48 protein-coding genes are annotated in these 57671 nt (G+C 37.5%); 4 read left to right on the forward strand and 44 right to left on the reverse strand.

The features are described from left to right. Positions 1 to 433: 433 nt before the first annotated feature. From J5J05_RS05330 to J5J05_RS05360, 7 genes are all read right to left on the reverse strand, one after another. Positions 434 to 1306, reverse strand: coding sequence for an SGNH/GDSL hydrolase family protein (locus J5J05_RS05330; RefSeq protein ID WP_208559636.1), 873 nt, complete (start codon positions 1304 to 1306; stop codon positions 434 to 436). 125 nt (positions 1307 to 1431) lie between these two features. Next, positions 1432 to 1968 carry a nucleoside tri-diphosphate phosphatase gene (gene ntdP, locus J5J05_RS05335; RefSeq protein WP_208559637.1) on the reverse strand — a complete coding sequence of 179 codons (537 nt, stop codon included), beginning with the start codon at positions 1966 to 1968 and terminating at the stop codon, positions 1432 to 1434. A 154-nt stretch (positions 1969 to 2122) separates the two neighbouring features. Further along, positions 2123 to 3316 (reverse strand): A/G-specific adenine glycosylase, encoded by a 1194-nt coding sequence (mutY, locus tag J5J05_RS05340; RefSeq protein WP_208559638.1) that lies wholly within the window; start codon positions 3314 to 3316, stop codon positions 2123 to 2125. Beyond that, complete coding sequence (recX, locus tag J5J05_RS05345) at positions 3306 to 4247, reverse strand: recombination regulator RecX (protein ID WP_208559639.1); 942 nt, start codon at positions 4245 to 4247, stop codon at positions 3306 to 3308. Before recX ends, mutY begins: the two co-directional genes overlap by 11 nt. A 140-nt stretch (positions 4248 to 4387) precedes the next feature. Next, positions 4388 to 4621: a hypothetical protein gene (locus J5J05_RS05350; RefSeq protein WP_208559640.1), complete on the reverse strand. Its 234-nt coding sequence runs from the start codon at positions 4619 to 4621 to the stop codon at positions 4388 to 4390. Positions 4622 to 4638: 17 nt separating this feature from the next. Next, positions 4639 to 5511 carry an SDR family oxidoreductase gene (locus J5J05_RS05355; RefSeq protein WP_208559641.1) on the reverse strand — a complete coding sequence of 291 codons (873 nt, stop codon included), beginning with the start codon at positions 5509 to 5511 and terminating at the stop codon, positions 4639 to 4641. Between the two features lie 38 nt (positions 5512 to 5549). Further along, positions 5550 to 6467 (reverse strand): general stress protein, encoded by a 918-nt coding sequence (locus J5J05_RS05360; protein WP_208559642.1) that lies wholly within the window; start codon positions 6465 to 6467, stop codon positions 5550 to 5552. Between the two features lie 481 nt (positions 6468 to 6948). Between J5J05_RS05360 and J5J05_RS05365 the strand changes: the two genes are divergently transcribed. After that, positions 6949 to 7716 carry a helix-turn-helix domain-containing protein gene (locus J5J05_RS05365; RefSeq protein ID WP_208559643.1) on the forward strand — a complete coding sequence of 256 codons (768 nt, stop codon included), beginning with the start codon at positions 6949 to 6951 and terminating at the stop codon, positions 7714 to 7716. Positions 7717 to 8164: 448 nt separating this feature from the next. Here the strand turns inward: J5J05_RS05365 and J5J05_RS05370 are convergent, their stop codons facing one another. Genes J5J05_RS05370 through hisS form a run of 3 tightly spaced genes read right to left on the reverse strand, consistent with a single transcriptional unit; the run spans position 8165 to position 12175 of the window. After that, positions 8165 to 9076 carry a deoxyribonuclease IV gene (locus J5J05_RS05370; RefSeq protein ID WP_208559644.1) on the reverse strand — a complete coding sequence of 304 codons (912 nt, stop codon included), beginning with the start codon at positions 9074 to 9076 and terminating at the stop codon, positions 8165 to 8167. A 4-nt stretch (positions 9077 to 9080) separates the two neighbouring features. Beyond that, a complete protein-coding gene (gene aspS / locus J5J05_RS05375) occupies positions 9081 to 10859 on the reverse strand; it encodes an aspartate--tRNA ligase (RefSeq protein WP_208559645.1) in 1779 nt (592 codons plus the stop codon). A 14-nt stretch (positions 10860 to 10873) separates the two neighbouring features. After that, on the reverse strand, positions 10874 to 12175 hold the full coding sequence (gene hisS, locus J5J05_RS05380; RefSeq protein ID WP_208559646.1) for a histidine--tRNA ligase: 1302 nt from the start codon (positions 12173 to 12175) through the stop codon (positions 10874 to 10876). A 452-nt stretch (positions 12176 to 12627) separates the two neighbouring features. Between hisS and J5J05_RS05385 the strand changes: the two genes are divergently transcribed. Then, positions 12628 to 13962, forward strand: coding sequence for an N-acetylmuramoyl-L-alanine amidase family protein (locus tag J5J05_RS05385; RefSeq protein ID WP_208559647.1), 1335 nt, complete (start codon positions 12628 to 12630; stop codon positions 13960 to 13962). A gap of 164 nt (positions 13963 to 14126) precedes the next feature. After that, a complete protein-coding gene (locus tag J5J05_RS05390; RefSeq protein WP_208559648.1) occupies positions 14127 to 15335 on the forward strand; it encodes a cation:proton antiporter in 1209 nt (402 codons plus the stop codon). 74 nt (positions 15336 to 15409) lie between these two features. On the opposite strand, the gene dtd is transcribed toward J5J05_RS05390, so the two are convergent. The 29 genes from dtd to rpsB all read right to left on the reverse strand — a co-directional run bounded on the left by dtd (position 15410) and on the right by rpsB (position 50047). Then, positions 15410 to 15856 carry a D-aminoacyl-tRNA deacylase gene (gene dtd, locus J5J05_RS05395; protein ID WP_208559649.1) on the reverse strand — a complete coding sequence of 149 codons (447 nt, stop codon included), beginning with the start codon at positions 15854 to 15856 and terminating at the stop codon, positions 15410 to 15412. Between the two features lie 32 nt (positions 15857 to 15888). After that, positions 15889 to 18099, reverse strand: coding sequence for a RelA/SpoT family protein (locus tag J5J05_RS05400; protein ID WP_208559650.1), 2211 nt, complete (start codon positions 18097 to 18099; stop codon positions 15889 to 15891). 169 nt (positions 18100 to 18268) lie between these two features. After that, entirely contained in the window at positions 18269 to 18937 is a 669-nt protein-coding gene (deoC, locus tag J5J05_RS05405) for a deoxyribose-phosphate aldolase (RefSeq protein ID WP_208559651.1), read from the reverse strand. Between the two features lie 54 nt (positions 18938 to 18991). Next, complete coding sequence (gene prmA / locus J5J05_RS05410) at positions 18992 to 19942, reverse strand: 50S ribosomal protein L11 methyltransferase (protein WP_208559652.1); 951 nt, start codon at positions 19940 to 19942, stop codon at positions 18992 to 18994. Next, positions 19920 to 20471, reverse strand: coding sequence for a DUF3013 family protein (locus J5J05_RS05415; protein ID WP_208559653.1), 552 nt, complete (start codon positions 20469 to 20471; stop codon positions 19920 to 19922). Before J5J05_RS05415 ends, prmA begins: the two co-directional genes overlap by 23 nt. 28 nt (positions 20472 to 20499) lie before the next feature. Further along, positions 20500 to 21126, reverse strand: a complete 627-nt coding sequence (locus tag J5J05_RS05420) for a DNA-3-methyladenine glycosylase (RefSeq protein WP_208559654.1) — start codon at positions 21124 to 21126, stop codon at positions 20500 to 20502. A gap of 67 nt (positions 21127 to 21193) precedes the next feature. Then, positions 21194 to 22471, reverse strand: a complete 1278-nt coding sequence (locus J5J05_RS05425; RefSeq protein ID WP_208559655.1) for an HlyC/CorC family transporter — start codon at positions 22469 to 22471, stop codon at positions 21194 to 21196. 404 nt (positions 22472 to 22875) lie between these two features. Then, positions 22876 to 24699 carry a translation elongation factor 4 gene (gene lepA / locus J5J05_RS05430; protein WP_208559656.1) on the reverse strand — a complete coding sequence of 608 codons (1824 nt, stop codon included), beginning with the start codon at positions 24697 to 24699 and terminating at the stop codon, positions 22876 to 22878. 125 nt (positions 24700 to 24824) lie between these two features. Then, complete coding sequence (gene dnaJ, locus J5J05_RS05435; protein ID WP_208559657.1) at positions 24825 to 25991, reverse strand: molecular chaperone DnaJ; 1167 nt, start codon at positions 25989 to 25991, stop codon at positions 24825 to 24827. Positions 25992 to 26166: 175 nt separating this feature from the next. Continuing rightward, on the reverse strand, positions 26167 to 28011 hold the full coding sequence (dnaK, locus tag J5J05_RS05440) for a molecular chaperone DnaK (protein ID WP_208559658.1): 1845 nt from the start codon (positions 28009 to 28011) through the stop codon (positions 26167 to 26169). Between the two features lie 55 nt (positions 28012 to 28066). Then, entirely contained in the window at positions 28067 to 28627 is a 561-nt protein-coding gene (gene grpE / locus J5J05_RS05445; protein WP_208559659.1) for a nucleotide exchange factor GrpE, read from the reverse strand. 23 nt (positions 28628 to 28650) lie between these two features. Continuing rightward, positions 28651 to 29679, reverse strand: coding sequence for a heat-inducible transcriptional repressor HrcA (hrcA, locus tag J5J05_RS05450; RefSeq protein WP_208559660.1), 1029 nt, complete (start codon positions 29677 to 29679; stop codon positions 28651 to 28653). A gap of 125 nt (positions 29680 to 29804) precedes the next feature. Further along, complete coding sequence (ribF, locus tag J5J05_RS05455; protein ID WP_208559661.1) at positions 29805 to 30761, reverse strand: riboflavin biosynthesis protein RibF; 957 nt, start codon at positions 30759 to 30761, stop codon at positions 29805 to 29807. Positions 30762 to 30769: 8 nt separating this feature from the next. Continuing rightward, positions 30770 to 31687 carry a tRNA pseudouridine(55) synthase TruB gene (gene truB, locus J5J05_RS05460; protein ID WP_208559662.1) on the reverse strand — a complete coding sequence of 306 codons (918 nt, stop codon included), beginning with the start codon at positions 31685 to 31687 and terminating at the stop codon, positions 30770 to 30772. A gap of 157 nt (positions 31688 to 31844) precedes the next feature. Then, complete coding sequence (rbfA, locus tag J5J05_RS05465; protein ID WP_208559663.1) at positions 31845 to 32195, reverse strand: 30S ribosome-binding factor RbfA; 351 nt, start codon at positions 32193 to 32195, stop codon at positions 31845 to 31847. Positions 32196 to 32265: 70 nt separating this feature from the next. After that, positions 32266 to 34632: a translation initiation factor IF-2 gene (infB, locus tag J5J05_RS05470; protein WP_208559664.1), complete on the reverse strand. Its 2367-nt coding sequence runs from the start codon at positions 34630 to 34632 to the stop codon at positions 32266 to 32268. Positions 34633 to 34653: 21 nt separating this feature from the next. Further along, complete coding sequence (locus J5J05_RS05475; RefSeq protein WP_208559665.1) at positions 34654 to 34953, reverse strand: L7Ae/L30e/S12e/Gadd45 family ribosomal protein; 300 nt, start codon at positions 34951 to 34953, stop codon at positions 34654 to 34656. Continuing rightward, positions 34946 to 35239 carry an RNase P modulator RnpM gene (gene rnpM, locus J5J05_RS05480; protein ID WP_208559666.1) on the reverse strand — a complete coding sequence of 98 codons (294 nt, stop codon included), beginning with the start codon at positions 35237 to 35239 and terminating at the stop codon, positions 34946 to 34948. Before rnpM ends, J5J05_RS05475 begins: the two co-directional genes overlap by 8 nt. A 91-nt stretch (positions 35240 to 35330) precedes the next feature. Beyond that, the gene (gene nusA / locus J5J05_RS05485) at positions 35331 to 36779 is read right to left on the reverse strand and encodes a transcription termination factor NusA (RefSeq protein WP_208559667.1); all 1449 of its coding nucleotides are present in this window, start codon (positions 36777 to 36779) and stop codon (positions 35331 to 35333) included. Positions 36780 to 36837: 58 nt separating this feature from the next. Beyond that, positions 36838 to 37308 (reverse strand): ribosome maturation factor RimP, encoded by a 471-nt coding sequence (rimP, locus tag J5J05_RS05490; RefSeq protein ID WP_208559668.1) that lies wholly within the window; start codon positions 37306 to 37308, stop codon positions 36838 to 36840. Between the two features lie 181 nt (positions 37309 to 37489). Beyond that, on the reverse strand, positions 37490 to 41821 hold the full coding sequence (locus J5J05_RS05495; RefSeq protein WP_208559669.1) for a PolC-type DNA polymerase III: 4332 nt from the start codon (positions 41819 to 41821) through the stop codon (positions 37490 to 37492). A 167-nt stretch (positions 41822 to 41988) separates the two neighbouring features. Continuing rightward, positions 41989 to 43698 carry a proline--tRNA ligase gene (locus tag J5J05_RS05500; RefSeq protein ID WP_208559670.1) on the reverse strand — a complete coding sequence of 570 codons (1710 nt, stop codon included), beginning with the start codon at positions 43696 to 43698 and terminating at the stop codon, positions 41989 to 41991. 22 nt (positions 43699 to 43720) lie between these two features. Further along, positions 43721 to 44980 carry an RIP metalloprotease RseP gene (rseP, locus tag J5J05_RS05505; RefSeq protein WP_208559693.1) on the reverse strand — a complete coding sequence of 420 codons (1260 nt, stop codon included), beginning with the start codon at positions 44978 to 44980 and terminating at the stop codon, positions 43721 to 43723. A gap of 29 nt (positions 44981 to 45009) precedes the next feature. Then, on the reverse strand, positions 45010 to 45792 hold the full coding sequence (locus tag J5J05_RS05510; RefSeq protein ID WP_208559671.1) for a phosphatidate cytidylyltransferase: 783 nt from the start codon (positions 45790 to 45792) through the stop codon (positions 45010 to 45012). 23 nt (positions 45793 to 45815) lie between these two features. Then, complete coding sequence (locus J5J05_RS05515) at positions 45816 to 46556, reverse strand: isoprenyl transferase (protein ID WP_341868507.1); 741 nt, start codon at positions 46554 to 46556, stop codon at positions 45816 to 45818. 367 nt (positions 46557 to 46923) lie between these two features. Continuing rightward, positions 46924 to 47481 (reverse strand): ribosome recycling factor, encoded by a 558-nt coding sequence (frr, locus tag J5J05_RS05520; RefSeq protein WP_208559672.1) that lies wholly within the window; start codon positions 47479 to 47481, stop codon positions 46924 to 46926. Then, positions 47474 to 48205 carry a UMP kinase gene (gene pyrH, locus J5J05_RS05525; protein ID WP_208559673.1) on the reverse strand — a complete coding sequence of 244 codons (732 nt, stop codon included), beginning with the start codon at positions 48203 to 48205 and terminating at the stop codon, positions 47474 to 47476. Before pyrH ends, frr begins: the two co-directional genes overlap by 8 nt. A gap of 146 nt (positions 48206 to 48351) precedes the next feature. Continuing rightward, positions 48352 to 49236, reverse strand: coding sequence for a translation elongation factor Ts (gene tsf, locus J5J05_RS05530; RefSeq protein ID WP_208559674.1), 885 nt, complete (start codon positions 49234 to 49236; stop codon positions 48352 to 48354). 52 nt (positions 49237 to 49288) lie between these two features. After that, entirely contained in the window at positions 49289 to 50047 is a 759-nt protein-coding gene (rpsB, locus tag J5J05_RS05535) for a 30S ribosomal protein S2 (protein WP_208559675.1), read from the reverse strand. 241 nt (positions 50048 to 50288) lie between these two features. On the opposite strand from rpsB, the gene J5J05_RS05540 reads away from it, so the two are divergent. Then, the gene (locus tag J5J05_RS05540) at positions 50289 to 50900 is read left to right on the forward strand and encodes a lysophospholipid acyltransferase family protein (protein ID WP_208559676.1); all 612 of its coding nucleotides are present in this window, start codon (positions 50289 to 50291) and stop codon (positions 50898 to 50900) included. Positions 50901 to 50918: 18 nt separating this feature from the next. Here J5J05_RS05540 and J5J05_RS05545 read toward each other — a convergent pair whose 3' ends face one another. The 5 genes from J5J05_RS05545 to J5J05_RS05565 form a co-directional block, all read right to left on the reverse strand. Then, entirely contained in the window at positions 50919 to 52712 is a 1794-nt protein-coding gene (locus J5J05_RS05545; protein WP_208559677.1) for an ABC transporter ATP-binding protein, read from the reverse strand. Further along, positions 52712 to 54463, reverse strand: coding sequence for an ABC transporter ATP-binding protein (locus J5J05_RS05550; RefSeq protein WP_208559678.1), 1752 nt, complete (start codon positions 54461 to 54463; stop codon positions 52712 to 52714). Before J5J05_RS05550 ends, J5J05_RS05545 begins: the two co-directional genes overlap by 1 nt. Before the next feature lie 168 nt (positions 54464 to 54631). Beyond that, positions 54632 to 54871 carry a YneF family protein gene (locus J5J05_RS05555; protein WP_208559679.1) on the reverse strand — a complete coding sequence of 80 codons (240 nt, stop codon included), beginning with the start codon at positions 54869 to 54871 and terminating at the stop codon, positions 54632 to 54634. 278 nt (positions 54872 to 55149) lie between these two features. Continuing rightward, a complete protein-coding gene (gene tkt, locus J5J05_RS05560) occupies positions 55150 to 57147 on the reverse strand; it encodes a transketolase (RefSeq protein WP_208559680.1) in 1998 nt (665 codons plus the stop codon). Between the two features lie 120 nt (positions 57148 to 57267). Further along, positions 57268 to 57510: a DUF896 family protein gene (locus J5J05_RS05565; RefSeq protein WP_208559681.1), complete on the reverse strand. Its 243-nt coding sequence runs from the start codon at positions 57508 to 57510 to the stop codon at positions 57268 to 57270. Between the last annotated feature and the right edge of the window lie 161 nt (positions 57511 to 57671).

Consider the following 57671-nt stretch of genomic DNA (forward strand, 5'->3'; position numbering starts at 1 on the left):
GATCAGTTCTCCGAGAAAATATATCCAGTTTGAATCAAACGAATAAAACTAAAAACAAAGTATCGTACATTTTACACAGAACTCTGGACTTGACTCGTTGCTGTAGCACCCCCTCCTAAAAAATTAAAGACGATTTCGTAAAGACAAGAATATTGTCCTAGTCTCCAAAACTAACATTAGCAAAAGACGAGCATCAGGAAACAATCACTATTTTCTACTTAAAGTGACAAAACCGAATTATTCATTTCGTGCGTTAAATTATCAGATTATCGTTTTAGAAATAAATACATCTAAAAAAAGACAGAAATAACAGTCGTACACCTCATGGATGGGACTATTATTTCTGTCTTTTTTAGTGTTTTCAATTTAGTCGGTTGATCAGGACAAAAAAAGGGATACGATACTGTATTTAACAGCATTGTATCTCCCATTTTTAATCTTCTTCTGGTGTTCCATCTTTCATCGCTCTATCGATGGCACGCTCTAAAAGAGCATTTCCTTCTTCGTTTAACACTGTTTGATCTTCGTTAAATAATGATGCAAGTTCTACTTCATCTTCTTCAGCTATCGTGGTGAATTGATTGTGAATATCAATAACTTGTAGACCGAACTCATCAGCCACTGTATTCATTTCATTCATATAATTTCTGTAATCAAGCGATCTGGAATTGTTATTCGTCATTTCAAAAAGATTAGGTTCAGTTTCCATCAAAAAGATGTCCGCATCAGGCAATCCTTCCGTCAATGTATTTAGCATACTTGTTAAAAACTGATTGGTTTCTGATAAAGCGACATCTCGATCATGATCTTCAAATGCAGGCATTCGATAAATGACGACGTCTGCTTCAGAAGCAATAACATTGTCTACATATCGTTGAATATACAAGTTGTATGTACCGGTCTCAGGATACGTATATTCTTCTATTTCTACTGTGCCACTAACATTATTTTGGATCAGTGTATTCATTTGATTATACCATTCTAAAGATGTATCAATTGGACCATAATAAGCTAGGTTCACTGGATCGTTTACAAGCGTTTCATAATCAATCCTTTGTAAAGGTGTTAACGAATCAATATCCGCTTCATAGGCTGCAATTTTTTCTTCTGCACTTAATGAATCTTCATCATCTTGTTCCTCTGCAACTTCAGTATCTTCTGTTTCTAGTGATTCGTTTGAACTCTCGGCACTCAGGCTATTTTGTAGCATTTCTTCTTCTTGCGTTGCTGCGTGTTGTCTACCGAAAAAGATAATGAGTATCGAGGCTACACCTAAAATAATCGTTAAGAAAATATTCTTTTTCACATGTTAACATCCTTTCAACAAGATTCCTAAAAAGCATATCACACTTACATCTATTAATACAATAAAAAACAGTAAAAGTCTTTTATGAAAGACTTTTACTGTTTTTTATATAAAGATCATCACAATTATTTTTTGCCTGTCAGCTGTTTGTAGCGATCGTACCATAAGTCAACATATCCATCGGAGAATGGTCCCTTTTCTTCCTTGATCCATTCAACAAGTACTTTGATATGCTCCTTCAGTATAAGATCTACTTCATCTGGATAATCCCATTTTTTACCATGCTCTTCATATTCATCTACATCTAAAAGTCTTTTTTCTCCATCAGGAAATACTTTGACGTCTAAATCATAATCAATATACTTCGCACCTTCTTCATCGATAAGAAACGGAGAAGCCATATTACAGTAATAAGAAGTGCCTTTTTGGCGAATCATCGTAACGATATTGAACCAGTAGTGTTTGTGGAAATAAACAAGTGCAGGTTCTCTTGTTCGCCATCTTCTACCATCAGATTCGATTACCAATGTATGATCATTACAACCAATCAATGAATGTTCAGTTGTCTTTAAGACCATCGTGTCTCGCCAAGTTCTGTGCAGACTTCCATCATGCTTATAGCTCTTAATTGTGATGAAATCTCCTTCTTTTGGAAATTGCATCAAGTGTACCAACTTTCTTTATCTGAGCAAAAAATATTTTTCTGCTTACGATTTATCTCACCACGTATTATATCACAATCCCTTACTTATCCGTAGGGAAATGTGATATCAATCTATTGAGATGAAAAATAAAGAAAATAAAGGGTTCCGATTATTAGAATAAAGTGATTTCTTTATGGGCTTTTAGAAGCTTCTGTTGAAGTACTGGAAAGACGTATTGATCAAACGCATCTTCTGCTACCCATTCGCAGTTTGTTGGTATATCTGACGTTGCTTGGTCTAATTCAGCTTCGTACAGGTAAATATTCCAATGAAGATGTGTGAAGACATGCTTGACTGTTCCGCTCGAGGTACGATCAATTTTGACACCTAAGCTATACTTGTCTTTCACTACGCGATTGATCATTTCAGCTTCTGCTTCATCGACTTCATGTAAATCTTTTTGGACAAATGATTTCCATCCAGATTGATCAAGCACAACTTGTTCCTCGATCATCGGAAATGTCCACATATTCGCTAGTAATTTATCTTCTGAACGTTTTTCTAGCAAGTAACGACCTGATTGGTCCTTGATTAACAGTGCAAAATAATTAACGATTTTACTTTTCTTTTTCTTACTTTTAAATGGATACTTCAAATACGTTTCATTGAGATAAGAAGCATTAAAATCTTTGACCGGACTTTTGGAAGGATCATAGTTTTTAGGCGTACAGATCGTTGCACCTAAATCCATCAACGCTTGATTGAAATCTCCCGGTCTCTCTTGATCGATAATATGATACATCACTTCTTCAAATACTTTTCTACTTGCTGGTTTGGCGATATCTACATCGATTTCAAATAAACGGCTTAATACACGCATCAAATTCCCATCAACCGCTGGTTCTGCTTGATTGAAAGCAATACTAGAAACGGCCCCAGCTGTATAAGGACCTATTCCTTTTAATTTCTTGATCTCTTCAAATTCAGTGGGAAATTTACCATCATAGGTGGTCATGACTTGAATCGCAGCTGCTTTCATATTTCTTACACGAGAATAATACCCGAGTCCTTCCCATGCTTTTAGCAAGGTATCTTCATCTGCTTTTGCTAAATCTGCGATTGTTGGAAATATTTCGAGAAATCTATTGTAGTAAGGGATAACTGTATCTACCCTTGTTTGCTGTAACATAATCTCCGATATCCAGATTTTATAGGGATCAGAAGTCCTTCTCCAAGGAAGATCTCTTTTTTCTTCATCATACCAGTCCAACAAGACCGTTCTAAATTGTTCGATCTTTTCCTGTGGCCACATTTCTATTTGGTATTTTTCTTTTAATTCTGCGACACTTAATGACTTATTCTTCATCTTCTTCTTCCTTTTGTTCAATAAATCTTTGGATCAAATCAGAGGGATATCCTTTTTGAAACAAGCTTGTTTTTGTTTTTCTAATCAATTCGTATCCGCTAGCTTTATGTGCATACCGTTTCCAAGCTCTTTCTCCTTGGATGACCAAAGAATCATATTCTTCATCTTCAGATTTTTCAGTATCTAACTCTGTTATGACTGCTTGAATGATATCCATATCATAGCCTTTTTGAAGTAAGAATTGCTTGGTCTTTTGTATGGCTTCACGCTGAGATTTCTGATTTGCTTTCTTCCAAGCTTTTTCAGCTAAGTTAAAAGCATTATCAAACTGATCCTCATAAGAATATTCTTCCATCGCTTCTTCTGTTTGTAACTTGTCGATTCCTTTTCTGTTCAATTCATTCATAATCACTTTAGGTCCTTTTCTGTTTAAATTAGCAGAGGTTCTTACATAGCTTTTAGCATATTCTAGGTCGTCAATGAACCGCTGATCTTTAAGCTTTTCGACTACTTCATCAATATATGCTTCAAATTCTTTCTCTATCAGATCATCTCGAACTTCTTTTTCCGAGCGCATGCCGTAGCTTAAGTAATTCAAGGCACGTTGGAATGCTTTCCTAGAAACATCTTCTTCTTCTAAGGTTTCTTGGAATTCTTTAGTGACGACCATCCCTTTGTGGAGCATGTGTCTGATGATCAGCTCTTCATCAACGGGAAAAGCATATTTTTCATCAATAAATATATTGTACCTACCCTGTCGTTTTTGAGCTTGAATACTTGTGATTACATTTTTCTTTTCTTTTTTTGGTTCTTTCTTGATCAATTTCTGTATTTTCTGATTGTTCATATTCGAAGAGGCTTGCTGATCCTGATTAGGTACTAATCTGATGAGCTGTTCATTTATTTTCTTTTCTTTATCGTCTCGATTCATGTAAGATCATCCTCCAAATATAGTAACCTAATTATAACACACGTTAGTAGCAAGCTACAGCCTTCCAGCGGATTTTAAGAACGATTGTTCTCAAAAAAAAGAACCCAACCTTCGTGGTTGAGTTCCCTTAAACGATAGATTTAAAGACCTTTTTCTACGTCATTACTGACGGAATCACCTTTAGCTTTTTCGTAAACTCTACGCTCATCTTTATCCAGACCAGTTTTTTTAGGGTCTCCCGTTATAAAACCAAGTGGTGAAGCAGTATCTGGACTTGTTACTTCATCTCTAGCTGGATCTCTACGATCTGGCGTAGCATCCGGTTGACCCGTTCTTTTTAAATCGTTATTTGAAGTTTTATCTTTATCACTCATATTAAATCCTCCATTCATTAACCATTGACGATGACGCCACCGTTAACATGAATCGTTTGTCCCGTCACATAACTAGAATCATCACTTGCTAAAAAAACGTATGCAGGTGCTAACTCGAAAGCTTCTCCTGGGCGACCTAATGCACCGTCTTTACCCCAGCCAGCAATTTCTTCTTTAGGGAATGTTGCAGGAATCAATGGTGTCCAAATAGGACCTGGAGCTACCGTATTTACTCTGATATTTTTAGCCGTAAATTCTTGATTTTGTGATAACGAACGAGTGAATGAGACGATCGCACCATTCGTACCAGAGTAGTCGATTAGATTTGGATTCCCTTTATATGCCGTTACAGAAGAAGTATTCACGATTTTTCCACCATCATTCATATGTGGAAAGACAGCTTTTACGAAATAAATCATACTGAAAATATTCGTACGATATGTTCGATCGACTTGTTCTGCAGAAATATCCATAATCGATTCTTGATACATCTGTTCTCCAGCATGATTGACAAGAATATCAATAGAACCCCATTCAGCAGCAACTTTTTCCGCTACTTCATTTGCATAGGATTCGTCTCCAACATCACCTTTGAATACAAGTACATCCGCACCTAATTCTTTTAATCTGTTTTCAGTGTTCTTAGCGTCATCATCCGATGAATAGTAAGTGAAGGCAACTTTTGCACCTTCTTTAGCAAAAAGAATAGCTGTTGCTGCACCAATTCCAGAATCGCCACCAGTGATGATTGCTACTTTATCTTTCAATTTATCGGCAGCTTTGTAAGCTTCGTTCTCAACGATAGGCTCACGACGCATATTCTCTGACTCATCATCTATAAGGTAGTCTTTCTTAGGTTCCTGTGTTGGTATCGCGTTTTCTTCAGTCATTTAGTCAGTCTCCTTTAATGAGTAATAAAAATATTCGCTTATTTTTTATCTTCTGATGGTTCTTCTTTCATACCTGCTTCGTTTGTATCTGTAGTATATTTTGCATCACTTTCGGGTGCTTCACTTTTTTCAGAAGGATCTTTTTCCGTTTTCGCTTCAGCATTTAGTGGGCTTTTAGCTTCAGGTTTTACTACACCCTTAGCGACATTTTTAGGGTAACCATGATTTTCATCTTCTGATTCAACTGTTTTTTCTTCTCCAGTAAGATCTGGTGTTGTTTCAAGAGATTCTCCGTTATCTTCAGTCGGCGAGACACTCGCTTCTGTATTACCTTGATTTGCTTTATCTGTTTCATTGGTATCGACTTGGTCTTCTTCTCTAGCATCTTGTACTTGAGAAGGGTCCATTGAACCATTCATATTTTTAGAATCTGTTTCTTGTGTGTCGACATCTGTTGGTTTTACATCATGTTGTTCACCTTGAATTGCTGCTTCTTCACTGTTTACTTCATCTAATGGATTTTTGTGAGTGTCTTTCATTTTATCATCATTCTCCTTGTAAGTTACGTTTTTATTTACTTCAGAAAGAGTAGATTTCTTTGGTGCATCACTGTCGGCCAGCAATACGATTTCTCCATCTTCTAAAGCTTCAATATGATGTTCTGCGATTTCGTGAGGTACGCCATGCTCTTCTAAGCTGTTATGCGCCTCATCAGAGTCATAAGTTCCAAATGACAATGTCTCTTTAATTTTTTCCCAAAATGAACCATTATCTTCTGTATTTACAAAATCTACTTCTACAGATTCAAGTGTGTTGCTTTTGAACATTTCACTGTTATCTTTTACTGTTACGATCAGTAACTCATCGGCAGTATACCCTTCTTCATTGATGAGTCTCACTACTTCTGTTTTCACTTCTTGCTGTGTTTGAAATGTTCCTTCGAATCTTCTTTCCATCTTGTAAACCATCTCCTTTTGAATCTTATTACTTAAAAAAGTGATAAGTTTGTCTTACATAGAATGTTACCACCGGAGTATATCCTTGTAAAAAGATAAGACTCGTTGGACTGAAATTAAAAAAATGATTAGTTATACTTATAGTTTTTGTAAAAAATGTCAAACATATGACAAGATAAGCGTTTTTATCAATCTTCTTTATTGGTATATAGATTAAGAAATATACAAGTAATACAAAAAACTATTAAGTTAAACGGTTGATTTTAACCGTTTACAAACTATATTCAGATCAAATCACTAATTTAGTTTTAATTGAATGTGTTTTTTTATTCGTGTTTTAGAATAAAAAGATATTTTAATTATTGATTAATTTCGTCCGCTTTTTCAAAAAAAGAACTTTATTTATTACGAATTTGTGGTATATTTAATCAAGATAGATGGGAGAAATAAAATCGCTTTTTATGATGAAGGGTCGTGTATTATGGATAAGGTAGAAGTAAAAGAATTATTCAAAAAAGAACGCGTTGATAAACTGAAAAAGTTGAATAGCGACGCTTTTAGCTACCGTTACTTGATTGAGGACCAAGTGACTGACGCTATAACAGAAGGTAATCGTTCTATGCTTGAAGATACGTTGAATATCATCAATCTTGATGAAATGTTAGACTATCTTGCACAAGAAGGAATCGAACACCAACTTAGAAATTTCAAGAATCAACTGATCATTGTCAACACATATTGTAGAATCGCTGCTAAAAACGGCGGTGTGTTACCACTTTATTTACACTTGATCTCAGAACGCTTCTCTATTTTGATTGAAGATGCTGAGTCTATTCAGTACCTTAGAGAAAATGTTTACTATGAAATTTATAGAGAATATTGTCAAGCCGTTATCGATTTCTCAACGTTGACTTACTCAAGTGCAATGACTGAAGTTGTAAGTTATATTACTGAAAACCTTACTAGTGAATTGACTTTGACTAATATCGCTTCTATTTTCGGTATGCATCCAGTACACCTTGCTCGTAAATTCAAGCAAGAAACTGGTACAACCTTTATTGGCTACGTAAACCAACAAAGAATTTACTTGGCTAAGTACTATTTCCACCTCGGAAACTACCAACTAAGCGAAGTTGCAAACTTGTCTGGCTTCAACAGCCACTCTTATTTCACTAAAGTTTTCAAAAAAATTACAGGTCAAACACCGACAAAATACATCAAACAATTACCTGTTAACGAAAAAGTTTAAACTCAATCATTAAAGTGTCTGGGATAGATTCCCTTAAAGCTTTTAACGATAGAGAACCCCTGAGAGAATTGTACTTTTACAATTTGCTCAGGGGTTTTTCGTGTCTAATGATCTTATTTTCTATTTTTAGATCCTTTTGCTTGTATTAAGGATCAAACTAAGACTTAAATAGTGGATAGATTTAGAAAATGGATTTATATATATACAAGAGTCGGACATGAACGAGCAATACGTAGAAAAATCGGGCGCTTTTTTGGAATCTTCAAACGAAAACCTCTGATGCGTTCGAAAACTACTTCAACGATCCATTATTTTAAAGACATCCGTCAAATATGATAGAAACTGACAAAATAGAAGACTAAGACTTCTCCTAATCTCTATTCTCCGTGATAAAAAAGCTCCGATACCCTGCCTATTCTGACGTGGGTATCGGAGCTTTTTATAATCATTATTTCCAGTCTTTACCTTCTAAAATATCTTGAAGTAAGTTTGGATTAAACGACTGATTTCTTAGCATATTGATTTCATGCCCATAGGGCGCTTTTTTATTCTTTTTATCTTCACCAACATATGGGGTCTCTAAAATCTTGGGTATGGTTTTTAATTTAGGGTGGTGCACAACTTTGTTTAAAGCATCAAAGCCAATTTCTCCAAAGCCAATATTAGCGTGACGGTCTTTAGCAGCGCCTTGGATGTTTTTAGAGTCATTTACATGGATCACTTTCAAACGATCCAGACCGATAATGTCATCAAATGATTCGAGAACACCATCAAAATCTTCACGGATATTGTAGCCCGCGTCATGTGTATGGCAAGTATCCAATGTTACTGAAAGCTTCTCATTAAGATCAACCTTTTCAATGATTCGAGCAAGCTCTTCAAAGTTTCTACCAATCTCAGTCCCTTTTCCAGCCATTGTTTCTAAAGCAATTTGAATCGTTTGATCTTTATGAAGAATCTCATTTACCCCCTTGGCGATTTGATCAATCGCTGCATCTACGCCAGCTCCTACGTGTGATCCTGGGTGCATGGTCATCTGAGTAGCCCCAATCGCTTCTGCACGTCTAATTTCTTCTTGCATAAATTCTACTGCAAAACCAAAATTCTCAAGCTTGATCGTATTCCCTAGGTTGATAATATAAGGTGCATGGACAACAAGATTTTTCACATCTATAGAGTGATTCTTCATAAATGCTTGTCCAGCTTCGATATTCATTTCTGATATCGGTTTTCTTCTCGTATTTTGGGGTGCACCTGTATAGATCATAAACGTTGTGGCTTCATAGGATGCTGCTTCTTCAGCAGACCCTAATAGCATTGGTTTCCCCTTCATACCGACATGCGAACCGATGATTACCATGAACTTACGCTCCTTCTTCTGTATTCAAGACTTTCAATGCTAACTCTTCTAATTGACTGTCAGAAACGACAGAAGGTGCGTTTGTTAGTGGGTCGATTGATTTACCATTTTTAGGGAAAGCGATGACTTCTCTTATGTTCTTTTCTTTAGCCAATATCATGACTAAGCGATCTAAACCAAAAGCAATTCCGCCATGTGGTGGGAAACCATATTCAAGAGCATCCAATAAGAAGCCAAATTGACTTGCTGCTTCTTCTTTAGAAAATCCAAGTGCACTAAGCATTTTTTCTTGTAATTCTCTTTGGTGAATACGAATTGAACCGCCACCTATTTCATAACCATTTAATACGATATCGTAGGCATTGGCATAGACGCTTTTAGGATCTGTTTCTAATTTCTCGATATCTTTTTCAAGCGGCATAGTGAATGGATGATGTGCTGCGCTGTATCTACCAGCTTCTTCATCGTATTCAAGCAATGGCCATTCATCGACCCATACAAAAGCTAGTTCATCTTCATCGATAAGATCTAATTCTTTGCCTAAGTGGATACGAATAGCGCCAAGTGCATCAAACACGACTTTTGGTTTGTCGGCTACAAAGAGTAGTAAGTCTCCTTCTTCAGCTTGCATTCTTTCTTGTAGTTCTTTTGTGATTGGTTTGTCGTTAAAGAATTTAGCGATCGGTCCGCTGAATCCTTCAGCCGTAACCTTCATCCACGCTAACCCTTTTGCACCATATATTGCGGCGATTTCACCCAGTGCATCGATATTCTTACGTGAGAATTGATCTGCTGCACCTTTAACTGTCAAGCCTTTTACGATACCACCATTTTCAAGTGTACTTGAGAATACTTTGAAATCAGAATCTGCTACGACGTCGCCTAATTCTACTAATTCCATTTCAAACCTTGTATCTGGTTTGTCACTTCCGTAACGGTTCATTGCATCATCATAAGAAATTCTGGCAAATGGTCGTTGGATTTCTGTACCTTTTGTTTTTCTAACGACTTCTACTAATAATTGTTCCATCAATTCTTGGATTTCATTTTCATCAACGAAACTTGTCTCAATATCCACTTGTGTGAATTCAGGCTGACGGTCGCCTCTTAAATCTTCATCTCTAAAGCAACGAACGATCTGATAGTAACGATCTAGCCCAGCACCCATCAACAATTGTTTAAATAATTGCGGTGACTGAGGAAGTGCAAAGAATTTGCCTTCATGGACTCTCGAAGGTACAAGATAATCACGCGCGCCTTCTGGTGTAGATTTCGTTAGATACGGTGTTTCGATATCTAAGAAACCATTCTCATCAAGAAAATCGCTGAACACTTTTTTTACTTGGTGACGAATGATCATATTTTCTTTCATTTTATTTCTTCTCAGATCAAGATATCTGTATTTCAATCTCAAATCATCTGAAACGCCATTTGTATCTTGTAAATCAAATGGTGGTGTCTTCGCTTTGTTAAGGATAGACAATGCCGTCGCTTCAATCTCGACTTCTCCAGTAGGCAGATTCTTATTCACTGTACCTTCTTGTCTTTTGACGACCGTGCCTGTTACTTCAATTACAAATTCTGAACGCAATGATTCAGCAATTGTAAAAGCTTCTTTTGATTTGTCTGAATTAAAGACGATTTGTAAGATTCCTTCGCGGTCTCTTAAATCCACAAAGATCATGCCACCTAAATCTCTTCTTTTCTGAACCCATCCTGATAGAGTGATTTGTTTACCGACTTGCTCATCTCTGACTTCTCCACAATACATTGTTCTTTTCATTGTTTTCACCATTCCTACTTTTTTAATCTCGCTTCAATCTCTGTCAAAAGATCATTCGTTTGCGCAGTATATAATTCATTTAAATCCATAGTGATCTGTTCACCAGTCGCAAGTGCCTTCACATTAACTGTACCATTCACTATTTCATTTTCACCTAACGTAAATACGTAACTTGCATTCAGCTTATCAGCCGTTTTAAATTGTTTAGCCGGTTTTCTGTCTAAAAACTCACGCTCGACATTTAATCCATTTTTTCTTAAAGCATACGCTAATTTAGTTGCTTCTTTATCTGTACTTTTTCCTATCGTTACGATAAAGGCATCTAAAGCATCTACTTCGGGGTAATCAAAAGCCATGTTATCCAGTAACATCACGAGTCTTTCTAAACCAATGCCAAAGCCGAATCCGGCAGTTTCTGGACCACCTACTTCTTTTACTAGACCATCATAACGTCCTCCGGCACAAACTGTTGTGTTGGAACCGAAATTTGGATCTTCTGTCATCACTTCGAAAATCGTATCATTATAGTAGTCAAGTCCTCTAACCATATTTGAATCAACGACATATTCTATATCAAGCGCTTCTAATGATTCCTTTACACTCGTAAAGTGCTTCATGGATTCTTCACTCAAGTAATCAAGAATTGAAGGCGCATCTTTAACGATTTCTTTGTCTTTTTTATCTTTACTGTCTAGTACACGTAAAGGATTTTTGTATAGTCGCTCTTTTGAGTCTTTACTAAGTGATGCCATTTGTGGTTCAAGGTAATCGATCAATGCTTGACGATAAGCAGTTCGAGAGGCTGTATTCCCTAATGAATTGATGACTAGTTTAAGATTTTTAATTCCAAATGATTTAAACATGTCCATTGCTAGAACCATTGTCTCTACATCTGTAGAAGGATTAGGGTTTCCAAATACTTCTACACCTAGTTGGTGGAATTGTCTCATGCGCCCTTTTTGAGGTCTTTCATAACGGAACATTGGGGCGATATAATAAAATTTCATTGGCTTAGGATATTCTGGACCGTAGAGTTTATTTTCGACAAAAGCTCTTACAACCCCGGCAGTACCTTCTGGTCGAAGTGCAACATGACGTTCACCTTTATCATAAAAGTCGTACATCTCTTTAGAAACGATATCGCTGGTTTCGCCAACACCTCTAGCAAACAATTCGAATTGTTCAAAAATCGGTGTACGAATTTCTTTGAATTGATAGCGTGATAAAAGTTTTCTCGCATTTTGTTCGATATATTGCCATTTATTTGTATCTTCAGGCAAAAAATCTGGTGTTCCTTTAAGTTTTTGATAGGTCATTTTAATCCTCCAATAGTAAAAAAGTCTATAAAAAAAGTCCTACTTCTACACTATAGTGTAAAAGTAGGACGTGTTATCATAAAAGTTCACGTGGTACCACCTAGTTTCAGAAAGCTATTAAGCTCTCTCTCACCAGTTAACGCCTTTTAAACGTGACAGCTTTTCACTGCCATACCTCCAGAGTGTCTTTCAAATAAAAGTTAGCGGTCTCTTTCAGCCTAGGAGAACCTTTCTGTATTCAATAACTTTTAATTTACTTTCTCTTTCATCAGTCATTTTATTATTGATTATGTTTGTATATTAACTACAAGCTTACAAGAAAGCAAAAGTAAAGTCAATATGGTTTTTTTATTTTTGATCGTTTGGATTGATATTGCATATTCTAGGCGTTAATTGCTATAATAACAGGAACGAACGTGTAATATTTTGCATTCTATGAAAGGATGACAGCAATGGATCAACAAGCAATCGATCTACATAAATTTCTACCTAAAAAGAAGCTTTTCATCACCATCATTGTATTGATTATCGGTATCGCTGTAGCATCAACGATCGCTTTGGCTAATGCCAACAGCGTCATTGTAAAAGCTAGTTCGTTAAATGTTCGAATCGGTCCTGGTCTTTCTTATGACGTGATGACACAAGTTAATGAAAATCAACGCTTAAACGTGTTAGATGAAGAAAACCAATGGTATAAGGTCAGATTAAGTAATGATCAAGTTGGATGGGTAGCCGGATGGTTAGTTGAAAATGATGAAATCACCTCTGAAAACCAAAAATACGGAAGAGTCACTGGAAAAGAAGTCAATATTAGACAATATGCGACGACGGATTCAGCCATTATGGGCACTGTTTTTGAGAACGCCGAACTTTCGATTCTATTCGAAGAAAATGATTGGTACCAAGTCCTCTATTTAGGCAAAGTAGCTTGGATACACAAAGATTATGTTGAAGTAAGCGAATCGCCATCTACTGTACCTACAGAAGAAGTATCTTCAACACAAGAAGTGGTCATTGGTGAATTACAGTCAAATATTCGCGCTATTGCTTCAACTGAAGGAGAAATTCTTACAGCCGCTGAACCTAACGCTCGATTGATCTATTTAGGCACTGAAGATGATTGGTATAAAGTTCAACTAGAAGATGGTCGAACAGGTTACGTAGCCAACTGGGTCTCAAGTTTATCGAACGTCGATACAGTCAACGTTCAAGAAGTTGAGAAGCAAGTCAGCCGAGCAGCAACGAACTTGTCGGAGGCAATTATTATGATTGACCCTGGCCATGGTGGTAAAGACCCTGGTGCCATGTCCAGTACCGGTATTCAAGAAAAGGATATCGCTTTAAGTACAGCAAAAATATTAAAGCGTCGCTTACAAGATGCTGGAGCTAGAGTCATGTTAACGAGAGATGATGATTCGTTTATTTCATTAAACGATCGTGTCTACCTTTCACATAAAGCCTCTGCTGATGCTTACATCAGTATTCACTTTGATGCTATGGAAGAAGCTAATTCTATGAGTGGTACGACCACTTACTACTATTCTGAAAGTGAAAAAGCTTTGGCCGATACGGTGAATGATTATCTTGCTCAAAACGGTCCTTTGACAAATAATGGTGTTCGCTTAGGTAATTATTATGTACTCCGAAATAATGCTCAGCCTTCCATTCTGCTTGAATTGGGCTATTTAAATAATGATGTAGATATATCAATGGTGAGCTCTCAGTCTTATCAATCGACCGTGGTTGAATCGATTTATCAGGGTTTAAGAGATTATTTTTCTAATTAGATAATATGAAGAGACATCTAGATGTGAAATCAAGTCCATCTGGATGTCTTTTTATTGTTCTTGTATTGATTTTTTATTGAATGACAGCTCTCTATTCATTTTATTTTTCATCTATTCATTGTGTTGCTATACTAGGAATATACTCTAAGAAGGTAGGTTATCTCATGGATTTAATCCAACAGCTCGTTATCTTATTATTTATCAGTACGATTATTTACACGATCGATGTAAAGCAATATTATTTTCCTGTACCAGTCGTACTTGTTTTGATTGGAATGGGCCTTTCTTTTCTACCATTATTTACTGGGTTTTCGACTTCAAAGGACATACTGTATGAAGTTTTCATTCCTGGTCTATTATTTGTTTCTGCCTATCAATATTCGGCGAAGGCATTCAAGAAAAATGCTGGGTTGATTATCACCTTAAGTACATTGGGAATGGTCGCCACTGTTTTCTTACTAGGTATCGCTATTTACTATACAACAGCACTATTTCAACCGTTTAGTTGGAGTATCTCTTTACTGTTAGCTGCGATTCTTGCGCCAACTGATCCTATATCGGTTGTATCTATCTTAAAAAACAGTACAGGTTCTAGAGATATTCCTGATGTCCTTGAGGGTGAATCCATGTTAAATGATGGGACAAGCGTCGTCATGTTTACTGTGTTTTTATCAATGGTCGAGTCGGGCAGTAAATTTTCCGCCCTTAACTTTATCCAGAATTTTGCCTTTGTTGCTTTCGGCGGGGTTCTTGTTGGTCTTGTGTTTGGTTGGATTCTAAGTCAAGCTGTCCACATCACTGCTCATCGTGAATATCAAGTCATGCTAAGTGTATTGATTGCATATGGTAGCTTTATGCTAGCAGAGTATTTTGGATTTTCCGGTGTGCTTGCAACTGTTGTATCGGGTATGATTCTTTCTAACACCTTTTCTAAAAAAGACAAAGAAGCACCGTTTAGGGATGCTTTAGGTGGTTTCTGGAATGTGATCAATCCTATATTATCCTCTATCTTGTTTCTTTTCATAGGGATACAGGCGATGGCCTACATTGATTTCACATACTGGCAATTAGCTTTTATCGTTTTTGTTTTATCCATTATCGCTCGGTTCTTAGTACTAGTGCTCACCTTATTTTCCGTACCAAAATGGCGCGCGAAGTTCGAACATATACGATCAGGTATTGTGATGTTATCATGGGCAGGCATCAAAGGCTCTATGTCCGTTGTCTTGATTCTTTGGACGATCGATAGTTCTGTTGGAGATAATGCCACACTGGTTTCACTAGCTTTTGCTTCGATACTGATTTCATTCACGATTCAAAGTATTGGCATCTATCCTTTGACGCAAATTATGCATCATAGTAAAAAAAGTTGATCTTATTTTCTAAAATAGCCAAAAAAATGCAAGGTAGACAGCTAAGTTTCTACCCTGCATTTTTTTGTACTTTACTATTTCACTTTTGAATCAATCGTGATCGTTACTGGTCCATCGTTGATAAGTGACACTTTCATATCTGCACCAAATTGGCCCGTCTCAACAACAATTTCTTGCGCACGTAATTTTTGATTAAAAGATTCATATAACGGTATTGCCTTATCCGGTTTTGCCGAAGCAGTAAAGCTTGGTCGATTACCTTTTTTTGTATCTGCCAATAGCGTAAATTGAGAAATAGAAAGAATAGAACCTTCTACTTGTTTCAAAGATAAATTCATCTTACCCTCTAAATCTTCAAAAATCCGCATGTTGCTTGCCTTTTTGACAAGATAATCGACATCTTCTTCGGTATCCTCTTCACTAATACCTACCAAGATCATTAAGCCCTTTTCGATAGCCCCAATGATTTCTTGATCAACTTTAACTTGCGCTTCAGATACGCGCTGTATAACCAAACGCACGAACGTCACTCCAATCATCAATCTGTTATTTACTAAGAAGTGATTCTCTTAACAGAGTACACATCTGGAATCGATTTGACCTTGTCTACAATTTTTTCTAACTCAAGCAAATTTTGAATGCCGATCGTCAAACGGATAATAGCCATTTTGTTGTTATCGATTCTGCCATTTACATTGCTCAACTGTCCAGTTTGCGAATTGATCACTTGTAGTACTTCATTCAAAAGTCCTGAACGATCATATCCTTGAATTTGTAGTTCAGCATTGTAATTCTTTTCAGTACCAGCAGATTCCCATTCTACGTCGATTAAACGCTGATTGGCATCATCAGAGGCATGAACATTCGGACAATCGATCCTGTGGATAGAAACACCTCTACCTCTTGTAATATAGCCGACGATGGTGTCTCCTGGGACTGGGTTACAACATTTACTCAAACGAACCAGTAAATTGTCTGCACCTTGGATGACTACGCCACCCTCGTGTTTGATCTTCATTTTTTCAGGTTCTTTTTTCTTTTTCAATTCGATTGGGTGGTGCTCATCCAACTGAACGGCTTTTTCATCACGTTCTTTTCTAAGTTTCTCGGTTAGCCTATTTGCCACCGTCACAACCTTGACTTCTCCAAAGCCGATTGAAGCGTAAAAATCATCATTGTGTTGATAATTAAAACGTTCAGCCACTTTTTGAACGTTATCTTTTTTCAAAACCTCTTTAGGACTGAAACCTAATTCAGTGATTTGCTTCTCAAGCATGTCTCTACCACGCTCAACATTTTGTTCTTTTTCTTGCGTTTTGAAAAATCGTTTGATTTTGTTTCGTGCTTTAGATGTATTGACATAATTCAACCAGTCGCGACTTGGACCAAATGAGTTAGAAGAAGTCAACATATCTACGATGTCACCATTTTTTAATTTATAATTCAGTGGTACGATTTTTCCATTTACTTTCGCTCCCATTGCTTTGTTACCTACTTCGGTATGCACATGAAAGGCAAAATCAAGCGTACTAGATCCTGATGGTAATTCCATCACATCCCCTTTAGGGCTGAACACATACACTTTGTCTTTAAAGATATCTTGCTTGATAGAATCCATAAAATCATTTGCATCATTGGATTCACTTTGCAATTCAATAATATCTCTAAACCAAGAAATATGCTGAGACATGTCATCATTATCAATTTTTTCGGTGATACCTTCCTTATATGCCCAGTGAGCTGCTACACCATATTCAGCGATTTCGTGCATTTTGACCGTTCTAATTTGTACTTCTAACGGTGTCGCATTCGGTCCGAGTACAGTTGTGTGTAGCGATTGGTACATATTAGCTTTTGGCATAGCGATATAATCTTTGAAACGACCTGGCATTGGTTTCCATCTTGTATGAATGGCCCCTAAAACGCCATAACAGTCTTTGATCGAATCAACGATTACTCTAATTGCTAGCAAATCGTAAATTTCATTAAATTGCTTTTTTTGATGCTTCATTTTTTTATAAATAGAATAGATATGTTTAGGGCGACCTGTAATTGTTGCTTTGATGCCTAATTCTTCAACCGATTCGACGATCGCACTTTTGGAATCCTCTATATAGCGCTCTCTATCTTCTCGTCTCGAGTTCATCAAATGAACGATTCGGTAATATTGCTGGGGATTCATATATCTCAAAGAAGTATCTTCAAGTTCCCATTTGATCCGACTGATCCCTAAGCGGTCGGCTAATGGTGCATAGATTTCCAACGTTTCTTTTGCAATGTCACGCTGTTTTTCAGGGCGGTGGTGCTTCAATGTTCTCATATTATGAACGCGGTCAGCTAGTTTAACCAGAATCACTCTAACATCCTGGGCCATCGCTAACAGCATCTTACGATGATTTTCAGCCTGATGTTCTTGTTTGGATTTGAATTTTATTTTACCTAATTTCGTTACACCATCTACTAGATCAGCAACCTCAGGTGTGAAAATATTGGCGATATCCGCATAGCTATAATCGGTATCTTCAATTACATCATGTAGAAATCCGGTAGCGACTGTAACAGGATCCATTTTGAGGTCTGCTAGAATACCTGCTACTTGAACAGGATGCATGATGTAAGCTTCTCCTGACTTGCGACTCTGACCTCGGTGTGCTTCTTCTGCCAAATCATAAGCCTGTTTAACAAACGTTACATGTTTACTGTTCATGTAAGTTAAACAAAGCGCTATAACTTCTTGAGGAGTATAGTCTTTTTTCTGTGACATAGATCCTACCTTCTTTTCTCATGATTTCATTGGATAGTGTATTGTTCATTATATAATAGAATTTGGTTAAAACTGATAATAAAACCAGCACTTATACAGTGCTGGTTCTAAGTGTATTATACCGTTTTTTTACCGTTTTTTCAACTAGGCTTAGTGCTCTAACTTCTAATTAGTAAGTTTCCGAACCTTCTACACCTTCAAGCAAGGCAATGCCGTTAGACGTACCAATTCTAGTTGCGCCAGCTTCAATCATTGCTTTAGCATCTTCGTATGAACGAACACCACCAGAAGCTTTCACTCCCATGTCAGGTCCAACAGCAGTACGCATCAATTTAATATCTTCTGGCGTAGCACCACCTGTTGAAAATCCAGTTGACGTTTTAACAAAATCTGCTCCCGCACGTTTGGCAATTTCACATGCTCTAATTTTCTCATTTCGATTCAATAAAGCTGTTTCAATAATCACTTTAACAAGTGCTTTACCTTCAGCAGCCTTCACTACAGCTCTAATATCGTCATGAACAAGTGCAAAGTCTTCACTTTTCATTGCACCGATATTGATGACCATATCTACTTCATCTGCTCCATCAGCAATGGCTTTTTTTGTTTCAGCTACTTTAACTTCTGTCTTATTGGCACCTAAAGGGAAACCAATAACTGTACACGTTTGGACATTTGTTCCATTAAGCAAATCTGATACATATGAAACCCATGTAGGATTAATACAAACTGCCTTGAATGCATATTTCTTTGCATCCAAACAAGCCTGTTGAATCATTGAATCTGTTGCTTCCGGTTTAAGAACTGTATGATCGATATAGTTTTTCAAATTTTCCATTAATCATTTCCTACTTTCTAAAATTAGTTTTATCTATTTAAAAATCAACATTTCTTAGTCTTCTTCTGGCTTGATTGCAATAATCGCTACCCAATCGCCCATTTGATTCACTTGATGAATCTCAAATCCGTTCTCTTTCAAGCTTTCCAGTACTTCATCTTTCTTTTCAGAAATAATGCCTGAGGATAAAAATTGACCGCCGGGCTTCAGATTTTTAAATGCATCTGGAATGAGCATCAAAATGATTTCTGCTAAGATATTGGCTACAATAATATCTGCTTGGACATCGATTCCTTTAAGTAAATCATTCGGTCTTATTTGGATGTCTGCATCTAATTCATTCAAATTGACGTTATCTAAGGCAGATTTCACTGCGACATCATCTAAATCATATGCTTGAACAGTTTTCACGCCTAAAAGTGCACTAGCAATCGTAAGGACGCCTGAACCAGTACCCACATCAAGAATCTGTTCTCCACCTCTAATCATTGTCTCTAAAGCTTGCAGACATAATTGGGTTGTTGGATGCGTACCTGTTCCAAAAGCTAAACCTGGATCCAAGAAGATGATTTTCTCATCATCATGTTTTTTCGTATACTCTTCCCACTGCGGTACAATCGTCATGTATCTCGTAATCGAAACTGGGTGGTAGTACTTTTTCCAAGCATTAGCCCATTCTTCTTCGATCACGTCTTCCGTCTCAACCAAGAAATCTACTACATCTAGCTCATACTGTTTTAACGCTTCGATTCTATCGATCAAAGCTTGTTTCGTCTCTTCAGAAGCATCTTTTCCGTAGAAGTAACCTTTGATCAATACACCATCTGCCGGGAAATCTTTTTCATCCAAAGCCCAGAGTGTATCGAAACCGTATTCCGGAAGCGATAGAAAGTCATTTCTATCAGAAACGGATACACCCGCTGATCCTAATTCTACTAAGATATTAGATACCGCTTCCGTTGCCTCTCTATTGATATGAACCTTATATTCTTTCCACTCCGCCATTTACTTCATCCTTTTTAATTTGATCTAAAAATGATTTTTCTTCATCTAACATCATTTGTAATTTTTCTTCATTATACCGTTGGATTGATTTCATTGTTTGGATCGACCCTTCAAAATCATGCGTATTCCAAATCAACTTGAATTCACCAGTTACATCATCGGTTGCAAAACTTTCCAAATCTGTGATACCTGTTTCCACAACGATATTTAGATACTTGATAAAAGCATCTACAAAGCCTTTTTCAATTCCTCTATGACTATCCATAATAACCGCTTCTAAATAATTTTGTGGTTTAACATGTGAGTAGGCTGGATCATAAAAGCAAACAACATCTTCAAACTGGATCATACCTGGCATATTAGATTTTCCAGTAATATCTTGAACCTGCAATGAGTCATCTACTTCGACATTGAATGTGACGTAGACTTCAATCAATCTTTTCTTTGTATTTTTAACCACTTTCCATTGGAAAACGGGATAAATCAATTTTAATTCATCATCTATATATGTTGCAAGATCCGATTTCAAATCAAGCCCTCCTAAATTGTGCGTCAGTTCATTCTAACACAGTCTTCCATCCATTATCTACGGAAACCTTTCCAACCTTTCTTGAAACAAAAGGATTTCCAACCACCGTATATCTAAGCGGTGCATCCGTCCATTTTCCTTTATTCGGAATACCAATTCTTGGAGATGTCCCAATTTGATTGGGGATTTTTCTGCTAGTACTTTCGATAAATAAGGGTTCAGAAAAGATGCTGTACCCGTCATCCGTTAATTCGATTCCCATTGCTTTTGTCAGCTTTCCCGGACCATTGGTTAATTCTCTGCCATGCTTCAAACGATTCTCTTGCATGACTGTTATACCTTCATACGGCTCAATGGCTCTTATCAAAACAGCCTGTGGTACACCTTCAGGTTGTGTCACCACATTCAGCATTCGATGAGTATGCATACTATAAATATAAATTGTTCCAGCTGATTCATACATAGATGATACCCTAGGTGTTTTTCTCCCATTAAAAGTATGAGCGGCTTCATCTTCGACACCTAAATAAGCTTCTGTTTCTACGATCCAACCGGATACTCTTCCTTTATCAGTCTCTTTTACGACTAAACAGCCTAATAGCTGCCTAGCTATTTCTTCTGTACTTACATGATTGTAAAAGTCTTTATAATACATTATTATCTCTCCTTACCGAAAAATATGCATAGAAAAAGCATGCTGTTAGACAACATGCTTTGGAATTTTATTCTGAATCTGAATTCGTATTTCTATTATTAACTTGAATTTCAAGGACTCTACGATTCTTAACTTCAAGCACAGTAACATCCATGTTTTGATAAATAAACTGATCACCTTCAAAAGGAACTCTATTTAATTCTTCAATCACAAATCCACTTACTGTGTTTGAGATAAATTCGTCTGAGTGTTCCAAGTGGAATAAATCAAATAATTTATCTAATTTGGCTGTACCTTTGATTTTATAACTTTCGCCTTCGACGATTTCAAAAATCTCTTGTTCAATAACGTCAGATTCGTCCCAAATTTCTCCTACGAGTTCTTCAAGAACATCTTCCATTGTTGCAATCCCTACAGTACCACCATGTTCATCCGTTACAATTGCCATATGCGTCTTTTTAAGCTGCATTGTTCTAAGCAAACGTGAAAGGTTCATAACAGGCGGAACAAATATGACTTCTTTGATGATCGTCAATATCGACGTTTCCTTACCTGTCCGTTCTTTGGCTTTTAAATAGCGATTAAAGTCTTTTTCATGCAATATCCCTACGACATGATCGATCGTATCTTCATACATAATCAACCTTGAAAAATTGTGATTGCTAAACAATTCTTCAATTTTACTATCATCCTCATTCACGTCGCATCCAACAACGTCAACTCGGGGCATTAATATCGTAGAAACTTCAAGATCATCGAATTCAATAGCTGATCTTACCAGCTGATGTTCATGATCTTCGATACTCCCGCCAAGTTCGGCTTGATCTACCATAGATAACAACTCATCTTCACTGATCGTTTCCTGACCGTCAAAATCAAATAACCGGTCTAAAAGCAATCTCCACTTTTCGAAAAACCAGATAGCTGGTCTAAATAAAGTCATCAATACTAACAATACTGGAGAAGCAAATTTGGCGATCGTTTCTGATTTCTCTTTGGCAATGGTTTTTGGTGTGATTTCTCCAAATATCAATACGATAACCGTGATGACGATGGTTGCAATTGTTGCACCATACGTTGGAAACCACCTTACAAAAAGCAATGTTGCAATTGCTGAAGTCGCAATATTCACAATGTTATTACCAATCAGAATCGTTGATAGAACTGAGTCAAAACGCTCAGCCATGTGAAGTGTTCTTTTCGCCTGTTTATTTCCGTTCTCAGCCTCATTTTTTAATCTTATTCTGTTTGCTGACGTAAATGCCGTCTCAGAAGATGAAAAGAAAGCTGATAATACTATTAAAACTAACAAAAGCACTATACTGGTTAAATCTCGACTGTCCATTAAGCTGGACTTCCCCCTTTATTGTTCTTTAAAGAGTATTGTATCATATAATCATTCAAATAATATGAAATACAATACTTTTATGAATTATTTAACTTTTCTAATATAATATCCCTAAAAATAACGAGCATTCGTCCTTTTTAGATTGCATATTTACACTTTGTCAAACGTCTGAATCTATTATATACTAAACTTGTTTAATTTGAAAATGCTTGAATGAAAAAGAACCGAAAGACAATGCGCTCACGCGTTTTATTTTCAAAAGAAGTTCGAATTGAAATCTTTAGATTCCGTCAAGAAAACTAGATTAATCGCTAGTTTCAAATACATTATTTAAGATTCAGCAAAGTAAAAAGGTGCTAACATTATCGTTAATGTTGGCACCTTTTTGTTGTTTCTATTGTTTATTCGTCATCTAAGTTCAATACTGCCATGAACGCTTCTTGAGGAATCTCAACGTTACCGACATTCTTCATACGTTTTTTACCAGCTTTTTGTTTCTTGAGCAGTTTTTGGCGTCTTGTTACATCTCCACCGTAAAGCTTAGCCGTAACATCTTTACGATAAGCTTTTACAGTCGAACGCGCAACAATGTTTTGACCAATAGCCGCTTGGATCGGAATCTCAAATTGTTGACGAGGGATCGTTTCTTTCAACTGTTCTACGACTGAACGTCCTCTAGCATAAGAGAAGTCTTTATGCACGATAAAGCTCAATGCATCGACAGTTTCTCCGTGAATCATAATATCCATCTTCACTAGGTTACTTTCTCTATAACCTGCTTCAGAATAATCAAGTGAGGCATATCCTTTTGTACTTGATTTCAATCGGTCAAAGAAATCATAAACGATTTCAGAAAGTGGGATATAATAAGATACATTTACCCGAATATCATCAAGGTATTCCATCGTTAGAAATTCTCCACGTTTACGTTGAGCAATTTCCATAACAGCGCCAACATAGTCATTTGGAACCGTAATGACAGCTTTAACGTAAGGTTCTTCCACAGACTCGATTTCTTGAGGTGTTGGCATATCCGCTGGATTGGATACGGTTATTTTTGAGCCATCTGTTTTATTGATATGGTAAATAACCGATGGTGCCGTTGTGATCAAATCAAGATTGAATTCACGCTCAAGTCTTTCTTGAATAACGTCCATGTGTAGCATCCCTAAAAATCCACAACGGAATCCAAAGCCTAATGCTTGAGAAGTCTCTGCTTCATATTGTAGAGCTGCATCGTTTAACTGTAATCTTTCTAATGCTTCTCTTAAATCTTCATATCTAGCTGAGTCAGTCGGATACATCCCACAGAATACCATAGGATTCATATGACGGTACCCAGGCAATGCTTTTGTAGTTGGGTTACTCGCTAAGGTCACAGTGTCCCCTACGCGCGTATCACGGACGGTTTTGATATTAGCTGTAACATAACCTACATCCCCGACCATCAAATAATCTCTAGAAAGTGGCTTAGGAGAGAAAATACCAAGATCTGTTACTTCAAACGTTTTACCATTACTCAAAATTTGAATGGTATCACCTTTACTGAGCACACCGTCCATTACACGGATATTCAATACAACACCACGATATGGATCATAGGCTGAATCAAAAATCAGCGCTTGAAGCGGGTTATCAATATCGCCTTCAGGAGCAGGTACCTTTTGAACGATTTGTTCTAAGATATCTTCAATACCGATACCAGATTTTGCGCTTGCTAGTACAGCTTCGCTTGCATCTAGACCAATAATATCTTCAATCTCAGTTCTTACACGTTCTGGATCAGCTGCCGGTAAATCGATTTTATTGATGACCGGTAGAATCTCCAATTCGTTTTCGAGTGCTAAATAAACATTTGCCAATGTTTGTGCTTCTACGCCTTGAGCAGAATCGACAACTAAAATTGCCCCTTCACAAGCTGCTAGACTTCTCGACACCTCATAGGTAAAGTCGACGTGTCCTGGTGTATCAATTAAGTGCAAGATGTATGTTTCGCCATCTTTAGCGGTATATTGTAATTCAACTGTATTTAGTTTAATAGTGATTCCACGTTCTCTTTCAAGATCCATAGAATCCAATAACTGATCTTGCATTTCGCGATCAGCTACAGTATGTGTCTGTTGTAAAATACGGTCAGCCAAAGTTGACTTCCCATGGTCAATATGGGCAATGATTGAAAAATTTCTAATTTGTTGTTGTCTCTTTCGAGCTTGATTTTTATCCATTATATAAAATCCTCATTCCTTCGTCTTCACAAACGTTCTCTTCATTATACCAACGATGAGAATAGAGTACAATCAAATTCAAAACTATATACAAAGAGACGGCCTCTCAGCCGCCTCCTTATCGATTATTTGTGTTTGTCTTTAAACACGTCTTTCACTTTCGAAAAAAATGTACCTTCATCTTGTTCTATAATTTCATCATAGTTGCTGACTTCAGCAAATTTTCTTAATTGTTCTGCTTGTTGTTGGTTGATTTCTTTTGGAATCTGTACGCTAACGGTAATGTGTTGATCTCCATTACCAGTCCCACGTAATTTCGGTGCGCCTTTTCCTCTTAATCGGAAAGTTGTACCGGGTTGTGTTCCAGAAGGGATTTTGAATTTCACTTTTCCGTGCACAGTTGGCACTTGCAATTCATCCCCAAGCGTCGCTTGAACCATGTTGATTGGTAATTCATAATAAATTTCTGAACCGCGACGATCAAACTCTTTCGAACCGGCTACTCTGAATACAACGTAAAGATCTCCGTAAGGCCCGCCATTTTTACCAGCGTCTCCTTGGCTTTGTAGACGCATTTGGTTACCGTCTTCTACTCCAGCAGGTACAGTCACTTTGACAGAGTGTTGTTCTTTTGTATGACCAGAGCCATGACAAACATCACATTTCTCTTTGATTTCTTGACCTGTACCCTGACATGTTGGGCATGTTTGTTGTGTCATTACGCGACCAAAGGGCGTGTTGCGTTCCACGTTAATGGCACCTGCGCCACCACACTGAGAACAAGTTGAAGGACTCGTGCCTGGTTTCGCACCATCTCCACCACAGTTCTTACATTCTTCTTCTCGCTTGTAACGAACCGTTGTTTCTTTACCAAAAATGGCCTCTTCAAATTTCAAATCTAATACATACTGTAAATCGTCACCTTGCATTGGTGCGTTAGGATTGCGTGAACGACGTCCGCCGCCACCGAAGAATTGGTCGAAGATGTCTTCGAATCCTCCACCACCAAATCCGCCAGCGCCACCGAAACCGCCGCCGCCAAATCCACCACCAGCACCAAAGTTAGGATCCGTTGATGCGTGACCATATTGGTCATAAGCTGCACGTTTTTGATCGTCACTCAAGACTTCATAGGCTTCTGTGATTTTTTTGAACGTTTCATCAGCATTTGCTTCTTTACTGATATCTGGATGATGCTTTTTTGAAAGTTTTCTATAGGCTTTCTTTATTTCGTCTTTAGAGGCATCTTTTGAAACCCCTAAAAGATCATAAAAATCTTCTTTTCCTGCCATGTTGATCCTCCATACTCTAAAGAGTTACTAGATGTCGTTCTTCTATATGACTATACTACAATCCGAATAAAAAGCCAAAAGCACTAAGCTTTGGCTTTTTATCGTATCAGACTATTCTCATTTTAACAGATGACTGATCGTCTTATAGCTAGACTAGCCATTTTGAAAAGTCTTCTTATTTTTCTTCGTCGTCGACTTCTTCAAATTCAGCATCTACAACACCGTCGTCTGAAGGTTCTCCTTGAGCACCAGCAGCTTCACCTTCACCTTCAGCGTCTGCTTGTTGCGCAGCAGCTTGTTCGTAAAGTTTCACTGACATTTCTTGAACGATTTCATTCAAAGCATCTCTTTTCGCTTTGATTTCTTCAAGGTCATCGTTTTCTAGGGCAGTTTTTAATTCGTCACGTGCATCTTCTGCTTTCTTGATGTCCGCTTCGTCAACTTTACCGTCTAGATCTTTCAACGTTTTGTCGATTTGGAAGACTAACTGATCTGCTTCATTACGTACTTCAACTTCTTCTTTACGTTGTTTGTCAGCTTCAGCATTTTCTTCTGCTTCTTTTACCATACGTTCAATCTCATCATCAGAAAGACCTGAAGAAGATTTGATCGTAATGTTTTGTTCTTTACCTGTACCTAAATCTTTCGCAGATACATTTACGATACCATTTTTATCAATATCGAATTTAACTTCGATTTGAGGCACACCACGTGGTGCAGCAGGGATATCAGTTAATTGGAAACGACCCAATGTTTTGTTATCTTTAGCCATTGGACGTTCACCTTGTAATACGTGTACATCTACAGCTGGTTGGTTGTCAGCAGCTGTTGAGAATGTTTGTGATTTACTTGTTGGGATCGTTGTATTACGATCGATCAATTTAGTAAATACGCCGCCCATTGTTTCAATACCAAGTGATAATGGTGTAACATCTAGCAATACGATATCTTTAACATCACCAGAGATAACTCCACCTTGGATTGCAGCTCCCATCGCAACGACTTCATCAGGGTTTACAGAACGGTTTGGTTCTTTATCTGTTTCTTTCTTAACAGCATCGACAACAGCTGGAATACGAGTAGATCCACCAACTAAGATTACTTGATCGATGTCAGATTTAGAAACACCAGCATCTTTAAGTGCTTGACGAACAGGTTGTTTCGTTCTTTCAACTAAATCATCAGTGATCTCATCAAATTTCGCACGTGTCAATGTCATTTCCATGTGTAATGGACCTGCATCCCCTGCACTGATGAATGGTAAGCTGATTTGAGTTGAAGAAACACCAGAAAGGTCTTTTTTCGCTTTTTCAGCAGCATCTTTCAGACGTTGTAAAGCCATTTTGTCTTTAGCAAGATCTACGCCGTTTTCTTTTTTGAATTCTGCAACAAGATAGTCGATGATTTTTTCGTCAAAGTCATCCCCACCTAGCAAGTTATCTCCAGCAGTAGATAATACTTCGAATACGCCGTCTCCTAGTTCAAGAACAGACACATCAAATGTTCCGCCACCTAAGTCAAATACTAAGATTTTTTCGTCTGTATCTACTTTATCTAACCCATAAGCTAGTGAAGCAGCTGTTGGCTCATTAACGATACGATCAACTTCTAATCCAGCGATTTTCCCAGCATCTTTTGTTGCTTGACGCTGTGAATCGTTGAAGTAAGCAGGTACTGTGATTACAGCATTTGTTACTTCTTCGCCTAGATAATCTTCAGCGTATGCTTTTAAATGTTGCAAAATGAACGCAGAAACTTGTTGAGGAGAATATTCTTTTCCTTCTGCTTCAACTTTGAAGTTTTCACCCATATGACGTTTGATAGAAATCACTGTGTTCGGGTTTGTGATTGCTTGTCTTTTAGCAACTTCCCCTACTTGAATTTCTCCATCTTTAAAAGAGACAACTGAAGGTGTTGTACGATTTCCCTCTTTATTTGGAATAATCTTAGATTCTCCACCTTCAAGTACTGCTACAGCAGAGTTTGTTGTTCCTAAATCAATACCAATAATTTTACCCATTGTATACTCACCTTTACTTTTTAATATTTTTTGTTTTTAACATTGAACGCTATGATTAAAGTGTTACAGAAACTTTTGCTGCACGAAGTACACGATCATTTAGTTTATAACCTTTTTCAAATACTTGTGCAACGATATTACTAGCTTGACCGTCTTCAGCTGGCACCTGTGTGTAAGCTTCATGAATATTCGGATCAAAAGGTTGTCCTTCTGCTTCGATTACTTCGATGCCTTCAGATTTAAGTGCATGATTGATACTTTCTACAACCATTTCAATCCCTTTTTTAAGGTTCTTACCTGCTTCATCTTCAACATGAATCGTTAAAGCTCGCTCCATGTTGTCTAAAGCTGGCAATAGCTGTTTAGCCAAATCTTGAGAACGATAGCGTGTGGCTTGTTCTCTTTCTCTTTGATTACGCTTTTGAATATTTGCTAATTCTGCTTGAAGTCTGATATAGCGATCTTGCGCTTCTTCAAGGGCTTGTTTTGTCTCTTCTAATTCTACTTGAAGAGGATCCTTATCAGAAACTTCGTTTTCATTTACCTCTGTGTCCACAACTTGATCAGTTATTTCTTCATCTGGCTGAATGTTTTTTTCTTCGTTGTTCGTTTCCATCTTAGTCCCTCACTTTTACATCTTTATTCTAAATAAAATCTTAATAGGTTTGCAGATAGCTGTTTTCTAAATGCTTCAAGAACACCAAAAGTCTGATCATACGGCATACTTGTCGGTCCTAGCACGGCAATAATACCATCGCCATGACCATCCACCTTATAAGTAGCTGTCACTAAACTGAATTCGTCAAACAACTCATGATTGAGTTCACTGCCGATCTTCACTTCAAAGTCTTGTGTGACTTTGCTTAACATGCTGTTTAGATCAACATCATTATCTAGCAATTCGTATAAAGATTTCAACTTTTTGCGATCCATATTTTCTGTGAAATCAAGTAGATTCATCTTTCCTGATACGTGCAAGCGCTCTTCTTGTGATTGTCCGAAAACATTTTGAATCGTTAAGAGCATATCACTAGCAGAAGCAGCATATTGGTTGATCAGAAGCGGAATATCGTTTTGAAGTTTTTGATAGACCTCATATAAAGATCGTCCTACTAGATGTTCATTAAAAATATTGGTAACTTTTTCAATATCCGATTCATTTACATGTTTCGGTATTTGAAAAACGGTATTTTCGATAGCACCTGTATCTGTCTGTATAATCGCCATCACTTGCTGATTGTTCAACAACACAAGTCTGAAGCCAGTCAGTTTACTTGTTCTTCCCTGAGGGCCAAGTACAAATGCTGTATAGCTTGTTAACTGCGACAATAATTGAGCGGACTGATGAAATAAATCATCCATTTGACGAACGTGACTGTCAAATGCGTTATTGATCATAATGATTTGATCCCTTTCGACTTTTTTAGGTCGAATAAGATGATCGACATAAAATCGATAACCTTTTAAAGAAGGTATCCTACCTGAAGAAGAATGCGTCTTTTCAATAAAGCCCACTTTTTCCAGATAACTCATTTCATTTCTGATCGTTGCAGAGCTAGCATCAATATTTGTTTCATTGACTAATCTTTTAGATCCTACAGGCAGACTAGTCGTCGTATAAATCCTGATAATTGTTTCTAAAATCGTCAACTGTCTCTTGGTCAACATGTGCATCATCTCCCTAAGCACGTTAGAGACATTCATTTTTATCATTTTTTCGTTAAATTAGCACTCGACTTAACCGAGTGCTAACACAACTATAATTTAACAAATGATCCTAAACTTGTCAACTATTAAATTTGATTTATTTTGACCTTTGATAAAATCGCTCTTGAATCTTCCTCATCTTTGACCAATTGTGCGATCAAAGCCTCTTTAGAATCATAATTTTCTTCATCTCTTAAATACTTAACCCACTTGATTCGCACGTTTTCACCGTAGATCTCTTGGCTAAAATCGAATAGATTAACTTCAACGGATATATCTTTTCTATAGCCAAAGGTCGGATTATAGCCAATAGATGCCATGCCGTCAAACCATTCTTCGTTTACACACATTTTAACCGCATAGACACCAATACGTGGCATATACACATCAGGATCTGAAAGTACGTTTGCTGTAGGATAACCGAGTGTTCTTCCTCTAGCTTCACCGTGAATAACAAATCCGGTTGTTTCGTAGATGTAACCTAACAACTCATTCGCTTCGTCGATCTGACCCTGTTCAATGTTTTGACGAATTCTTGTTGAACTGATTTTCTCATTTGAAGCAAGTTGTTCTTGTATTTTATGAATCTCAAATCTTCCTTTAGCATATTGATCGAGAGTATTCATATTGGCTTGATTTGATTTACCATAAGTATAATCAAATCCAGCAACTACTGCTTTCGCATGCCAATCGACAATATATTGATCTACAAAAGATTGAGGATCGAGCGTACCGAAACTCGACGTAAAATCTACTTCATATAAAATATCGATTCCCGTTTGCTCTAACAATGCTTCTTTTCTTTTCAGTGGTGTCAAATAGTAATGGTAATCAGGATCAAATTTTCTATAAACAAATGCTGGATGTCTGTTAAATGTCATCAAAGCTGCTTTTAATCCTTTTTCCTTAGCTAATTTCACACCTGCTTCTATAACGGTCTTATGTCCTCTGTGAACGCCATCGAAAAATCCTAGTATCAACACGATATCTTCTGGATAGATTTCAGATGGGTCATAAGGATGATGTATTTTAATAATTTCCATATTGGCACCTACATTTCTGTTCTTAATACTTTGACCGGTTTGAGTAAACCTGTCTTTATTGGATGAAGATCATAAATTGCTACGGCTTTATGATCGTAAAGAAAGACCACTGGATACTCAGCAAATGCAGGTAGTCTCTCTTGTTCAAAGACAGATCCGTTCTTCACTTTTAACCATTCTTCTTCTGTTAATTGATAACTTGTAAAGGATGTTAAAGCAGTCTCTAATGGTCTTAATAGCTCACCAATTTGATCATGGTCAACTGCCGTTTGAACTTCACTAAGCGTCACAGCTTGAGCGGATTCATAGCCACCACTCTGCGTCCGAACAAGATCAGACATATGCGCCGGATAGCCAAGCAGTTCGCCTGTATTCACCGCTAATGTCCGTATATAAGTTCCTTTACTACAGGATACCTTAAAGGTAAACGAACAGGTTTGATTTTCATCGTTAAATACAAGATCAGAGGTACGTTCATAACCGTGAATCATCACTTGTCTTGAAGGACGTTCAATCACTTCCCCTGCTCGAGCATACTCATATAAACGTTTTCCGTTCACTTTAACAGCCGAATACATAGGTGGTATTTGTGTGATCTCGCCTGTCAAAGATTGGATGGCTTTATCAACTGCTTCTACAGTAAGTTCTGAGCCAACGCTTTTCTTTTCAACGAGCTCACCAGAACGATCTTCTGTTGTCGTTGAATAACCAATCGTCACTTCTCCTTCGTAAGTTTTGCCAGTATTTACCATGTACTCGAGTACTTTTGTCGCTTTTCCAATAGCGATTGGCAATACCCCTTCTACATCAGGATCTAGCGTGCCAGAATGACCAACTTTTTTTGTTTTTAGTATTTTTCTCAATTTGAACACACAGTCGTGACTGGTCATGCCTTTTTCTTTCCATAAAGGTATGATACCTTCCATACTCATTCCTCCAGTAATCATTCATCCCAGTATACCATATCCCTATGTATAACGATTGAACGTGGAAAAAGAGAACCACTGCCAGTTACGACAATTGATTCTCTTTCCACTTCAATCAATCATTGGTGATAAACCTTCGTTAATGCTTAGTCAGAAATTAGTCTTGGCTTTTCAATTGATTTAATAATTCATCAATATGACTACCATAGGCTACAGATTCATCACGAGCAAAGAACAATTCAGGTGTTTTATGAATCGTCAATCGACTGCCCAATTCTTTTCTGATCAGTCCTTTTGCTTTTTCTAAACCTGCTTGCGTTTCAGTAATTGTCTGCTCATCATCTTTTAAGGTACTGTAAAAGATTTTAGCTTGTTGCAGGTCTCCGGTAACTTCAACATCGGTTATCGTGATGCCTTGCACACGAGGATCTCTTACGCGTTTTTGTAAAATATCATTGATTTCTTTTTGAATTTCTTGGGAGACTCGCCCAACTCTATAATTTGGCATACTTGCTCACCTATCCTTAATATCTATTCTAACAAAGTCCATCACTTAAATGATGGTTGTTACCATCATATTAGGATTTTCTTTCGATTTCAACCATTTCGAATGCTTCAATAACATCGTCTACCTTGATGTCGTTATATCCTTCAATCGTGATACCACATTCAAAACCATTTCTTACTTCTTTAGCATCGTCTTTGAAGCGTTTCAAACTTGATAGTTCTCCTTCGTACTGAACGATTCCGTTACGTACTAAGCGGATAGAACTACTACGTTTGATGACACCATCACTAACGAAACAACCTGCGATCGTACCGACTTTAGAAACAGCATAAGTTTCACGAACTGTTGCTTGGCCAGTCACTTGTTCTTCGAATTCAGGGTCTAGCATACCTGTCATCGCAGCTTCGATTTCATCGATAGCATTGTAGATAACACGGTGTGTTCTGATATCTACTTCTTCTAAATCAGCACTTTCTTTCGCTTGAACAGTCGGACGAACATTAAACCCGATAACGATTGCCGAACTTGCAGATGCAAGGGTAACATCGCTCTCGTTGATTGCCCCTACTCCAGTGTGAATAATATTAACTTTCACACCTTCAACTTCGATTTTCTTCAAGCTTGAAGCCAATGCTTCAACAGACCCTTGAACGTCTGCTTTTACAATAACGTTCACTTCTTTGATTTCGCCTTCTTCAAGACTTTCAAATAAGTTTTCAAGGGTTACTTTGTTCATTTTAGAACGATTAGCTTCAGTCGCAACTGTTGCTCTTGATTCTCCGACTTGTCTTGCTGTCTTCTCATCTTCAAACACAACGAAGCGGTCTCCTGCTTGAGGTGTAGTGTTTAGTCCAGTAATTTCAACTGGTGTTGATGGAGAAGCAGTTTTCACACGACGACCTTTATCATTCGTCATAGTACGAACACGACCGAACGTATTCCCTACAACAATTGGATCTCCCTGAGCCAATGTACCTTCTTGGACAAGTAATGTCGCAATCGGTCCTTTTGCTTTATCTAATCTTGCTTCAATCACTGAACCAATTGCTTGGCGTTTAGGATCAGCTTTCAATTCTTCAACTTCAGCGACTAGTAAGACCATGTCTAATAATTCATCTAAGTTTTTGTTGAAGAGTGCAGAGATTTGAACGAAAATCGTATCGCCGCCCCAATCTTCTGGTACTAATTCATATTCTGTTAATTCTTGCATAACGCGGTCTGGATTCGCTCCAGGTTTGTCCACTTTATTTACTGCTACGATAATTGGAACTTCTGCAGCTTTGGCGTGATTGATCGCTTCAACTGTTTGTGGCATAACACCATCATCAGCTGCAACAACGATAATCGCGATATCTGTTACATCAGCTCCACGTGCACGCATTGTTGTAAATGCCGCGTGACCAGGCGTATCCAAGAAAGTGATTAATTTACCTTTTTCTTCTACTTGGTAAGCACCAATATGTTGCGTGATCCCACCGGCTTCTCCACCAGTAACGTTTGTGTTACGTAACGTATCAAGTAAAGTCGTTTTACCGTGGTCAACGTGTCCCATGATTGTAACAGTTGCTGGACGTGTAACAAGATTTTCTTCAACGACTTCTTTATTGAAGAAGTTATCAAAGTCCGTCATATCCACTTGTACTCTTTCTTCTGTTTCAATACCATAATCAGAAGCTAGCAATTCAATCGTATCTCTATCCAGAGAGTGGTTTTGAGTCGCAACGACACCCATCATGAATAATTTTTTAACGATTTCAGCTGGCTCACGGTGAATTTTCTTAGCAATATCTGCTACTGTATTACCGTCAGTGTACTCAAGTACTTTAGGCAACTCTTTATTCTTACGTGGTGTTGCCGGTACTTGTGAAGGCTGGTGATTTCTTTTCCCTTTACGTTTTCTTCCGCCTGCTGGTCCACCATTGATTCCACGGTGTTGGCGAGAGTTACGTTTTTTAGACTGTTGGAACTGTTGTTTCTGTTGTTCATCAGTCGTTCTTTTTTGAACTGCTGGTGCAGCTTTAGCTGGTTGTGTTGATTTCTTTGTATCTGTATTTGGTTTTTTTGTTGCTCGATTTTGAGATTGTATGTTGTTTTGTCCTTTACTATTTTGAGATTTGCCAGTTCCATTTTGTGCACCATTCTGTTTAGGTGCTGGTTTTCTGGCAGAGTTGTTTGTTGAATTTGCATTGCTATTATTATTTTGATTAGCGCGATTATTTTGCTGCGCAGGTTTTGATGCTGGTTTGCTTGCTGCATTATTAGAAGCAGAGGGTTGACTCTTTTGCGTAAATGCTTTACTCAATTTATCAACATCGCCATCATTCATTGTAGACATGTGGCTTTTGTAATCAATACCTAATTCTTTAGCTTTTTCAATGATTTTCTTACTCTCGATGTTCTTTTCTTTTGCGAATTCATAGACGCGTTTTTTGCCCATGCAATCACCTTCCTATTCCTATTATTGCAATTTTTGAAGGGACCGTGCAAATCCTCCGTCTGTAATGGCAGCGACTGTTCGTATCTTCCCTATGGCGTTAGAGATTTCATTTCTATCGAAATCCACGCGCACAGGGATACTATAGTGCTCACATTTATTCAAAAATTGCTTTTTCGTGTTTTCACTAGCATCAGATGCCAATATGACAATCTTGGCTTGGCGACTTCTAACGGCGTTGAGAACGATCGCTTCACCTGAAATCAAGTTACCCGAACGTTGTGCCAATCCCATTAGATTCATGCTTTTTTGAACGTTATCCATTTTTTAATTCCATTCTAGCTTTCTGGTATTCTACATATTCAAGCAATTCTTCGTAAAAAGAGTCTTCTACTTTTGTATTAAGCGCCTGATTTAACACTTGTCTGCTCTGAGCTTTCTTTACTAACTCAGGGTCAAGAGAGATATAGGCTCCTCTTCCATTTCGCTTACCAGTAGGGTCTAAAGATACCGTTCCTTCTTTATCTCTAACCACACGTACCATTTCTTTTTTTGGTTTCATTTCATTGGATGCAACACATTTTCTCATTGGTACTTTTCGTTGCCGCATAGTCATCCCACCTTTAATGATAACACTTTTTATCCACTGATTTCATTTAATCCTAACTTCTTACTAAAAAAACTTTTAAACTCCGTAAGAATTATAAATTATCTTGATCTGTCTCTTCGACATCTTCAGTGATTTCTTGGATTTCTTCCATAGTTGCTTTTGTTTCGATTTCTTCATCCATGCCATCACGTTGCTCAGCATATTCGATCATGTCTTCCATGTCTTCAGGGTTTAGTTCTCCCTGTTCGAAGTCAGTATCTTCAACTGGCTCACCTGGTTGATCCATATCCATAGGTACTTCATTCGCATAAAGATCAGAATTCACGTTGTCCGTTTCTGTTACTTGGATTTCATCAACATCTTGCATCTCTACACTTTCTGTTGCATCAAAGAATGATTGCTCAGCACTTTCAAGCGCATCTACTTCTTGTTCAGCAACTTCTTCGCCTTCGTTCAAAGCTTCAAAGAATGAATCATTTTCCAGTTCTTCAGAAGTTTCTTCCAATTGAGCCATATCGCTTTCTGACTTGATATCAATTTTGAATCCTGTCAATTTAGCAGCAAGACGAACATTTTGTCCTCTTTTACCAATAGCCAGTGATAGTTGATAATCAGGAACGACTATAACACAGCTCTTGTTTTCTTTATCAAACATGACTTCAAGCACTTGAGCTGGATTTAAGGCATTTTTGATAAAGATGGAAGGATCTTCATCCCATTCAACAATATCCATGTTTTCGCCATTTAATTCATTTACAATCGCTTGAACACGCGCACCTTTAGGTCCAACACAGGTTCCGACAGGATCAACGTTTTCATCACGTGACATTACTGCGATCTTAGAGCGATCTCCTGCCTCACGCGCGATAGAAATGATTTCAACTGTACCATCAAAGATTTCTGGTACTTCTTGTTCGAATAGTCGTTTGATCAAGTTGGGGTGCGTTCTACTTACAAAGACTTGCGGTCCTTTAGTAGAGTTCTCAACGTTACTCACATACACTTTGATTCTATCATGCGTACTATAACGTTCATTTTCAATTTGATCGCGTTTAGAAAGAACGGCTTCAACTTTGCCTAAATTGATGTAAATGAAACGATTGTCTTGTCTTTCGACAGTTCCCGTCATTAAATCATCAGCGTATTCAATATATTCGTTGTAGACGATTGAACGCTCTGCTTCACGCATTCTTTGCATGATAACTTGTTTTGCTGTTTGGGCTGCAATTCTACCGAAGTTTTTTGGTGTAACTTCAAAACGAATTTCATCGCCAATTTCGTAAGCTTTGTTGATTTCAAGTGCATCTGTCAAGCTGATCTCTAATTGAGAATCATAGACTTCCTCAGACACTTCTCTGACTTGATAGACTTTTATTTCTCCATTGTCATCATCGAAAACAACTTCTACATTTTGAGAAGTTCCATAGTTTCTTTTATAAGCAGAAACTAATGCAGCTTCTAATGCATCAATAACGATTTCCTTGGAAATGCCTTTTTCTTTCTCAAGCGTTTCAAGGGCTGCTGCTAACTCTTTACTCATTATTCTACTCCCTTAATCTGAATTATTCATCTATTGTCTTACAGGTTGCAACTGGCGCTTAAAACTTGATTGCTAACCTTGCTTTTGCAATATTGGTTCTATCGATCGTCAGTTCTTTCTCTCTTGTCTTGATTCGAATGACAAGACTGATCGTATCGTCAGTTACTTCTTTCAATGTTCCTTCAAAGATATTTTCTCCATCGATCTGCTGATATAACGACACATGAATGTATTGTTCAACAGCATCTCTAAGATCTTTATCTTTCTTCAAAGGTCTCTCTGCACCAGGTGAAGACACTTCTAGATAATATGGATGCGGAATTGGATCGGTTTTCTGTGAATCTAGCGCTTCTCCTATTTTCTCGCTAAATCGAGTGCAATCGTCGAGATCAACGCCACCTTCTTTATCGATATAAATACGTAAGAACCAGTTCTTACCTTCCTTGACATACTCTACATCTACTAATTCATAACCCAGCTCTGCAGCCACCGGGTCGGCAATAGCTGTTACTTTATCTACTGTACTCAAAAAGCATCTCCTCTCAATATATGATCGTTAAATTTTTCATTAAAAAGAGTGAGCGGGATACGCTCACTCTCGAAGAATATTCCTTTACACACTAGTTATTTTAGCATAAATTGATTTTTCACGCAACTTGTGCACTATTTCTCACTTAAAGCAGAAGTAATGACGCTTTTGATCTTTATTTTTAAATATCAAATAAAGAAAGTTGGTTTTCATCTGGTAGGTGAGTCAAGACACCATTGACATCCATATACTCGATTACTGTTTTAGAAACTTTCCCTCTTTTAGCTAAGTCTTCTTTAGATAAGAAGGGGCTATTTTGTCTGGCTTCAACGATCGCGTTCGCTACACTACCGCCTAGCGAAGGTACACATCTAAACGGTGCTAATAGTGTGTTATCTTCAATTAAAAAGTTCGAAGCATGAGATCGTTCAACATCGACCATCTTAAATTCATATCCACGCTCAACCATCTCGTTTGCCAATTCAAGAACAGTCAAAAGGTTCTTCTCTTTCGTAGAAGCATCTAGTCCTTTATCTGTGATTTCTTTCATTCTAGCTTTGATAGAGGCTTTCCCTTGTGTCATAGCCTGAAGATCGAAATCACTTGCTCTAATTGAAAAGTAAGCCGCATAGTAATAAAGCGGGTGGTGTACTTTGAAATAAGCCACACGTAGTGCCATGAGTACATAAGCTGCCGCATGTGCTTTAGGGAACATATACTTAATTTTCAAACAAGAGTCGATGTACCATTTTGGCACATTATTTTCTTTCATGATCACTTGCCATTCATCCGGAATCCCTTTACCTTTACGTACGTGCTCCATAATTTGGAACGCAATACTGTCATCGATTCCTTTGTGTTGCAAGTAAACCATGATGTCATCACGACAACCGATTACTTCTGCCAATGGAATGTCTTGTTGGCGAATTAGTTCTTCTGCATTTCCAAGCCATACGTCTGTCCCATGTGATAGGCCTGAGATCTGCAACAATTCAGAAAACGTGGTTGGCTTGGTTTGTTCTAACATCTGTCTTACGAATCGTGTACCAAACTCCGGTACACCGAGAGTTCCTGTTTTAGAAAATATCTGTCCCTCATCTACGCCCAAGATATCAGTTCCACTGAATAATTGCATCACACCTGGATCATTAGGTGGTATCGTTACAGGGTCGATTCCTGACAAATCTTGTAGCATTCTGATCATTGTCGGATCATCATGACCCAGAATATCTAATTTCAGAACATTATCATGGATAGAATGAAAGTCAAAGTGAGTCGTTTTCCACTCTGAGTCTTGATCATCTGCGGGGAATTGGATTGGTGAAAAATCGTATACATCCATATATTCAGGTATAACGATAATCCCTCCAGGATGCTGGCCAGTCGTTCTTTTAACCCCAGTCAATCCTTTTGCTAACCTGTCTATTTCCGCAGATCTAATCGTCATTTGGTTATCTCGTTCATAACCTTTTACAAAACCAAAAGCTGTTCGATCAGCTATCGTACCGATCGTTCCCGCTCTATATACATATTCTTCTCCAAATAATTCTTTCGTATAGTGATGGGCTTTAGCTTGATATTCTCCTGAGAAGTTCAAATCAATATCGGGTACTTTATCACCATTGAAACCTAAGAACGTTTCAAAAGGAATATCGTGACCATCCGTTACCAGTTGTGCTTCACATACTGGACATTTTTTAGGCGGAAGATCAAATCCGGAACCAATCTCACCTTCTGTGAAAAATTCAGAATGCTGGCAGTCTGGGCATCTGTAATGCGGCGGCATGGGATTGACTTCCGTTATTCCAGTCATTGTGGCTACAAAACTAGAACCAACTGATCCCCTTGATCCAACCAAGTAACCGTCATTCACACTTTTATGAACGAGCTTTTGAGAAATCAAGTAGATAACAGCAAATCCATTTCCGATAATACTGTCCAATTCTTTTTCCAGTCGTTTTTCAATAATATCTGGTAAAGGATTGCCATACAAACGGTACGCCTCATTGTAACTCATTTCTCGAATTTCTTGTTCTGACCCTTCCATTTTAGGTGTAAACAAGTCTTTTTTGACAGGAGAAATATCATCATCTATTTTATCTGCAATCAGCTGACTATTAGTCACAACGACTTCTTTCGCCAAAGCGTCTCCAAGAAAAGCAAAATCTTTTAACATTTCATCTGTCGTTCTAAAATGAACGGTCGGGTTTTTAGACTTTTTAAATCCACCTTTATTTAAGGTTTCCAATAGGATATCACGGTAAATAGAATCTTCAGGGTTTAAATAATGTACGTTTCCTGTAGCGACAACTGGAATATCCAGCTCTTTACCGATTTGGATGATATTGGACAAAATATCTTCTAAGTCCTTTTCATTGTTGACCATTTCTCTATCCAGAAGGTGGGCATATGCGCCTTTAGACATAATTTCCAAGTAATCATAATGACGAGCAAGTTTTTTCGCCTCATCGTATCCTTTTTGCATCATTGCTTCGAAGACTTCTCCTTGTGCACATCCAGAACCGACGATCAATCCTTCTCTATATTTTTCAAGAAGAGAACGTGGCACGCGCGGTACACGGTAAAAGTATTCTGTTAGAGAGGAAGAAATCAGCTTGAATAGATTCTTCAAACTATCTTGTGATTCAGCTAGAATCGTTACGTGACTTGGTCTAGTTCGCTTGTATGCATCACCTTGTCCCATATAATCATTTAACTGATTATGATATTCAATCGAATATTCTTCAGCTGCTTCTTTGAGGAAAGCCCATAATAAATGACCGGTCGTTTCAGAATCGTAGATCGCTCTATGGTGTTGTTCTAAGGCAACACCATATCGTTTTGCTAATGTGTTCAAGCGATGCGTTTTAAACGTCGGATGTAGGAATCTCGATAATTCAAGCGTATCAATAACGGGTAATTTAGATACTGGCATTCCATTTTTTTGATAAGCCGTATTTAAAAAGCCCATATCAAAACTAGCATTATGTGCTACAAGAATCGTTTCTTCACTAAATGCTTTAAATACCTTTAATACTTCTGCTTCTGTTTTCGATCCTCTAACCATATCATCTGTAATACCGGTCAGGTTGATCGTAGTATCTGACAAAGGATGACCCGGATCGATAAACTCTTGAAATTCTTCAATGATATTGCCTTTATGCATCTTAACGGCCGCTAACTCTATAATATTATCGTAGATAGCAGAAAGTCCAGTCGTCTCCACATCAAAAACAACATAAGTTGCTTCTTGTAGTAATTCATTCGTTGCATTGTATGCAATAGGTACACCATCATCGACTAAATTAGCTTCAAGTCCGTAGAGAATTTTGACGCCGTTTTTCTTACCGGCAGAATGGGCATCAGGGTAAGACTGCGCTACTCCATGATCTGTTATGGCGATTGCTTTATGTCCCCATCTAGCAGCTTGCTCAACAAGATCAGTAGCTGTTACAGTCGCATCCATCTGACTCATTGTCGTGTGCGCATGCAGTTCAACACGCTTTTGATCGTCTGGTTGCGTATCTTTTCTTTCTTCATGACTCGTTTCTTGAACGTCTTGCGCATTAACGACGAGATCTCTCATGAATGTATCTTCTTGTACACTTCCGCGTACTTTTAGCCACATACCTTTTTTGATGTTTTCAAAGATTTCTTCATCTGTCGCATTATTAGAGAACTTTTTACAAGTAAACGAAGAAGTATAATCGGTCATTTTAAAAATGAGTAGTTTTCTTTTAGATCTCAGTTCTCTTACTTCTGCGTCGAATACGTAGCCTTCAATCGTTACACTACGTTCTTCTTCTACAATCGTGCTCATTTGTTTAACAGGATCATTACTTTGAATATTTCTGCCCAGTTTGATTGGTCCAGAAGGTGCAGCTTCTCTTTTCTTCTCTTTATTGATCGTCGCTTGTTCAATATTTTTTGTCAATCTTTCAGCAAGTTGAAGATCTTCTTCTTCTTTTTGGAGTTTAAATGCTGTTAGTTTTTCATCGCTTAATTTCTCATCTACCATCGGCACGATTTTAAATTGTTTTGGGAATCCCATTTTGATATACTCAGCTTCAATTTTCGGAAAAAATTCTTCTGAAAATTTGTCCTTCGTCAATTCATGCTCAATATAGAAAATGACTTTTTTATCATTTAATACAGGATAGCCGTTCTCAAACATATCATTACATAAAGGTGAATCGACGCCACTCACTTGACAAGCCAATTTCCAATATTGCGCTAATTTGTCTTCCGTTATCGTTGGATGCTCTGTAGTCACCGTGAGTGCTACTTCTGCAATCTCTTTGAATCCTCTTTTCAAATGATCCTTTAATGCTATAAAGGTTTCAAATGGAAGTATATCAGTAAACTTCAATGTGATATGCCATAACTTAGATTGCTTATGAACGACGACCGATTCGACTTCTCCATTCTCAAGGACAGCCTGTTGGTCTGGCGTGGGATGAAAATTAATTTGTTGTAACAGTGTATTAAATAGTTCTGTATTGTTTAGACTCAAATTCCTTGCCTTCTTTCCTGACCCTCGATTACAAATAAAAGGAGAATCCTGTAATGCGTTTAAGTGACTTTTTGCTAGGGAAAAATCAACTGGCGATCAGTTTTTCTTTCCTCAGCATTTTCAAAGTCAGTTTAACCACTTTCCTGGTTTCTCCTAATCATTCTTCTTTATTTATTTTGGTTTAAAATACTCAGCGTATCCATCAGATCATCTTTCATGATCTCAACCATTTCTCCGCTCTTTCTGAAGATCACTTCAACAACACCTTCAGATGCTTTTTTACCTACTGTGATTCTTACCGGTATACCAATTAACTCCGCATCCGTAAATTTAACACCGGGACGCTCTAATCTATCGTCGATCAGTACAGATAGATTTTTGCTCTCAAGCATCTCATACAGCTCTTGTGCTAGTTCTCTTTGGGCATCATCTTTCATTTGAATCGGAATAATATGCACGTCAAAAGGTGCAATAGCTTTTGGCCATACTAGCCCTTTATCATCTGCGTATTGTTCAGCAACAGCTGATAGTAAACGACTGACACCTATTCCGTAGCTTCCCATGATTACTGGCGTTTGTCTACCATTATTGTCAAGAACTGTCGCATTCATTGATTCTGAATAACGTGTTCCAAGTTTGAAAATATGACCGATTTCAATCCCTCTAGTAAATTGAAGTCTGCCCTCACCATCTGGTGAAAGTTCATTTTCCGCTACAATTCTGATATCCTCGAAATGATCTGGTTTAAAGTCTTCACCAGGATTAACGTTTGTATAATGTTTCCCTTCAACGTTAGCACCTGATACAGCATTGGTTACATCTTGTACATACATATCTGCTACGACTAGCACTTCTTCTGAAAGTCCAACCGGTCCAACGTATCCAGCAACTGTTTTGAATAGTTCTTTGATTTGTTCTTCGGTAGCTGGCTCGACTTCTTGTGCACCAACGACAGTCCGTATTTTCACTTCATTCACTTCATGATCTCCACGTACAATCGCTAAAACAGGTCTATCATCGTTCGTTACGTAAAGGACCGATTTCAATACTTGGTCTACATTTACATTTAGGAAAGATGCTACTTCTTCCACTGTTTTAGTGTCCGGTGTTTCAACAAGCTCTTTAGTGTGTTGAACAGCCGTTTTAGGAGAAGACTTATACAAGCTTGATGCCATTTCTAAATTTGCAGCGTAATCGCTGGAGTCAGAATAAACAACAACATCTTCACCAGAATCAGATAGGGCCATAAATTCAATAGAATCCTTACCACCCATGGCACCTGCATCTCCAATGATCGAACGGAAATTCAGACCGATTCTTTCAAAAGCATTTGTGTAGGCTTGTGCGATGGCATTATAGGACTCATCTAAACTTTCATAACTATCGTGGAATGTATACGCATCTTTCATTATAAATTCGCGTCCACGCATTAAACCAAATCTTGGTCTTTTTTCATCTCTGAATTTTGTTTGGAATTGATATAACATTAATGGTAATTTTTTGTATGACTTGATTTCATCTCTGATCAAGCTTGTAAAGGTTTCTTCGTGTGTTGGTCCAAGAATAAAATCTCTTTCGTGACGGTCTTCCAACTTGATCAAGTCTTCCCCATAGGTATCATATCTACCAGATTCTTTCCACAAGTCAGCTGGAATCAATGTTGGTAAAAGCATTTCTGAACCGTCAATATTATCCATTTCTTCACGAATGATAGATTTGATATTTTCAAGTACACGGTTAGCTAATGGCAGGTACGTGTAGATTCCAGAAGAAACCTGACGAATATAACCTGCTCTAAGCAGTAACTGATGGCTGATAACGTCAGCGTCGTTTGGTGTATCTCTAAGTGTTGGTGCAAATAATCTCGATTGTTTCATTAATGTGTATCTCCTTTGAGTACTAATTTAAGAAAAATGTTTGTATATCATTCCAAGTAACAGCTAACATGAGGACCAATAAGAAGCCAACACCCACTAAGGTGATCAGACCTTCTTTTTCCTCGCTGATTGGTTTTTTACGTATGCCTTCGATAATGTTCAATAGTAATTTCCCACCATCCAGTGCTGGAATTGGCAGCAAGTTCATAATCCCTAGATTGACACTTAAAAACCCAATCCAGCTAATAACTCCTATCGCACCAGCTCGAACAACTGTCTGTGTTGTTGCATAAATCGCAACAGGACCACCTAATTGATCTAAACTAAATCCTCCTGTTAGAAAAGAACCTAATATGGTAAAAATCTGCATTACGATAGACCAAGGTTGAACAAATCCATAAGCTATTTTACTCGATAACGAATCATCCATGGTTTGACCGATGCCCACTTTTCCAGCATCTGAATTTTCATCCGCTTGAGGTGTAATCGTCATTTCAGTTACCGTGCCATTTGTTTTTTTAACTTCAAAATCTAACGCAGTATCCGGTGATTGCTCGATAACACCTACCATATCCATCCATGAAGAAATTTCATTACCTTCAATAGATAAAATGCGGTCACCAGTCTCAAGTCCCGCTTCAGCTGCTGGAGCATCAGGTTGTACTTCACCAATCAAGGGCTCTGAGGACGGCACGCCACCTTGCATAAAGCCGAGTAACATAAATGCTACAATTGCTAAAATAAAATTGTTCAATGGACCTGCAAAGTTGGTCAGCATTCTATTGGGTAAAGAAGCTGACTGAAACTGTCTTTTTCTTGGTGCAATTTGAAGCATAGTGCCATCTTTTTCAATCAATAATGCCGTTTCTGAAACAGTATACGTTTCAATTTCATCCACACCATCGACCCGACCCGAAATAAATAATTCATCTTCCAAGTCAAAGCTAGTGACTTCGAGCGGCAAGCTATCAACACTTTGGTGTTTATTTTGAATGTCGATTTTTTCTACGACCTGTTTATCATTCAGCATCAATGTAACCGGCATACCAGCTCTCAAATCAGCTTCTTCTTCATAACCTGCCATTCTGACATAACCGCCGACTGGCAACAACCTAATGGTATAAGTTGTCTCCCCTTTCCTATGAAAGAAGATTTTTGGTCCAAATCCAATAGAAAATTCTCTGACTAATATTCCCGCTCTTTTTGCAAAATAAAAGTGTCCGAATTCATGTACAACAACGATAATTCCGAATACGAGTAAAAAAACTAAAATATTTTGAATCATATTCATTCTCCTTTAACGGTCTACTTTTAAACTAATCCAATAATAAAGATGACGGACAACACGAACAGCAAACTGTCAAAGCGGTCGAAAATCCCACCATGACCCGGTAAAATATTTCCTGAATCTTTTGTTCCGAAATGCCGTTTGATCGCTGATTCAATCAAATCACCAATTTGTCCGGATATGGATAGCAAAATAATGAGTGGTATGACCATTATCAACGGATAAACTGAAGGGAAAAAGAGCAGATAGATTATGGATACTAATAGGGCAATGACAATTCCCCCAATTGATCCTTCTACAGTCTTATTAGGTGATATAGATGGCGCAAGTTTATGCTTACCCATTTTTCGCCCTACTAGATAGGCACCTGTATCTGTCGACCATATAATGATCAAAGATAGTATGAGTAAGTGGAGATTTGTTTCTCTCGTTAAAATAAAAGAGTGAAATCCAATTCCTGTATACATGATCCCCATAAAGGAAACGCCTACGTCTTCTATTGTATAGTCTTTCAGAACAATCGTGAGACACAGTATAAGAATCACAAAAAATGCAAAAACTGATCCATTTTGAGCTAAATTTGGCAGAAGCTCATGTATTCGATTATAAAGAATGATGTAGACCAACGCTATTGATGCCACAAGTGTAGGGATAGAAATTGGTTGAATCCCCTTCATCTGATGAATCTCAATGAGCGCTGTAATAGCTAATAATATAATAAATAATTCAAGTACCCATGAACCGATCCAAATGATCGGCACAAAAAACAATAAAGCGATGATCGCTGTTAAAGAACGTTGTACCATCCGTCTCCTCCTGAGTTGTCTTATTAAATTGCTCCGTATCGACGGCTTCTATTCTGATAATCATCTAGCGCTTCGTCTAAGACATCACCTGTGAAATCTGGCCAGAATAGTTTTGAGAAATAAAATTCGCTGTAGGCATTTTGCCAAAGTAAGAAGTTACTTAGTCGTTGTTCACCGCTACTCCTGATAAGCAAGTCGACTTCATCATAGGGTTGAATTGAGCGTGTCAGCAATTCTGATTGGAGTACCTCTTCAGATATTGCTTTTTTATTCAGTTCTCCGCTGATCACTTTTTCGACGATCGATTTTGTAGCTTCTACAATTTCAGCACGTCCGCCATAGTTGAACGCAAAATTCAAAATCATTCCTGTATTATTCTTCGTTTGGTCGATCGCTTTCTCAATCGATCTTTTTGTCGGACCAGGAACTTTATCCTTAAAACCGATCATATTCACTTTGATATTATTTTCTTGCAGTTCAGGAACAAACCGGTCAAAAAAATTAACGGGTAGTTGCATTAAAAATTTAACCTCTTGTGGTGGACGTTTCCAATTTTCAGTAGAAAATGCGTAGAGGGTCAATACTTTAACCCCTCTTTCACTAGCCCGGATCGAAACTCTCTTAATAGCTTCCATACCTTCTTGATGCCCAGCTTTACGTTCTTCACCCATTTTTTCGGCCCATCGACCATTACCATCCATTATAACGGCTACATGATCTGGTATAAATTTATTGTTATTGTTTAACTGTGGTTGATCTCCCACATGAAAACCTCCAAGTATTCAATATACATCTATTCTATTGTAGTAAATAATTCTTGAAATTACCACATTAAATCCATAAAATTCCTATAAGGATTTATAGATTAGGCATTTAATGATTTAAAACTAGCTTTAAATCATTAAATTATAAAATAAGATTATTGTTTGTTATAATATATTTAGAAATGATCGTAAAATTCAAGGAGGCGTTTTTAAATGAATAAAGGCATTAAAAAATACGTTATTGGTCTAATTATCACAACTATCGTAACTAAGTTAGTGAACAAGTATATCATTGATAAACTATAATTTAACTATGTAAACAAAACAAAGAATGCAAGGAGACTATTTTTCATCTCCTTGCATTTTTTTATACGTCTAAAATTTCTTTTTCTTTTTCTTCAGAAAGCTTGTCGATTGCTGCAACGCTACTATTTGTTAATTTTTGCACTTCTTCTTCATAGTCATGAAGATCATCTTTAGTTAAATCACCATTTTTTTCTGCTTTTTTAAGGGCATCAATGGCATCGCGACGAATATTACGAATAGAGATTTTAGCATTTTCTGCTTCTTTCCCTACTTGTTTAGCGATTTCTTTTCTACGCTCTTCTGTTAGCGCGGGTACCACTAAGCGAATAACTGTCCCATCACTTGAAGGTGGAATACCAATATCAGATTGGTTTAATGCTTTTTCAATATCACCGACAGAATTTTGATCATAAGGTGTGATCAATAATACTCTTGCTTCAGGTACTGAAATTTGAGCTAGTTGATTTAATGGCGTTTCTGCACCATAGTATTCAACATTTACTCTATTTAGCAAGCTTGGGTTTGCTCTTCCTGCTCTAATCGAACCTAATTCACGTACATAAGATTGTTCTGCTTTTTTCATTCTAGACTGTGTGTCTTTCATTATTTCTTCACTCATCATGTGTCCTCCTAACAGTTGTTCCGATATTTTCTCCTAATACGACACGTTTGATATTACCTGTCTGATTCAGATTGAATACGACTAAAGGCATATCATTGTCCATACTTAGAGAAGAAGCTGTTGTGTCCATTACTTGTAATGACTGGTTGATAATTTCAAGATACGTTAGTTTATCGTATTTAACAGCATTTTCGTCTTTATTTGGATCAGCTGAGTAAACACCATCTACATTGTTCTTAGCCATCATAATCACGTCAGCATTGATTTCAGCTGCTCTTAATGCTGCAGTTGTATCTGTTGAGAAATAAGGACTACCAATACCACCTGCGAAGATAACCACTCGTCCTTTTTCAAGGTGACGAATCGCTTTTCTGCGAATATACGGTTCAGCTACTTGTCTCATTTCGATAGATGTTTGAACACGCGTAGGTACGCCATTATTTTCTAAACAATCCTGCAGTGCTAGTGCGTTCATAACTGTTGCAATCATGCCCATGTAATCGGCTTGGGAACGTTCCATTCCCATTTCAGATCCAACATGACCTCTCCAGATATTACCGCCGCCAACAACAATAGCCATTTCAATCCCAAGATCATGAACTTCTTTGATTTCTTGACAAATTTCATCAATCGTTGGTGGTTGAATTCCAAATCCAGTGTCTCCAGCTAATGCTTCTCCACTTAATTTCAAAACAATTCGATTATATTTAGGTTCTAACATTTCTTTTCCCTCCATCAGTCATACAGGACTAGTTTAACATATTCCTTCTAATTGGTCATTATTAAAGAAGGCTTTATATGTATCAGGCTCTAAAAAAGGTAGGAACGCTAGTTACTACGTTCCTACCCGAATTTAGAGACTATACCTTAATTTTTTCCTAGCTGACTTTGTACTTCAGCAGCGAAATCTTCAGAACGTTTTTCAATTCCTTCTCCAACTTCATAGCGGATGAATGATTTGATTGTTGCGCCATTCTCTTTCAAGTATTGGCCAACAGTTTTATCTGAATCTTTAACGTATGGCTGATCAACAAGGCTGATCTCAGCTAACCATTTGCTTAAACGGCCTTGGACCATTTTTTCAACGATATTAGCTGGTTTACCTTCGTTTTTAGCTTGTTCTGAAAGTACGTTTAATTCGTGATCGCGTGTTTCTTGAGGCACTTCATCACGAGTGATGTATTTAGGGTTGATAGCAGCAATGTGCATTGCAACATTACGTGCTACTTCTTCATTATCTGTTCCTTCAAGAAGTGCAAGAACAGTAATACGTCCACCCATGTGCTCATAGTCACCGAAAACTTGGTTATCTGTTTTTTCTAAAAGCGCAAAACGACGTAGAGTGATTTTCTCTCCGATTGTTTGTGTAGCTTCAGTAATAACAGCGTTAACTGTTTCGCCGTTCATTTCAACTTCTAGTGCTTCTTCAACAGTCGCTGGTTTGTTTTCAACGATTGATTTAGAAATGTTTTTAACTAGGTTCTGGAATTTTTCGTTTTTAGAAACGAAATCAGTTTCAGAGTTGATTTCAGCGATTGCAGCAGAGTTACCTGCAGAATATACGTTAGCTAATCCTTCAGCCGCAATACGGTCTGCTTTTTTAGCTGCTTTAGAAACACCTTTTTCGCGTAGATAATCTACTGCTGCTTCTAAATCTCCGTCTGTTTCTACAAGAGCTTTCTTAGCGTCCATCATTCCAACGCCTGTTTTGTCGCGCAATTCTTTTACTTGAGCTGCTTTAATGTTTGCCAATGTTATTCCTCCTAATCGAACTGTAACTAATTTTTAGTTTTTTAATTAAAAATTATTCGTTGTCGCCTTCAACAACTTCAACAATTTCATCAAGTGAATCAGATTTAACTTCTTCTTCTGTTACTTCTTCACCTTGGTTTCCTTCGATAATAGCGTCAGCAACTGTTTTAGTTAATAATTTAACTGCACGGATTGCATCGTCATTTGAAGGGATGATTACATCGATTTCGTCAGGGTCACAGTTTGTATCAACCATAGCGATGATAGGGATGTTCAATTTTTGTGCTTCTTTTACTGCGATGTGCTCTTTACGAGGATCAACAATAAATAGCGCGTCAGGACGTTTAGGCATATCTTTGATTCCGCCCAAGAATTTTTCTAAGCGGTCACGTTCTTTAATCAAGATACCCACTTCTTTTTTAGGAAGTGCTTCGAAAGTACCGTCTTCTTCCATTTTTTCAAGTTGTTTCAAGCGAGTGATACGTTTTTGGATCGTATCCCAGTTTGTTAACGTTCCACCCAACCAACGGTGGTTGATGTAGTAAGCGCCAGCTCTGATTGCTTCTTCTTTAATTGCATCTTGTGCTTGTTTTTTTGTTCCTACAAAAAGAACTGTTCCGCCATCTTCAGCGATTTCACGAACATAGTTGTATGCTTGGTCGATCATACGAACTGTTTTTTGTAAATCGATGATGTAGATACCGTTTCTTTCTGTGAAGATATAACGTTTCATTTTCGGGTTCCAGCGACGTGTCTGGTGACCAAAGTGAACGCCTGATTCTAATAGTTGTTTCATTGATACTACTGCCATTTGTACATTCCTCCATTGTGGTTTTTTTCTTCCTTTGTTTTCATTTGTATGAAGACTCCATGGCTACAGAGCACCTTTCACTACATCCAACAAAGTGTGAAATTAGTGTAATTTTTACACCATTGTTAATTATACACATTCTATTTATGAATTGCAAACGCAAAAAATAAAACTTGATTCTTAACAGTGATTATCGCATACTAATTAAGTTCAGATAAATCGTTAAAGGAAGTGTCTATACGTGTTTTTTTCTGTTGTACGAGGCATCATTCGGGTGCTGATATTTATTTTTAATGGTAAACCTACTTATATTAATCGAGATAAACTACCAAAAGACGAAACGTACGTCTTGATTGCTCCGCACAGATCAATCATAGATCCAGTATTTATCGCACTGGCAGCAAGTCCGCGTCAATTTTGTTTCATGGCTAAGAGAGAACTTTTTAAGAATAAATTCTTTGGATGGTTCATTTCAAATTTGAATGCTTTTCCGGTAGATAGAGATAATCCAAAGCCAAGCGCAATCAAACAACCTATCAAAATATTAAAGGAAAACAAGCTAAGTTTAGTGATTTTCCCTTCTGGAACGAGACACTCTAAAGAATTAAAGGGTGGTGCCGTTACAATAGCGAGAATGAGTAAACGTCAAATCGTTCCTGTTGTGTATGAAGGTCCTTACTCGATAAAAGAAATTTTCCAACGTAAAAAAGCGATTGTTAAGATCGGTGACCCTTTTTATGTTGAAAGAAAAATCGAAGGTATTGAAGACGTGAACCAATATTACTCCGATAAAATCCAACGTGCTTTTGAAGAACTCGATCAATTACAAACAGAAAAGAGCATGCCTAAATAATTAGGCACGCTCTTTTTTTTATCCGTTTAATTGTAATCCAATATTTTGTAATTCATACATATCTTTATATTTCCCACCGCTAGCAATCAATTCATCATGCGAACCACGCTCAATGATTCGACCATTATCCAGTACCAATATCTGGTCTGCATCTCTAATCGTTGAAAGTCTATGCGCGATTGCTACGGTAGTCCGTCCCTTACGCATACGATTTAGTCCTTCTTGAATAAGTGCTTCTGTTTCTGTATCGATATTCGCAGTCGCTTCATCAAGGATAAGGATCTTCGGATCTCTAACGATCGTGCTGGCAAATGAAATCAATTGTTTCTGTCCGCTAGAAAAACTTGCTCCTCGCTCAACTACTTTCGCATCATATTCTCCAGGTAATTCTTCAATAAATCGATCAGCTTGAACAAATCTCGCCGCTTGAATAATCTCACGGTCTTTGATCTGATCATTTTTTATTCGAATATTATCCTTTATCGTTCCATAAAAAAGGAACGAATCTTGAAGCACTAATCCAGTTTTATGTCTGAGTTCTCTCATTGGGTATTCCAGAATCGATCTGCCATCGATCAAAACCTCACCACTTTGGAAATCGTAGAACCTCATCAGTACATTAATAATAGAAGACTTCCCACTACCTGTATGACCAACTAATGCGACTGTTTCTCCAGGATTAACCGTAAAGTTAATATTCTTCAGCACATCCGTCTTCCCATCGTATGAGAAAGATACGTCTTTAAACTCGATTTTTCCAATTTCGATAGTAGCTTCTGGCTTATCTTCTTGATCAGGAACGTATTCTTCATTATCCATAACTGTCAAAATACGGCTACTTGATATGATCCCATCTTGAAATAAACTGAGACTATCCATCAATCTTGTCAAAGGTCTGAAAAAATCATTGGCATAAGAAGTGAAAGCATAAATAATGCCTACTTCTACTGGATTTTGCAAGGCATTCACTCCGAAGATACCAAGAATCAAGACAACCGCCATCGTATATAAAAAGTTAATTACTGGACTTAACAAAATAGCATTGATTCTAACCATTGAATACCTAGAGTCATAATATGACTGATTCGTTTCTTCAAATTCTTTCTGCAGTCTTCTTTCCTGTCTAAATTGCTGAATTATCGACATACCGTTGATTGTTTCCGCTAGTTTTGTATTCAATGAGCTTAACTTCGATTTCATTTCGATATAGGTTTTCGAGCTATATACTTGATAAAAGCGAATCACTAACAGTAATACTGGCGCAAATAATAAAATCCATACGGCAACTGACGCGTCCAGGAAAAACATTGCTCCTAGCGAGATCACAACACCGAACACACCTTGCATAATCGTAAGGAAAACATTCCAAAAATCTTTCATCGCTTCTGTATCGTTCGTCGCTCTGGTAATGATCCAGCCTGTAGAAGTCTGGTCAAAAAAGCGCATGCCTAAACTATGGAGCTTTGTATATAAACTTTCTCTAATATGTTTGACTGTTTTTTCTGAGGCCATATTGAAAATATACAATTCAAAATACCAGACAATCATTCTAATCAAGGTAACGCCAAAATGAAGTGAAGCAAAGAAAATAATTGTACGTAACGTCGCTGCACCAGGTGTTAAATGGTCATCAATAAACACTTGAATGATTCTCGGGAGAATGGCATTGATTATAGCCAATACAACACTTAAACTGATTGCAATCGCAAACTGGTATCTATATGGATGAGCATATTTAAGAATGCGTTTAAGGACATGCATTTGCTCTTTAAAAGGCATCGTCTGTTTCTTTGACATTTCTTGCTGTTCCATTATAGCTCATCCCCTTCCAGTTTTTGCTCTAATTGCTGTTGTTGGTACATATCTTTATACCATCCGTCTAAAAGGAGCAATTCATTATGTGTTCCTCTTTCTACGATCGTTCCTTTTTCTACAACAACGATCTCTTCGGCATGCATAACAGAACTGATTCTATGTGCAGCGATAATCGTTGTCTGATCTTTTCGTTTTTGTTTCAGTCCAGAAAGAATAGTCTCTTCTGTTTTTGCATCTACGGCAGATAACGAATCATCCAGAATCATTAACTCTGGATTTGTTATGATCGCTCTCGCAATAGATATTCGCTGTTTCTGTCCGCCGGATAACGAAACGCCTCGTTCTCCCACTTGTGTGTCGTAACCGTTCGGTAGTTGAAGAATATCTTCATGTATATCCGCTAGTTTCGCAGCTTCTTCTACTACACTTTGCGGCATAGTCGGATCAGCAAACCGAATATTATCTCTGATTGTTGTAGAGAACAAGTAGTTATCTTGTGGTATATAACCGATCTGTTGTAACAAGGCATTAAGTGTGTAATCTTTAATATCGTAACCACCGTAGGTGACTAGACCTTTATAATGATCATATTCTCTTAATAAAAGCTTAAGAATCGTTGTTTTTCCAGCACCCGTTTTTCCTACCACACCTAATGTATGACCTTTTTTCAGATTGAAATGTACGTCATGTAAAGTGACCACTTCGTCATCAGGATAAGTGAATGCTCTTATTTCAAATTCAAGATTTCCATTTATCGGTGTATCAATAGAGCCATCTCTTTCGATGATAGAAGATTCTTCTCTTAAAAGATTTTCGATACGATCATAACTAGCTGATCCTCTTTCAATAATATTAAATAATCTCCCTATGGCGAACATCGGCCAAACCAACATTCCTATATAATTGATAAAGGTAACAAAATCCCCAATCGTTATTTCATTGCCTGTAATCAAAATCCCCCCTACCAGAATCGTCAGGAAGTATGAGACACCCATGATCAATGTAATTGCCGGGTCAAACAATGAATCTATTTTGTAAACGAGTCTATTTTTTGCGACTACGTTATCTGTTTGCACTTTAAATTCTTCAATATCCTCTGCTTCTTGACCAAACGTTTTCAGTACTTTTATACCTTGAATACTTTCTTGTACTTTGTCATTTAATTGCGAGAAGGAGGCTTGTGCATCTCTGAAACGAAGGTGTAATTTACGACCTAAAACTCTGGAAGAAATGGCTAGTAATGGTAACGGAATGACAGCTAATAACGTTAGTCTCCAGTCAACTAAAAAAATCATGGCTAATAATGTCGTTAACCCTACACTGATCGCATCTGCCATAGTGAGAATTCCGCCTCCAGCAACCATGCGTAGCCCTCTTAAGTCATTCGTTGCATGAGCCATCAAGTCTCCTGCACGATATTTTTGAAAAAACTGACTATCCATATTGGTAAAATGATTATATAATTGCGCTCTTACTAACTGCTCCAACTTTGCAGCATTTCCCCATATTCTCATTCGCCAGATGTATCGGAATAAATATTGGCCAACAGCTGAAGCAGCTAATATGCTTAGCCAAAATGTCAATGAATGACTTGTTATACTATTTGTTTCAATCTCATCTACGACGATTCCGATAATTCTCGGAGGGATTAATTGAAGTAAAGCTACTGTAATGAGAGAAAATATCCCTATAATATATGATTTTTTTTCTTGACGGAAAAACCAACCTAACCGCTTGAATATGTCCATAGAATCTTTTCTCCTGTTCTCTTATTTTGAATCCTTATCTGCTGTTATAACTGATTATGACACTGTGTCATACCGATTTAAAAAAAGAACGGGCAAAATTGCTGCCCGCTGATCAAATCATAACCGTAATGTGATTATTGACTAAATAGAAAAAATAGTCAAAACTTATTACTTCTTATTTTTTGGATTCTTTTTTTGTTGAGATTTCATTTGACTCATCATCTGATTGATTTTTCTTTCAGAAGGTTTTTGACCCATTTGAAGCATCATCATACGCAGCATATTTTCATCGATTGGTGGATTCTTTTCAAAATAATCCATCATGTACTTTCTTGAAATGAAAAACCCACCAACTAAACCTACGATAAGTGCGATCACAATTAAAAGAATAGCTATTCCTGTTTGCATATTCATACTCCTCTCTTCAACATACTTATTATTTAACCACTACTTCACATTGAATATTGATTATTTCTTTTATAAAGCAGCTCTAAATACTCACTCGACTATTTTACACAACTTTCAACAAAAAATAAACCTTTAGTCTATTAATATTGTTGGTTTCAGAATAAAAACAGTGATTCTGTCGATATCAGTCAAGCCCAAGAAGAGACATTGTACGTCCTAGTATCTTCTAAAAGGGTCATTGACAGCGACAAAATCACTGCTCATTCAATCTCGATTATTTACTTAAGTGATAAATAAGTGTTTACAACGTTTTCTGTAGTGAAACCATAAGATTCAACAACAGCATTACCGTTACCACTAGCTCCAAATTTATCGATAGCGATGATTGCACCATTATCTCTAGTGTATCGATCCCATCCGAATGAAGAGCCCATCTCGATTGCTACGCGTTTTGTTACGCTAGCTGGTAAAACAGATTCTTTATATTCAGCAGACTGCAGATCGAACAAGTCTTGACTTGGCATAGAGACAACAGAAACATCTTTACCTTGTTCTTTTAATGCTTTTTGTGCTTCAACTGCAAGTGATACTTCAGAACCAGTAGCAATTAAAATACCTTCTGGAGTCTCTGAATCGGCAGGTGAAATCACATAAGCACCTTTTTGAACACGTTCTCTCGCTAACTCTTTTGAGTTTTCTAATACAGGAAGATTTTGACGAGTCAATACAAGCATTGTTGGTCTGTCAGTAGATTTAAGCGCAATCTCCCAAGCAGCTGCAACTTCATTCCCATCAGCAGGTCTAATTAATGATAAGTTATGCATACCTCTAAAGCTTGATAACTGTTCAACTGGCTCATGTGTTGGACCATCTTCTCCAACAGCGATTGAGTCGTGTGTCATCACATAAATTGCAGGAATCCTAGATAAAGCTGCTAGACGAACTGCTGGACGTAAATAATCACTGAAGACAAAGAATGTACCGACGTAAGATTTTGTACCACCGTGAAGTAAAATACCATTCAATGCAGCAGTCATTGCAAATTCTCTTACACCGTACCAGATATTTCTACCTTCATATTGACCAGGTTGGAAATCTGTTTGTTTTTTCATCATAGTATTATTTGATCCAGAAAGATCGGCAGATCCGCCCCATAAGTTTGGAACATTCTCAGATAATGCATTTAAGACTTCTCCACTTGATGCTCTAGTAGCAGTAGCACTATCTCCGACAGAATAAGTCGGTAATTGTTCATCCCAATTGCTTGGAAGATTGCCACTTAGTGCAAGTGTGAATTGCTCAGCTAATTCAGCATGCTCAGCTTTGTATTCTTCTATTAAAGTGTTCCAAGACGCTTCAGCTTCGCTACCTTTTTCAATCATGTGTTCCTTGAAGCGATCAGTAACTTCTTGAGGTACGAAGAAATCTTCGCCTTCCCATCCGTAAGCTTTTTTAGCGGCAGTAACGCCATCTGGTCCTAGTGGTGCACCGTGAACTGTATGTGTACCTGCATTTGGCGCGCCAAAACCTATTACTGTTTTAACTTCAATCAATGTCGGTTTATCTGTAGATTGTTTCGCAGCAGTGATGGCTTTATCGATTGCTTCCAGGTCATTACCATCTTCGACAAGAATATGTTCCCATCCATAAGCTTCAAATCGTTTACCAACGTCTTCTGTAAATGCTTTTGAAGTCGGTCCATCTAAAGAAATGTCATTTGAATCATAAAGCATGATCATTTTACCTAATTTAAGATGCCCTGCTAAAGAAGCAGCTTCTTGAGATACACCTTCCATTAAATCGCCGTCACCACAAAGCGCATAAGTATAGTGGTCTACAACATTATGTTGTCCACGGTTATACGTAGCGGCTAAATGTGCTTCAGCCATAGCCATACCTACTGCGTTAGCAACACCTTGTCCTAAAGGACCAGTCGTTGCTTCAACACCATCCGTATAATGTACTTCTGGGTGTCCAGGTGTGCGGCTATCTAGTTGACGAAAGTTTTTTAAGTCATCAATTTTCACATCGTAGCCTGCTAAATGTAACAAACTATAAAGGAGCATTGATCCGTGTCCGGCAGATAAAACAAAACGGTCACGATCAAACCATTTAGAATTTTTCGGGTTAACTTTCAAGTGACGTGTCCATAACGTATAAGCCATTGGTGCTGCCCCCATTGGTAAACCAGGGTGTCCAGAATTTGCTTTTTGAACGCCGTCAATACTTAGAGTTCTAATTGTATCTACAGCCATTTGATCAGTTTTATCAAACAAGTAACTTCATTCCTTCCTATTGCTAAAAATGGTAACGCTCTACTTTATTGTACCTTTTAAATTAATTTTTTTCAACGCTTTCATTACATATGCGTAAAATAAACAATCAGTAATATGGTGTTAATCTCTACCATGTATACCTTTATCACGCTGTATACCTTTTAACTTTTCAGGTGTCACGTCTTTACCATCTGGATCGACAACTTTCATTCCTTCAATATGATTTCTCATACCCGATCTAAATGCTTTAATATACTTCTCTCTTAAATCTTTCTGCTCAGCTTTTTCATCTGCAGACAATCCTTCACTTCTTTGTTTTCTAACTAATTCATTGATTCTATCTAATTGCTCTTTTGCTAACATATTTTTCCTCCTGAATTGAAACTTTTTTTAAAAAATCCTCAAAATTATTCTTGTGTATTGCGAACAACCAGTATAATACAAAAACACTTGAGAATCTAACTTTTAAGCGATATTTCTTGTTCCTTCGAACATTCGTTTGATTAGATGTTCGGTATATGATA

Origin of the sequence: Marinilactibacillus kalidii (assembly GCF_017599325.1) — a bacterium.
GTDB classification, from domain to species: domain Bacteria; phylum Bacillota; class Bacilli; order Lactobacillales; family Carnobacteriaceae_A; genus Marinilactibacillus; species Marinilactibacillus kalidii.

Coding starts and splice junctions, on each gene's coding strand:
- lepA (WP_208559656.1), bottom strand. CDS start 24,699: ATGGATAAAAATCAAGCTCGAAAGAGACAACAACAAATTAGAAATTTT.
- hrcA (WP_208559660.1), bottom strand. CDS start 29,679: ATGTTGACCAAGAGACAGTTGACGATTTTAGAAACAATTATCAGGATT.
- J5J05_RS05365 (WP_208559643.1), top strand. CDS start 6,949: ATGGATAAGGTAGAAGTAAAAGAATTATTCAAAAAAGAACGCGTTGAT.
- J5J05_RS05390 (WP_208559648.1), top strand. CDS start 14,127: ATGGATTTAATCCAACAGCTCGTTATCTTATTATTTATCAGTACGATT.
- J5J05_RS05355 (WP_208559641.1), bottom strand. CDS start 5,511: ATGACTGAAGAAAACGCGATACCAACACAGGAACCTAAGAAAGACTAC.
- frr (WP_208559672.1), bottom strand. CDS start 47,481: ATGAGTGAAGAAATAATGAAAGACACACAGTCTAGAATGAAAAAAGCA.
- J5J05_RS05565 (WP_208559681.1), bottom strand. CDS start 57,510: ATGTTAGCAAAAGAGCAATTAGATAGAATCAATGAATTAGTTAGAAAA.
- J5J05_RS05500 (WP_208559670.1), bottom strand. CDS start 43,698: ATGAAACAATCGAGATTATTTGCACCAACACTTAGAGATACACCAAAC.
- nusA (WP_208559667.1), bottom strand. CDS start 36,779: ATGAGTAAAGAGTTAGCAGCAGCCCTTGAAACGCTTGAGAAAGAAAAA.
- infB (WP_208559664.1), bottom strand. CDS start 34,632: ATGGGCAAAAAACGCGTCTATGAATTCGCAAAAGAAAAGAACATCGAG.
- deoC (WP_208559651.1), bottom strand. CDS start 18,937: ATGGAAAATTTGAAAAACTATATCGATCATACAGTTCTTAAACCGGAA.
- J5J05_RS05360 (WP_208559642.1), bottom strand. CDS start 6,467: ATGGAAAGAAGATTCGAAGGAACATTTCAAACACAGCAAGAAGTGAAA.
- J5J05_RS05510 (WP_208559671.1), bottom strand. CDS start 45,792: ATGGTACAACGTTCTTTAACAGCGATCATCGCTTTATTGTTTTTTGTG.
- ntdP (WP_208559637.1), bottom strand. CDS start 1,968: ATGCAATTTCCAAAAGAAGGAGATTTCATCACAATTAAGAGCTATAAG.
- pyrH (WP_208559673.1), bottom strand. CDS start 48,205: ATGTTAGAACCTAAATATAATCGAATTGTTTTGAAATTAAGTGGAGAA.
- prmA (WP_208559652.1), bottom strand. CDS start 19,942: ATGGCGGAGTGGAAAGAATATAAGGTTCATATCAATAGAGAGGCAACG.
- dnaK (WP_208559658.1), bottom strand. CDS start 28,011: ATGGGTAAAATTATTGGTATTGATTTAGGAACAACAAACTCTGCTGTA.
- J5J05_RS05420 (WP_208559654.1), bottom strand. CDS start 21,126: ATGTATTATAAAGACTTTTACAATCATGTAAGTACAGAAGAAATAGCT.
- J5J05_RS05385 (WP_208559647.1), top strand. CDS start 12,628: ATGGATCAACAAGCAATCGATCTACATAAATTTCTACCTAAAAAGAAG.
- mutY (WP_208559638.1), bottom strand. CDS start 3,316: ATGAAGAATAAGTCATTAAGTGTCGCAGAATTAAAAGAAAAATACCAA.
- recX (WP_208559639.1), bottom strand. CDS start 4,247: ATGAATCGAGACGATAAAGAAAAGAAAATAAATGAACAGCTCATCAGA.
- hisS (WP_208559646.1), bottom strand. CDS start 12,175: ATGACCTATCAAAAACTTAAAGGAACACCAGATTTTTTGCCTGAAGAT.
- J5J05_RS05475 (WP_208559665.1), bottom strand. CDS start 34,953: ATGGATAACGTTCAAAAAAGCATGAATCTAATGGGATTGGCACAACGT.
- J5J05_RS05555 (WP_208559679.1), bottom strand. CDS start 54,871: ATGCAAACAGGAATAGCTATTCTTTTAATTGTGATCGCACTTATCGTA.
- J5J05_RS05400 (WP_208559650.1), bottom strand. CDS start 18,099: ATGTCACAGAAAAAAGACTATACTCCTCAAGAAGTTATAGCGCTTTGT.
- J5J05_RS05545 (WP_208559677.1), bottom strand. CDS start 52,712: ATGGAACAGCAAGAAATGTCAAAGAAACAGACGATGCCTTTTAAAGAG.
- J5J05_RS05370 (WP_208559644.1), bottom strand. CDS start 9,076: ATGGTAATCATCGGTTCGCATGTCGGTATGAAGGGGAAACCAATGCTA.
- grpE (WP_208559659.1), bottom strand. CDS start 28,627: ATGGAAACGAACAACGAAGAAAAAAACATTCAGCCAGATGAAGAAATA.
- J5J05_RS05425 (WP_208559655.1), bottom strand. CDS start 22,471: ATGGACAGTCGAGATTTAACCAGTATAGTGCTTTTGTTAGTTTTAATA.
- dnaJ (WP_208559657.1), bottom strand. CDS start 25,991: ATGGCAGGAAAAGAAGATTTTTATGATCTTTTAGGGGTTTCAAAAGAT.
- J5J05_RS05550 (WP_208559678.1), bottom strand. CDS start 54,463: ATGGACATATTCAAGCGGTTAGGTTGGTTTTTCCGTCAAGAAAAAAAA.
- rnpM (WP_208559666.1), bottom strand. CDS start 35,239: ATGCGGCAACGAAAAGTACCAATGAGAAAATGTGTTGCATCCAATGAA.
- aspS (WP_208559645.1), bottom strand. CDS start 10,859: ATGAAAAGAACAATGTATTGTGGAGAAGTCAGAGATGAGCAAGTCGGT.
- ribF (WP_208559661.1), bottom strand. CDS start 30,761: ATGGAAATTATTAAAATACATCATCCTTATGACCCATCTGAAATCTAT.
- rbfA (WP_208559663.1), bottom strand. CDS start 32,195: ATGCCAAATTATAGAGTTGGGCGAGTCTCCCAAGAAATTCAAAAAGAA.
- rpsB (WP_208559675.1), bottom strand. CDS start 50,047: ATGGCAGTAGTATCAATGAAACAACTATTAGAATCAGGCGTTCACTTT.
- J5J05_RS05350 (WP_208559640.1), bottom strand. CDS start 4,621: ATGAGTGATAAAGATAAAACTTCAAATAACGATTTAAAAAGAACGGGT.
- truB (WP_208559662.1), bottom strand. CDS start 31,687: ATGGAAGGTATCATACCTTTATGGAAAGAAAAAGGCATGACCAGTCAC.